This is a genomic window from Nocardioides ginkgobilobae (genome assembly GCF_054781275.1).
On sequence record NZ_BAAGUS010000006.1, the window covers coordinates 1 to 57,671 of the forward strand.

34 protein-coding genes (1 of these 34 running past the window's edge) are annotated in these 57,671 nt (G+C 69.3%); 21 read left to right on the forward strand and 13 right to left on the reverse strand.

Features of this window, described 5'->3' with window-relative positions:
- The first annotated feature begins 348 nt into the window (after positions 1-348).
- The 9 genes from ACYVID_RS07495 to ACYVID_RS07535 are packed head-to-tail and all read left to right on the forward strand — an operon-like array spanning position 349 to position 29,253.
- Positions 349-3,684, forward strand: coding sequence for a hypothetical protein (locus ACYVID_RS07495; RefSeq protein ID WP_460735943.1), 3,336 nt, complete (start codon positions 349-351; stop codon positions 3,682-3,684).
- Positions 3,681-8,660 carry a DEAD/DEAH box helicase gene (locus ACYVID_RS07500; protein WP_460735945.1) on the forward strand — a complete coding sequence of 1,660 codons (4,980 nt, stop codon included), beginning with the start codon at positions 3,681-3,683 and terminating at the stop codon, positions 8,658-8,660. Before ACYVID_RS07495 ends, ACYVID_RS07500 begins: the two co-directional genes overlap by 4 nt.
- Positions 8,661-8,714: 54 nt before the next feature.
- Positions 8,715-8,885, forward strand: coding sequence for a hypothetical protein (locus ACYVID_RS07505; protein WP_460735947.1), 171 nt, complete (start codon positions 8,715-8,717; stop codon positions 8,883-8,885).
- A gap of 37 nt (positions 8,886-8,922) precedes the next feature.
- A complete protein-coding gene (locus tag ACYVID_RS07510; protein ID WP_460735949.1) occupies positions 8,923-11,808 on the forward strand; it encodes a helicase-related protein in 2,886 nt (961 codons plus the stop codon).
- The gene (locus tag ACYVID_RS07515) at positions 11,805-16,535 is read left to right on the forward strand and encodes an Eco57I restriction-modification methylase domain-containing protein (RefSeq protein WP_460736275.1); all 4,731 of its coding nucleotides are present in this window, start codon (positions 11,805-11,807) and stop codon (positions 16,533-16,535) included. The genes ACYVID_RS07510 and ACYVID_RS07515 overlap by 4 nt, the downstream gene beginning before the upstream one ends.
- Positions 16,532-19,402 (forward strand): McrB family protein, encoded by a 2,871-nt coding sequence (locus ACYVID_RS07520; protein WP_460735951.1) that lies wholly within the window; start codon positions 16,532-16,534, stop codon positions 19,400-19,402. The genes ACYVID_RS07515 and ACYVID_RS07520 overlap by 4 nt, the downstream gene beginning before the upstream one ends.
- Entirely contained in the window at positions 19,389-20,630 is a 1,242-nt protein-coding gene (locus ACYVID_RS07525) for an McrC family protein (RefSeq protein WP_460735953.1), read from the forward strand. Before ACYVID_RS07520 ends, ACYVID_RS07525 begins: the two co-directional genes overlap by 14 nt.
- Positions 20,627-26,992, forward strand: coding sequence for a DEAD/DEAH box helicase (locus tag ACYVID_RS07530; RefSeq protein ID WP_460735955.1), 6,366 nt, complete (start codon positions 20,627-20,629; stop codon positions 26,990-26,992). Before ACYVID_RS07525 ends, ACYVID_RS07530 begins: the two co-directional genes overlap by 4 nt.
- Entirely contained in the window at positions 26,992-29,253 is a 2,262-nt protein-coding gene (locus ACYVID_RS07535) for a 3'-5' exonuclease (RefSeq protein ID WP_460735957.1), read from the forward strand. Before ACYVID_RS07530 ends, ACYVID_RS07535 begins: the two co-directional genes overlap by 1 nt.
- 116 nt (positions 29,254-29,369) lie before the next feature.
- On the opposite strand, the gene ACYVID_RS07540 is transcribed toward ACYVID_RS07535, so the two are convergent.
- The 6 genes from ACYVID_RS07540 to ACYVID_RS07565 all read right to left on the reverse strand — a co-directional run bounded on the left by ACYVID_RS07540 (position 29,370) and on the right by ACYVID_RS07565 (position 40,367).
- Positions 29,370-32,300, reverse strand: a complete 2,931-nt coding sequence (locus ACYVID_RS07540; RefSeq protein WP_460735959.1) for a DEAD/DEAH box helicase — start codon at positions 32,298-32,300, stop codon at positions 29,370-29,372.
- Positions 32,297-35,629, reverse strand: a complete 3,333-nt coding sequence (locus ACYVID_RS07545; RefSeq protein WP_460735961.1) for a DEAD/DEAH box helicase — start codon at positions 35,627-35,629, stop codon at positions 32,297-32,299. Before ACYVID_RS07545 ends, ACYVID_RS07540 begins: the two co-directional genes overlap by 4 nt.
- Positions 35,626-36,771 carry a hypothetical protein gene (locus ACYVID_RS07550; protein WP_460735963.1) on the reverse strand — a complete coding sequence of 382 codons (1,146 nt, stop codon included), beginning with the start codon at positions 36,769-36,771 and terminating at the stop codon, positions 35,626-35,628. The genes ACYVID_RS07545 and ACYVID_RS07550 overlap by 4 nt, the downstream gene beginning before the upstream one ends.
- Positions 36,768-37,289 (reverse strand): hypothetical protein, encoded by a 522-nt coding sequence (locus tag ACYVID_RS07555; RefSeq protein ID WP_460735965.1) that lies wholly within the window; start codon positions 37,287-37,289, stop codon positions 36,768-36,770. The genes ACYVID_RS07550 and ACYVID_RS07555 overlap by 4 nt, the downstream gene beginning before the upstream one ends.
- 1 nt (position 37,290) lies before the next feature.
- Complete coding sequence (locus tag ACYVID_RS07560; RefSeq protein WP_460735967.1) at positions 37,291-38,655, reverse strand: hypothetical protein; 1,365 nt, start codon at positions 38,653-38,655, stop codon at positions 37,291-37,293.
- 728 nt (positions 38,656-39,383) lie between these two features.
- Positions 39,384-40,367 (reverse strand): GlxA family transcriptional regulator, encoded by a 984-nt coding sequence (locus ACYVID_RS07565; RefSeq protein ID WP_460735969.1) that lies wholly within the window; start codon positions 40,365-40,367, stop codon positions 39,384-39,386.
- A 66-nt stretch (positions 40,368-40,433) separates the two neighbouring features.
- Between ACYVID_RS07565 and ACYVID_RS07570 the strand changes: the two genes are divergently transcribed.
- Entirely contained in the window at positions 40,434-40,745 is a 312-nt protein-coding gene (locus ACYVID_RS07570; protein ID WP_460735971.1) for a putative quinol monooxygenase, read from the forward strand.
- A 696-nt stretch (positions 40,746-41,441) separates the two neighbouring features.
- Here the strand turns inward: ACYVID_RS07570 and ACYVID_RS07575 are convergent.
- Positions 41,442-41,987, reverse strand: a complete 546-nt coding sequence (locus ACYVID_RS07575) for a CGNR zinc finger domain-containing protein (protein ID WP_460735973.1) — start codon at positions 41,985-41,987, stop codon at positions 41,442-41,444.
- Between the two features lie 104 nt (positions 41,988-42,091).
- Here ACYVID_RS07575 and ACYVID_RS07580 point away from each other — a divergent pair, with 104 nt between their 5' ends.
- The 3 genes from ACYVID_RS07580 to ACYVID_RS07590 all read left to right on the forward strand — a co-directional run bounded on the left by ACYVID_RS07580 (position 42,092) and on the right by ACYVID_RS07590 (position 44,954).
- Positions 42,092-43,297, forward strand: a complete 1,206-nt coding sequence (locus ACYVID_RS07580) for a cytochrome P450 (protein WP_460735975.1) — start codon at positions 42,092-42,094, stop codon at positions 43,295-43,297.
- Between the two features lie 44 nt (positions 43,298-43,341).
- Positions 43,342-43,494 carry a hypothetical protein gene (locus ACYVID_RS07585; protein WP_300639661.1) on the forward strand — a complete coding sequence of 51 codons (153 nt, stop codon included), beginning with the start codon at positions 43,342-43,344 and terminating at the stop codon, positions 43,492-43,494.
- Positions 43,495-43,622: 128 nt separating this feature from the next.
- Complete coding sequence (locus ACYVID_RS07590) at positions 43,623-44,954, forward strand: NAD(P)/FAD-dependent oxidoreductase (protein ID WP_460735978.1); 1,332 nt, start codon at positions 43,623-43,625, stop codon at positions 44,952-44,954.
- Between the two features lie 67 nt (positions 44,955-45,021).
- On the opposite strand, the gene ACYVID_RS07595 is transcribed toward ACYVID_RS07590, so the two are convergent.
- Genes ACYVID_RS07595 through ACYVID_RS07605 form a run of 3 tightly spaced genes read right to left on the reverse strand, consistent with a single transcriptional unit; the run spans position 45,022 to position 46,617 of the window.
- A complete protein-coding gene (locus ACYVID_RS07595; RefSeq protein ID WP_460735980.1) occupies positions 45,022-45,441 on the reverse strand; it encodes a PIN domain-containing protein in 420 nt (139 codons plus the stop codon).
- Positions 45,438-45,674 (reverse strand): FitA-like ribbon-helix-helix domain-containing protein, encoded by a 237-nt coding sequence (locus tag ACYVID_RS07600; RefSeq protein ID WP_300639653.1) that lies wholly within the window; start codon positions 45,672-45,674, stop codon positions 45,438-45,440. The genes ACYVID_RS07595 and ACYVID_RS07600 overlap by 4 nt, the downstream gene beginning before the upstream one ends.
- A gap of 52 nt (positions 45,675-45,726) precedes the next feature.
- Entirely contained in the window at positions 45,727-46,617 is an 891-nt protein-coding gene (locus tag ACYVID_RS07605; RefSeq protein ID WP_460735982.1) for a LysR substrate-binding domain-containing protein, read from the reverse strand.
- Positions 46,618-46,697: 80 nt separating this feature from the next.
- Here ACYVID_RS07605 and ACYVID_RS07610 point away from each other — a divergent pair, with 80 nt between their 5' ends.
- Genes ACYVID_RS07610 through ACYVID_RS07620 form a run of 3 tightly spaced genes read left to right on the forward strand, consistent with a single transcriptional unit; the run spans position 46,698 to position 49,239 of the window.
- Complete coding sequence (locus ACYVID_RS07610) at positions 46,698-47,903, forward strand: thiolase family protein (protein WP_460735984.1); 1,206 nt, start codon at positions 46,698-46,700, stop codon at positions 47,901-47,903.
- On the forward strand, positions 47,900-48,595 hold the full coding sequence (locus ACYVID_RS07615; RefSeq protein ID WP_460735986.1) for a 3-oxoacid CoA-transferase subunit A: 696 nt from the start codon (positions 47,900-47,902) through the stop codon (positions 48,593-48,595). The genes ACYVID_RS07610 and ACYVID_RS07615 overlap by 4 nt, the downstream gene beginning before the upstream one ends.
- Positions 48,592-49,239, forward strand: coding sequence for a 3-oxoacid CoA-transferase subunit B (locus tag ACYVID_RS07620; RefSeq protein WP_460735988.1), 648 nt, complete (start codon positions 48,592-48,594; stop codon positions 49,237-49,239). The genes ACYVID_RS07615 and ACYVID_RS07620 overlap by 4 nt, the downstream gene beginning before the upstream one ends.
- A gap of 10 nt (positions 49,240-49,249) precedes the next feature.
- Here ACYVID_RS07620 and ACYVID_RS07625 read toward each other — a convergent pair whose 3' ends face one another.
- Positions 49,250-49,657 (reverse strand): hypothetical protein, encoded by a 408-nt coding sequence (locus ACYVID_RS07625; protein WP_300639638.1) that lies wholly within the window; start codon positions 49,655-49,657, stop codon positions 49,250-49,252.
- A gap of 132 nt (positions 49,658-49,789) precedes the next feature.
- On the opposite strand from ACYVID_RS07625, the gene ACYVID_RS07630 reads away from it, so the two are divergent.
- From ACYVID_RS07630 to ACYVID_RS07645, 4 genes are all read left to right on the forward strand, one after another.
- On the forward strand, positions 49,790-50,950 hold the full coding sequence (locus tag ACYVID_RS07630) for a fatty acid desaturase family protein (RefSeq protein WP_300639635.1): 1,161 nt from the start codon (positions 49,790-49,792) through the stop codon (positions 50,948-50,950).
- 348 nt (positions 50,951-51,298) lie between these two features.
- The gene (locus ACYVID_RS07635) at positions 51,299-52,465 is read left to right on the forward strand and encodes a nucleotide sugar dehydrogenase (protein ID WP_460735990.1); all 1,167 of its coding nucleotides are present in this window, start codon (positions 51,299-51,301) and stop codon (positions 52,463-52,465) included.
- A gap of 207 nt (positions 52,466-52,672) precedes the next feature.
- Complete coding sequence (locus ACYVID_RS07640) at positions 52,673-53,815, forward strand: glycosyltransferase family 4 protein (RefSeq protein ID WP_460735992.1); 1,143 nt, start codon at positions 52,673-52,675, stop codon at positions 53,813-53,815.
- A 49-nt stretch (positions 53,816-53,864) separates the two neighbouring features.
- Positions 53,865-54,983 (forward strand): glycosyltransferase, encoded by a 1,119-nt coding sequence (locus ACYVID_RS07645; protein WP_460735994.1) that lies wholly within the window; start codon positions 53,865-53,867, stop codon positions 54,981-54,983.
- Here the strand turns inward: ACYVID_RS07645 and mptB are convergent.
- A complete protein-coding gene (gene mptB, locus ACYVID_RS07650) occupies positions 54,892-56,331 on the reverse strand; it encodes a polyprenol phosphomannose-dependent alpha 1,6 mannosyltransferase MptB (RefSeq protein WP_460735996.1) in 1,440 nt (479 codons plus the stop codon). The genes ACYVID_RS07645 and mptB overlap by 92 nt on opposite strands.
- Before the next feature lie 214 nt (positions 56,332-56,545).
- Here mptB and ACYVID_RS07655 point away from each other — a divergent pair, with 214 nt between their 5' ends.
- Positions 56,546-57,364: an SGNH/GDSL hydrolase family protein gene (locus ACYVID_RS07655; RefSeq protein ID WP_460735998.1), complete on the forward strand. Its 819-nt coding sequence runs from the start codon at positions 56,546-56,548 to the stop codon at positions 57,362-57,364.
- A 14-nt stretch (positions 57,365-57,378) separates the two neighbouring features.
- On the opposite strand, the gene ACYVID_RS07660 is transcribed toward ACYVID_RS07655, so the two are convergent.
- Positions 57,379-57,671 carry the final stretch of a hypothetical protein gene (locus tag ACYVID_RS07660; RefSeq protein WP_460736001.1) on the reverse strand. Its footprint extends 421 nt past the window's final position, so only the last 293 of its 714 coding nucleotides appear in the window; its start codon lies beyond the right edge, outside the window; it ends in the stop codon at positions 57,379-57,381.

Sequence of the window (57,671 nt, forward strand, 5' to 3'; positions counted from 1 at the left end):
GCGCATCTCAATCAGCAGCCAAGGCGCCCCAGGAGAAGCCGGGCGGCCAATCCACCGGAGCCACCAGCAAGGCGATCAAGGCTCAGCCACACCCGACCCTCCCGGGCCAGCCAAGAACTTACGGATCCGGGCTAAGTGTTGGGGCGCAGAGTGAGGGCGTAGAGGGTGCTGCGGCGCCGGTGTCAGCACACCCATGGTCAGCAAGACTCTAGTGCCCGCCAAGCGCGTAAAAGCATGGGAAGCGCGCGGGTCTCGTGAGACCGAAGTTGGGTTGAAGGGGTGCCAACGAGCGGCCGTCCTGACACGATGCCAGTAAGTAAAGAAGTCGTCGCGGGGTTGAGTGCATTGATGTGGGAGCCGGGATCAACACGGACGGGTGTTGGCAACCGAGACCTGCTCGATCGGCGGGAGGCCGCTTGGCGGCCGCGCCTCGAGGTGGTCTCGCTGGTAGCCGAGGCTCTGGACGAGGTCGACGGTTCTGACCGTGACGAGGCGCTCGAGGCCCTCGGACGCGTCTACGCCGTCCAGTCGGGACCCAGGACTCGTATGAAGATGCTCGAGCGATGGCCATCTGTCCACGTCCTCGTCACGGCGGGGGTGGCCGCCGATCACTACGAATCGGGCACGTTCTGGCCCAAGCTTGTCGCCGCTCTGGGTGTTCGGGGAGATCAGGCCTTCCACCGCGAATGGGGCGAAGCCTTCTTGCGGAACCTCGAGCAGATCGGCCTGCCTGCTTTTCGCGACAATGGCGCTGACGCCGGCACCAGGTACGTCGGACGAATCCTCATGCACTCGGGCATGCCGACGTACTGCTTGCGGGACTTCTACCGCCTGATCGTCGAGCGGCGTCGCCGTACGCCGGGCCTATCCCCGGAGGAGTTTGTGTCCTGGTCCGGCACCCGCGCCTCCGTGGGTGCGTTGCCTGACGTCGACAAGCCGGTGTCGAGGTTCCTTCAACATGGTGGAGAGTTCGCGATCGACGTCAGCGAGCGGGCTTTCGACCTGCTCGATGCCGTCTCCGCCGGAGGTGACGGGACGGACGTGCCGTTGCCGGCTCGCTTCCGAGAGGTTGCTCTGGCACGGCACGCGGCCGGTGAACTCACCGCGGTCCCACAACGGAGCGCGACGGCGGGTGGAGCGGAGGAGTCGCGTCCCCAGTTGGTCGTCGATCCGTTCGGGCAAGGCCTGATCCTGCGGTTGCCCCCAGTCGGGGATGCGCCAGACGGCCAAGCCGTGTGGTTGGTCACTCTCGACGGGAAGACCCACCAGGTAGGCACTCGTGCGCTCTTCCCCGGGTCCAACGAGCCGGCACCGCAAACCGATGTCCCGATGACGGCTCCAGTCCGGAAGGCGTCGGCAGCCTTGCTCGGGAGGACCCACCTGAGTGCCGACCTCGTCGTCGTCGACGAGAACGAGCCGCTCATGGCGTTCGCGGAAAACGGAACCCTGCTACCGGCAGGGTCCCCGCTGGGTCGAGTCCCGACGTGGCTTTTGTTCCCGGGCGAGCCGGCTGAACTTCGCTTCGTGGGTGCTCCGACAGTGCTGTCCGAAAGCCCGCTGCCTCCCGGTTGGAGCGGCTGGTGCCTGCAGCTGGTCGACCTGGCACACGTTTCTGAGGTTGCGCTGGCAGCCGGTGGCCGGCCCCGGCCTGTTCGGGACCGGTCCTCAGCCCGCATCCTCTGCGACGAGCCCGTAAGGGGAGTCAGGACGTCGGCCGGCCTCCCGGTCATCACCGAGCGTCCTCGTGTGGAGCTCCCCGATGTGCTGAGCGAGGCTCGATGGGAGGTCGCTCTTCTCGATGCCGAAGGCGACACGATCGCACGCTGGCTCAACGACGGCAGCGTTCCGGATCCTCAGTCAATCTGGGACGCCGTGCCACAGCCGACCTTGGGCACTTTCACGATCCGCGTTCGGGGGCCGTGGGGGAGGGGCGCTCAGCGCACGTTCACCTTGGCGCAGGGGTTGCGGGTCGTGTTCGATCCTCCATGGCGCCGCTTCGTTCCACCTGCGGGACTCCAGCCGGCGACCGCCTCACTCTCCGTGCCAGCTGGCATGGACGCCAACGAGAAGCAGCTCACCTATTCCGCAAGGAAGAAGGACGCATACGTGCGCCTCGGGGCACACGGTGTACACCGCACGCTGACGGTCACCCCGCCGCACATGTCGGTCGCCTACCAGTCTGACGAGACGACCACCCCGCCCTCCATACGACCGCTGATGCTCTTCAGCGAATCGATCACAGAGTCATCCGGCACCCTGGTCCTGAACCTCGAGGCGTCGGGTGCCCCCCGGGTACATGTCCGGACCGCAACGGGTGTCGCTCAATTGCTGGATCCAGGAGCCGAACGGGCTGGTGTCTACAGGTTCGACCTGAGCCGGCTGGCGGATACTTTTCGCGCGCATCCACAAGGCGAGCTGTCACTAGATCCCGAGGGTCAGGTCGTCGTCGCGAGATTTCGACCCCAGCGGTTGTTCGCGGAGATCGTCGCCGACGGTCCCTCGCTGCACTTCACCGAGTGCGTGGAGGTCGAGGGACTCACTGCGCTCGTGTACCCGACGCGGGCTCCATGGCGCGGGGCGACCGTCCTCCCGATCACGGAAGGCCACGCCGCCCTCCCACCTGACCTCGTAGCTGCTGGGCCATTGGTGGTTGCAGTTCGGCTCGAGGACCCGTGGGCTCCTCTCCCGGTCCCGGTGTGGCCGGAGCGCCGGCAGTGCACCACGGTGGACGCGGCGGGATGGCTGAGGGACGGGGCCGAGTCAGAAGGGTCGCTCTCCGCGTTCCTGGCTGGCGAGGGCGACCCGCCACGCGAGGTCGACTTCGACCACGCCTGGGCGGTGAGGACCCGGCTAGGCAGCCTCGCCTTGGGTGACCGAGCCGGGGAGGTTTGTGCCGCGATCGATCAAGCGATCAAGCAGGCCCCCCGCGATGCCCTGCTCGCGCTCAGCGCATCCGAGAGTGCCACCAGCAACGTCGCGTCGATCCTGATCGAGACTGGACTGGTACAGGCGGATCTGCGGTCCGCGCACGGTGACAGCGCGCCGCGGTGGACCGCCATCACGGCACTACCCACAGCGCTGCTCTGTGCCGCCGATCAGATCTGGGAAGCCGAGGAGGTCGAAGCCGCGACGGAGGTGTGCGGGGACGTCGTCGCTGAGCTGCTGGATGGCCGAGATCCTTTCGCGGCCCAGGGCCGCCTCGATGATGCGGCGGAGATCTTTGACAGGGTGCCGATGATGCGCGACGAGTTCGTGCGCAGCTGTGGGCTTGTTCCCCGTGGTCTTCTCATGGGCGACACGCGGGTCCTCGCTGTCATGGACTTCATCAAGCACCGCCGGGACGAGCGCCTCGAGTGGATGATCAGGAACGCGCACAAGGTCCTCATCGAGAACGAACGACTGCTCAGGATGATCGGGGATCCCGTCGCCAGTTCGGCATTCGTGGCCCGGTGCCATCCGACGGCTTCAGGCGGCTGGCGGGTTGTTCCATCGCTGTCGCTCGGTCTCGCGTTGGCAGCACGTCATGCGGCTCGTGGCAACGAAGTTGCCGCGGGGTGGCTGCCGTCGGTGCGGCGTCCATGGTCTGATCTGGCGAAAGTCGTGCCCAGCCTCGTGACGACGGACCTGTTGCTGGCGGAGTTCCTGGTGGCCTCGACCGGCCCTGACAGCAGGAGAACACAGTGAGCTCGAGCATCGATGCCGTAGCCGCGTCGACCCAGATCACGTCTACATACCGGCGCTACCTGCAATCGCTTCTCTCGGTTCGCGAACCGGCGCTCGATGCCGCTCTACGCCATGAGATCGAATCCACCGTGATGTTGGACAAGGGGCCCTACCTCGAGGCGACCCCTCCGTACGCCCCAGGTGCCACGCTCCGAGACTTGGTTGCGGACAACGTGCTGTCGCCCGGGTTCGAAGGCTTGGAAAGTCCGGCGCTGCCGCTGAGCCGCCCGTTGTACCGACACCAGGAGCAGGCGCTACGCAAGGTGGCGTCAGGGCGCAACGTGGTCGTGGCCACCGGGACCGGTTCAGGTAAGACAGAGTCCTTCCTGATCCCGATCCTGGACTCCCTCGTGCGTGAGCAGGAAAACGGCACCCTGGGCCCCGGCGTCCGAGCACTCCTGCTCTATCCAATGAATGCTCTGGCCAATGACCAGATGAAGCGCCTGCGAGAAGCCTTGGCCGGCTACCCCTCCATCACCTTCGGGCGCTACACGGGCGACACCCAGGAGGACCCGCGACGAGCGCGGGAGCTCTTCGGCGAGCTCAACGTGGGTCAGCCGATCTTGCCGAACGAGCTGTTGAGCCGCGTCGAGATGCGCGCAACGCCGCCGCACCTGTTGCTCACCAACTTCGCCATGCTCGAGTACCTCCTGCTTCGTCCGAAGGACATGGACCTGTTCGCCACGGGTGCAGAGTCGAACTGGCGCTTCCTGGTGGTGGACGAAGCGCACGTGTACGACGGCAGTCAAGGAGCGGAGATCGCCATGCTCCTGCGCCGCGTGCGCGACCGCGTGGCACCTAATCGTCCTCTTCAGTGCATCGCGACGTCCGCCACCGTTGGCCAGGACGCTGACCCGGCCGCAGTCACCCGATTCGCCTCCAATCTGTTCGGTCAAGCCTTCGAGTGGGAAGCGGACGCGCCTCAGCGGCAGGACTTGGTTGTCGCCACGCGAGTTCCTACCCCGCCCGGCCCCTTCTGGGGGCCGATGAGCGCCTCGCAGTACGTGGAGCTGGCGCGTCTTCGCCACGATGAGCTGGCGATGTGCGAGCTCATGCGCACCGCAGGATGGACGGGGGATGAGACCGCAGCGGAGGCACTGTCGCACGAAGGGTCGTTGGGCCGACTGCGCTCCTTCCTCGCCGCAGGCCCCAAGACGATTGAGGAGGTGGCGGCCTACCTGTTCCCAGAGAACGAGGATCGGCTCGCCGCCCTCCGGGCAATGGTGGATCTCGCCAGCTCACTCACGCTGCCTGACGGCACTACGCCGCTGTCGGCTCGCTATCACCTGTTCCTTCGCGCGACCGAGGGTGCGTTCGCTTGCCTTTCGCCCAAGGGCCCGCACGTGCATCTCGCGCGACACGAGACTTGCCCCGATTGTGAGGCGCCTGCCTTCGAGATCGGGTCCTGCAAACGTTGCGGCGCGGTCCATGTCATTGGCACGCCGACTCCCGAGAACGGGGTGCTCCGCTTCCGCCCTCGGGGAGCGAGCTCAAAGGGCACCTGGCTCGTCCTAGGCGAGCATGAGGCGCTCGAGGACGAGGACGAGGCGGCGGTGCTCGAGGATGCGGTCGACGTCGAGGCTGAAGAAGCCGAACTCTGCACCAGCTGCGGCGCCCTCTCCGAGACGCACATCAAGAGCTGTCCCTCGTGCGGTTCGTCTTCCCTGCGCAGCGTGCGGAAGTTGAAGGTCAAGGGAGAAGAGGTCGCCGGGTGCCTGGTGTGCGGAGCTCGCGGCTCCGGGACGGTGAGGCGCTTCGAGACTGGCGCCGACGCCAGCGGCGCCGTGATCACCACTGCTCTCTACCAGAACATTCCGCCGAGTGACGATACACATGACGGACAGCGTCCTGGTCAGGGTCGCAAGCTCCTCGCATTCAGCGACAGCCGCCAGGCAGCCGCCTACTTCGCGCCCTACCTCGAAGACTCCTACGGCAGAGTGCAGCGCCGCCAGCTCCTGAGCCAGGGGCTGCTGAAGGCACGAGCGCATCTCGAGCCGGCAGCCGTCGAAGACCTCGTCTTCAGCACTCGCGCGTGCGCGTCTGCAGTAAAGCACTTCCCAGGCGGGATGACTGCCCAGCAGCAATCGCGCATCGTCGCGCCGTGGGTGATGGCCGAGGTTCTGGCCACCGATGATCGCCAATCTCTTGAGGGCTTGGGTTTGCTCAAGGTGGCGCTCTATCGAGACCCCACATGGTCAGCGCCCAAACCGCTCCTCGATCTTGGACTCAGTGAGGCTGAGGCCTGGGCATTCATCGAGGAACTCGTGCGCTCCCTTCGGCAACAGGGTGCCGTGACAATGCCAGAGGACGTTCCGCCCAACGACGAGATCTTCGCTCCGCGGCTGGGTCCCGTCCGGGTTCGGCTCTCCGGCCCAGAGCCGGTGCGCAAGGTCTTGTCATGGCTGCCGGGCAAGGGCAGCAACCGCAGAGTCGATTACACACGCCGAGTCCTGGAGCGCTTGAACTCACGAGGCGACCCCATCCAGTTGCTGACTGGCCTTTGGACCTTTCTCACAGCTGACCACATGCCGGTGGACTGGCTGAGCAAGGTCGCCGAGCAGGGACTTGGCGTCGTCCACCAGGTCAACCACGAACGTTTGCGACTTTCCGTGGTGACCGATGAGCAGCCGGTGTACGTGTGTGACGTGTGCCGGCGAACCTCGCCCTCGTCCGTGCGAGGCGTCTGTCCCGCCATCGCATGCGACGGCGAGTTGGGTCCCTTCGTCCCACCTGCCGCGCAAGAAGACCGCGACCACTATCGGTCGGTCTACCGCATGCCCAATGCTGTTCCCCTCCGAGCGCTCGAGCACACAGCTCAATGGACCAACACCGAGGCTGCGCTGGTCCAGCAGCAGTTCATCCGTGGTGAGGTCAATGCGCTGTCGTGCTCCACGACGTTCGAGCTCGGCGTTGACGTGGGGGAGCTCCAGGCGGTGATGCTGCGAAACATGCCGCCCAGCACTGCGAATTACTTGCAACGTGCTGGCCGCGCTGGTCGGCGTGCTGGTGCGGCTGCCCTGGTGGTGACCTACGCGCAACGCCGCTCGCACGACCTGACTCGGTTTGCCGAGCCCGAGGTGATGATCACCGGGGCCGTCCGTGCGCCGTACGTGCCCCTCACCAACGAGAGGATCGACAGGCGGCACGCTCACTCGGTCGCGATGTCGGCATTCTTTCGCTGGCTCTTCGAATCGACCGGACGCATTGATCGCTCTGCCGGCGAGTTCTTCTTGACCACCGACGGCAACTCGCCATCCGTGGACCTCGTCCCTGGGTTCCTCACACCGGCGCCGACTTCCGTTCGTGACTCTCTCGAGCGAGTCCTGCCAGCCCAGGTCGCAGCTGAGCTGGACATCGCTGGGGGTGCTTGGGCGACGCGACTGATCGAGCTGCTCGAGACGGTGCGGCAGGAGCTCACTCGCGATGTCGGCATGCTCGAGGAACTCCGTGACGAGGCCGCAGCTGCGCAGAAGTTCACCCTGGCGCAGCGCTACCAGCAAGTGGGGCAGACCTTGCGCAAGCGTGACCTGCTCGGCTTTCTGGCGAACCGCAACGTGCTACCGAAGTACGGCTTCCCCGTCGACTCGGTTGAGCTGCGCACCGACTTCGGGTACGGCAAGTCAGCTGGCGCCAATCTCGACCTGACCCGCGACCTCGCGCAGGCCATCTACGAGTACGCACCCGACGCAACCCTGGTAGCGGGAGGCAAGCTGTGGACCTCCCGCGGCATATATCGACTTCCAGGTAGGGAGCTCGTCGAGTACAGGTACGCCGTCTGCAAACGCTGCGGCGGCTTCCGTCATGCGCTCGCAGACGTCGACCCGGCGTGCCCCCACTGCGGTGACGTGGCGACGTCGGCCGCCCGGACTCTCACGATCCCCGAATTTGGCTTTGTGGCCGACCGGGAGCCGCAGAAGCCCGGGCCCAGGCCGCCGCGTAGGTCATGGAGCGGAGCCGTCCACGTCCTGGCCCCTCCGGTGGAGATCAAGGAGACGTCCATGGCGCTCAAGGGCGGCCGCCTTGACGTCGCGGTCGGCCAACGGGGACGCCTCATCGCTGTCGCCGACGGCCCGATCGGGATGGGCTTCTGGCTCTGTGACTGGTGTGGCTATGGGTCGGCGCGTGCGCTGCACGTCAGCAAGCCACCGAAGCACAATCACCTGCTCCGCAATCAACCCTGCAACGGCTCACAGCGGTTGCTTGACCTCGCGCACGTCTACGAGACCGACTTGATGACGATCGACCCGTTCCTGCCGGGCTTTCACGGCACCCAGGCTGCCTGGAAGTCGGTCCAGTACGCCGTTCTGGAGTCAGCCTGCGATGTGCTGGAGATCGCCCGTGACGACTTGGGCGGTTCGCTGAGTCCCACCGGTGCCGACCAATGGTCGATCGTCCTCTTCGACACCACTTCCGGCGGTGCCGGGCATGTCATTCAGGTCGAACAGAACCTGCACACGGTTCTCGAGGCAGCGCTGCAACGGGTCTCGACATGTGACTGTGGGCCGGAGACTTCGTGCTACGGGTGCCTGCGCAGCTACAACAACCAACGAGATCACGAAGACTTGTCACGCGGCGCAGCAGCCCACGTTCTCGAACGCCTCTTGGAGAACCGAGGTGACGTCAGCGCGCAGAGAACCCGCCATAAGGAGGTTGCGGTCCCGGATGGACTGCCGGCAGCCTGGCACGCGGCCTACCGGGCCGCCATGGTCGAAGAATTGAAGCTGCTGGAGCACTTGGCGTCTCTGGGAGTGCCCGCGCCGGAAGTGGGCTTTGAGAGCAGGGGCGGTCTACCGATACCGCTGTGCTGGCCCGACCAGCTCCTCGTGGCCGACGTCGGGCTCGATGACTCTGAGGCCATGGAGCTGCGGGCAGACGGGTGGAGCGTGGTCGCGCCGGGGCCCGCGCTCGACCGAGCCCTCACTGGCCCAACAACGTGAAGCGCCGCGGCGGGGATCACCATCACCTCGAACCACCAGGAATGGAGAAGCAGCATGAGCGAACCTGGAGAGCAGATCGGCGCTGGACTCGCGGGATGCGGGTGTGTGGGGGTCCTCGTCGTGTTCGTCGGCGCCCTCGTGGGCGGGGCGGGACTTGGTGGTTCGGTGGTGGTAGCGCTGGTCGTCCTGTTCGTGGTGGCCTACATGGTCAGCCTGGTGAGTTGATAGCCGTGCTTGATCGAGCCCGGCTAGGGTCGGCTGGGTGACTCTTTCGGGGACAGATCGGCCGATCGACGACTTCGCAGCGCCGGGTTCGGTGTTGGAAATCAGGGATGAGACCTGGCTGGTCCTGCGCAGCGAGCGAGCGACCGACGGCTGGTTCGTCGAGGTCCAGGGCCTGAGCGAGCTGGTGCGTGGCACCCAAGCAACGTTCTCGACTGCGCTTGACAGGATCACGCCCCTGGACCCGGCTCAGGCCACGGTCCGGGTGGACATGAGCCCGGGGTTCAAGCAGTCGCGGCTGTGGCTCGAGGCGACGCTTCGCAAGACCGCTGTGCCGATGACAGATCCGCGGCTGACCGTCGCCACCCGAGGCCTGCTCGACCCGCTGCCCTACCAGGAGAAGGCGGTCCGTCAGGCGCTCGATCCCGACAATCTGCGCCCGAGGATTTTGCTGGCCGACGCCGTGGGTCTGGGCAAGACTCTCGAGATCGGCATGATCCTGGCCGAGCTCGTACGACGCGGGCGGGGCGAGCGCATCCTAGTGGTCACCCCGCGCCACGTGCTGGAGCAGATGCAGTTCGAGCTATGGACCCGGTTCGCCCTGCCGTTCGTCCGGCTCGACTCGGTCGGCATCCAGCGGATCCGCCAGAAGCTGCCTGCCAACCGCAACCCGTTCGCCTACTTCAAGCGCGCCATCGTCTCGATCGACACCCTCAAGTCCGACCGCTACCTCGCCCACCTCGAGAAGCAGCAGTGGGACGCGGTGGTGATCGATGAGTCCCACAACGTCACCAACGACTCCACCCAGAACAACCGTCTCGCCCGTTTGCTCAGCAAGAAGAGCGACGCCCTGATCCTGGCCAGCGCGACCCCGCACAACGGCAGGGCCGAATCCTTCGCCGAGCTCATCAGGATGCTTGAGCCGAGCGCTGTCACGCCAGACGGCGATCTGGTTGAGGACGAGGTACGACGACTCATCATCCGACGACACCGGCACAGCCCCGACGTTGCGAGTGTCGTCGGCGCCGACTGGGCCGAGCGCCTCGAGCCCCACAACCTCATGGTCGACGCGAACCCGGTCGAGGACGAGATCGCCCGCGAGCTCGAGCAGACCTGGCTGCACCCCGCGGCCGGCGCCTCGCCGTACTCCGGCGCCAAGACCGCCAAGCTCTTTCCCTGGACACTTGCCAAGGCGTTCCTCAGCAGCCCGGCCGCTCTCGAGTCGACGGTCAGGGAGCGGCTCAAGCGCCTCGACACGGACTCGTCAGCAGGTTCGCGGGAGGCCGAGGCGCTGGATGTGCTCCTGGGCCTCGCCGAGCGCAACCTCAGTGAGGGCAGCGCCAAGCTCGACCGACTCGTCGAGCACCTGAGGGAGATCGGGATCAGCCGCACCGGCGCAGCCCGAGTGGTGATTTTCGCCGAGCGGGTCAGCACGCTGACCTGGCTCCAGGGGGAGCTGTCCGAGACCTTCAAGCTCAAGGACGACCAGATCCGCGTCCTGCACGGCGGGATCAGCGACGTCGAGCAGCAGGAGATCGTTGAGTCCTTCAAAGCTGAGTCCAGCCCGATCCGGGTCCTGGTCACCGGTGACGTCGCTTCCGAGGGCGTCAACCTTCACCTGCAGTGCCACGAGCTGGTGCACTACGACATCCCCTGGAGCCTCATTCGCATCGAGCAGCGCAACGGCCGCATCGACCGATACGGACAGCGCCACCGTCCGCGCATCACCACGCTCCTACTCAACCCGTCCACCGACCGCTTCGGCGGCGACATCCGGGTCCTCCAGCGGTTGGTCGCCAAGGAGCACGAGGCTCACCGGGCCCTAGGCGACAGCGCGTCCCTGATGGGCGCCTACGACGTCAAGGCCGAGGAGGACGCCATCCGCGAGGTCCTCGCCGGTCGCAAGGAGCTCGACGAGGTGGTGCGCACCGTCGAGCAGGTGCAGGCGGGAGAAGGGATCGACGCCATGCTGGCCCGCCTGTTCGAGCTTGGTGACGCCGCGCCACCGGAGCAGACCGCGAGCACGACGGTGGACGACAGCGTGTACGCCGACGACCTGGCCTTCCTGCGCGACGCGCTCGAGCTAGCCTTCGAGACCCCCGGTGCCTCCGTCGCCGTCGGCGGAGTGCACTGGCGCGAGCACCAGCAGCACGCACTGGTGGAGTTCGTGCCCAGCAAGGACCTGCGCCAGCGGCTGGACGTGCTCCCGCAGTCCTACCTCAAGGAGCGCAAGGTCACCGAGGGCATCAAGCTCGCGACGAGCCGGACCCGCGGTAACCAGGCGCTGATCGACGCACGCGGCCCGGAGTCGACGTCGCTGTGGCCAGAGGCGCACTACCTGGGGCCGCTGCACCCGAGCCTGGACTGGGCGGCGGACCGAGCGCTCGAGTCGCTGGGCCGCAACGAGGTCTTCGCGGTGGCGGGTGGCTCGGACGAGGCCTACCTGCTGCTCCAGGGGACGCTCACCAACGCCCGGGGTCAGGTGGTCTCCTCGACGTACGTCGTGGTGCAGTTCCCCGACGCCTCCGACCCCGCCTTCGCCGTGCCGCAGCCGGTGGCCACCCTGAGCGAGGCCTTCGGCGTGATGCACCTCCAGCCGGGAGGGACCAACACCGGTCTCCTCAAGGGAGCCACCGGTCTCGACGCCTACGTCGCCCCGGCGGTCAGCGCCGCTCGGACAGTGCTGGACAGCGCGTTCGAGGCGGTTGCCGCGGGCGTGACGGACCGGGTGGAGCGTTGGCAGGAGCGCATGACTCAGTGGCAGCGCGACGCCGACCGTTTGGCCCAACGACTCGAGATCACGACTCGGCGAGGCCGGGTCGAGGAGGAGCGCGCCCTGGTGCGCACGATGCTGCCCGACCAGCGCACGGTCCGCCCGCTGCTGCTCGTCGTGCCTGACCCCGGCAAGGCCGGAGGGGAGTCCTGATGGCCAGCGACGCGATCGTCGTGGGGGAGGAGTGGATCAGCGAGCACTACTTCACCACCGACGCCACCAAGGAGTCCTTCAAGGGTCGCGTGCTGGCCCGCAGGTCGGACTGGGATGCCACCAAGGAGGAGGGCAACCCCCGCACCCGGTTCACCGCGGCCCGCGCAAGCCTGCTCAACCGGCTCGCCACCCTCGACGCCACGACCAACGAGCACGCGTCCGACGTACGCGCGATCAACGCAGATGTGCGCTCGATCCTCGGCTACGACGGGATCGGGTTCACCCGCGCCGTGCAGGGTTCGGTCACCTTCGTGCACGCTCCGGGGCTGGAGCACACGCCCGGCCTGGCCATTATCGACGCCCTCCCCGCGGAGACCATCGAGGACCTGCTCACCAAGGACGCCTCCAACCTCGCCGAGCCCTTCCTGCCGTCAGCAGGTGTCGAGGACACCGGATCACCAGCGGACCATAAGGACGCAGTCACCTCCGTGGCTCGGCTGCTGTCGCTGCTCTTCGTCCACGACGACTACAAGCCGGCGTTCGCGTTGGTGCTCGCCGGCCCGCACCTCCTGGTGGCCGAGCGGGAGCGGTGGCCCGAGGGCCGCTACCTTGCCGTCGACCTGCAGCTCGTGGCCGAGCGCAACGATGACAAGAAGGGTGGCGAGGTCGACCGGGCGCTGACGTGCGTGTCGGCCGACTCCCTGGCCCCGGACGCGCAGGGCGACATCTGGTGGAGCGCGACGCTGGCGGAGTCGGTCAAGCACACGGTCGGGGTGAGCAAGGACCTGCGCGAGGGCGTGCGGCTCTCCATCGAGATCATCGCCAACGAAGTAGTGGCCCGTCGCAAGGCTCAAGGCCTCGACGCCCTTCCGGCTGAAGATGCCCAGCCCCTCGCCAAGCAGTCGCTGCGGTTCCTCTACCGGATCCTCTTCCTGCTCTACGCCGAGGCCTCCCCCGAGCTCGGCGTACTGCCGACCGGCGCCCCGGAGTACGAGAACGGCTACAGCCTCGACCGGCTGCGTGAGCTCGTCCTGGTCGAGCTGCCCACCCAGCGCTCGCAGGCGGGCACCCATCTCTACGAGTCGCTCGGCGCCCTCTTCCGGCTGGTCGACCGGGGGCACGACCCGGCTCGCACGGGTGGCATCGAGGGTGGGTACGTCGACGGGCTCACCTTCCGCTCCCTGCGGGCCGACCTCTTCAAGCCCGAGGCCACCGCCCACATCGACGAGGTCGGTCTCGGCAACGCAGCTCTGCAGCGGGTGCTGCGCCACCTGCTGCTGAGCAAGGAGCAGAAGGGCCGCGACCGCGGCTTCATCTCCTACGCCGAGCTCGGCATCAACCAGCTCGGCGCGGTCTACGAGGGCCTCATGTCCTACACCGGCTTCTTCGCCGAGACCGACCTCTACGAGGTGGCCAAGGACGGCAACTCGGAGAAGGGGTCGTGGGTGGTCCCAGTCGAGCGGGCCGAGCACATCGCCAAAAAGGACTTCGTCACCGTCGAGGACGAGCACGGCCAGCCCGTCCCGGTGCTCCACGAGCAGGGCACCTTCGTGTTCCGACTGGCAGGCCGGGAGCGCCAGCAATCTGCGTCCTACTACACGCCCGAGGTGCTCACCCGGTTCGTCGTCTCCCAGGCATTGGAGGAGCTGCTCGACCAGGACGGCGAGCGGACGACGGCCGCAGAGATCCTGGAGCTGACCATCTGCGAGCCGGCATTGGGCTCCGGCGCGTTCGCCATCGAGGCCGTGCGGCAGCTGGCTGAGCAGTACCTCGCCCGCCGCCAGGAGGAGCTCGGCGAGACCGTCGATCCTGATGCCTACCCGCGCGAGCTGCAGCGGGTGAAGGCCTACCTCGCGCTGCACCAGGTCTATGGCGTCGACCTCAACGCCACCGCCGTCGAGCTGGCCGAGATCTCGCTCTGGCTCGACACCATGGTCGAGGGCCTCGGGGCCCCCTGGTTCGGCCTCCACCTACGCCGCGGGAACTCGCTGATCGGCGCCCGTAAGGCGGTCTACTCGCGCGCCCAGGTCGAGGACAAGTCCTGGCTCAAGGCCGTTCCCAAGCCGGTCCGACCAGACTCTCCGAACGAGGACTCGGTCGACAAGATCGACGGGCGCATCCCCCACTTCCTGCTGCCCGCGGAGGGTTGGGGCGCTGCCGTGGACGTCGGCAAGGACATCAAGGAGCTCGTCCCTGACGCGGTCGCTGCCCTCAAGACTTGGCGCAGGAGCATGCTGGCCAAGCCGGGCAAGAAGCAGGTGGACGCGCTGGTGGAGCTTGGTCGTCGGGTCGAACGGCTCTGGGAGATCGCCGGCCAGCGACTCGCGATCGCCGAGCAGCAGATCCGCCGCGACATCTCCCTCTGGAACGGCAACGATGTTTTGGTGGTTGAGGAGGGCCCCCCGCGCCCGTCACGAAACCAGGGGGACCGCCACGTCACCCGCGAGGAGATCGAAGCCTCTCTCGCCGACCCCGACGGCGCCTACCGCCGACTCAAGCTGGTCATGGACGCGTGGTGCGCCCTCTGGTTCTGGCCACTCACTGAGGAAGACGTGAAGCCACCAACGTTGGGTCAGTGGTACGACGCGCTCCGAATGATCCTCGGGGCCGACACGATGAAGGCAAGCTTGGCGCGGAAGGGGGACGACACCCTTCAGTCCGCGCTGACCTGGGACGAGCTGGGCGACGTTGAGCACAACGACCGGGTGTACGCCGACGCGAAACCCATTGCCGACGCTCTGACAGAGCACCCGTGGCTGCGGGTGTGCGCTCGTGTTGCCGAGCAGAATGGGGTCTTCCACTGGGAGCTTGACTTCGCTCCGGTGTTCGATGCGGGAGGCTTTGATCTGCAGGTTGGCAACCCCCCTTGGGTGAGGCCAACGACAGATGTCGAGGGACTCTTAGCCGAGGGTGACCCATGGTGGCAATTGAAGAATCGGGCTACCCAAGCCGAGGTGCGGGATCGTCGCGGAGCAACGATGGCCCTTCCCGGCATTCAGTCTCTTGTGGTGGGAGCTACCGGCGACGTTGTCGCAGTTGCAGAGTACTTGAGCGACAGAGTCCTTTACCCTCACCTGTCGAGTCTGCAGCCGGACCTGTACCGCTGTTTCATGGAAAGGACGTGGGCTCACCGATCAGCCGGAGGAACGATCGCGCTCATCCACCCGGAATCGCACTTCACTGACGAAAAGGCTGGTTTGCTCCGGTCCGCTACCTACCTTCGCCTGCGGCGGCACTGGCAGTTCATCAATGAGCTCACGCTTTTCGAGGTCCATCACTTGGTCTCCTACGGGGTGCACGTCTACGGCGCGCTGCGCGAATCGCCACAATTTGTAATGGCGGCCTCGCTCTATCACCCGGACACCGTGGAGCGCTCGCTAATGCATAGCGGTGCAGGCGCGGAACCGGGGCTAAAGGACGAACTGGGGCAATGGGACTTGCGTCCACACCCACGTCGGTTGATCCATGTCGATACGGATGTGCTTGGTACATGGCACCGCCTGCTCGAGGTATCGGGCACGCCAGTCCTGCATACGCGCATGGTGTATACCGTGAATAGAGCTGCGGCGGTTGTGCTCGAGAAACTTGCAGAAGCGTCGCGTGTCGGCGAACTAGACCTGTGTTTCTCAGAGGGGTGGCACGAGAAGGCCGATCGAACTAACGGCTATCTGGATAACGCGTGGGGACGCCCCGGCTCCTGGAGCGAAGTGATCCTCCAGGGACCACATATTCACGTAGGCACGCCGTTTTACAAGCAGCCGAACGAAACCATGGCGAACAACCTCGACTGGTCCACGGTAGACCTCGGAGCCCTGGCGCCAGATGCCGTCCCAATTACGTCCTACAAGCCCACCGGTGACCGTGCCAAGTACGACCGCGACTACACGCACTGGGGGACTGATGTGAAGATTGCTGCCCGAGATTGCTACCGGATCGCGTGGCGGAAGATGGCAGCCACCACGGGTGAGCGCACATTGATTCCGGCCATCATCCCCCCCGGCGCAGCGCATATCCATGGGCTCCACAGTTTGTGGACGGACGACCCGCGCCACCTCGTGGCTGTTGCAGGCACCCTTTCATCGCTCGTTTCTGACTTCGCGTTGCGAGCCGCCGCCAAAGCCAATCTTTACGCGAGCAGCATCACCCGGTTGGCCCATGTTGTTGAACACCCCCTTGAAGCGGACTTAGCTCTTCGCGTGCTGCGACTCAATTGCCTTACCGACGCCTACGCGAACCTGTGGGAGTCCGTCGCTCAACCGACTGAAGCTTCCGAGTGGTCAGGGGGTCTCGAATGGCCGGGCCGCAACCCAATCCGTGCCGTTGGGCGCAAGTGGGCGCCTGAAGTGCCACTGCGCCGTGCATCCGATCGTCGCCAAGCGTTGATCGAGATCGACGTCATCGTGGCCAAGCTTCTTTCGCTCACAGCTGACGAGTTGGGCACTCTCTACCGAACTCAATTTCCAGTGCTCTACGGCTACGACAGGAACAAGTACGTTTACGACAGCAACGGCCGGGAGGTGCCCACGCCAATCCTGCAGCTCTGGCGCAAGAAGGGGCTCGACGAGACCTCTGTCGACGGCATGGCCGAGGAGGAGCGAACACACACCAACGCGTCGGGCAACACCTACGTCTATGAGTTGCCCTTCCGGACCCTCGACCGCGAGGCCGACATGCGTCAGGCGTACGCGCACTTCGAGAGAGTGCTGGCCGACAGGACGGGCTCATGATCCACCCCAACGACGTCGAGCGGTGGCGCGCCAAGTTGCAGCAGATCGAGGCTGCCATCGCCCTGGACGAAGACGTGCAGAAGGACTGGCGCGAGCTGGAGAAGCTGCGACCGACCCGCAATGCCGAGGCGAGGGAGCTGATCGACGAACTTGTGGAGACTTGCGACTTCAAGTCGTTCCGCACTGCTGCGGACCTGTGGTCGAGGAAGCCGGGGCCTTACCAGTCGTTCTCGGGCTTTGGTCAGATGTGGCTCAACCAGGTGGCCAACAACCTGCCCGACGACCCTGCCGTGGTGGATGTACTCGTGGAAGCTTTCACTACGCCGTCGTCCACGGACGAGGTGCTTCACCGGTTCGCGGAGGTCGAGCGCGTCACCCGCGACCTGTCGTCGAAGGGCCAGCCGGCTGTGGGCCGGATCCCGTATGTCCTATCCGTGTTCTGGGCCACCGATGACGTCACGCCTGGGTGGCCGATCCTGTGGAAGAGCACCCCGGACCGCATGTATGACCTCGGCTGGGTCTCCTCCTGGAGCAACGCCGATCGCTACCTGGCGCTGGTGGAGGTTGCGAGAACGTTCTACCCGCATGACGTGCACCGGCTCGAGCACGCGATGTGGTTCCTGACCGAGAAGCAGCGCTTCGTGGGACTCAACCCGACGATGCCGGACATGTGCGTCGAAGCAGCTCAACTGATGGGGACCTTTACCCCGGGTGAGGGGTACGCGGATGACGCAGGTACGAGCCGGGCTGCTTCCCTTGCCGCTCAGCTGAAGGGGGAGCTCCTGTTGGCCGGCCAGGGCCTGAGGAGCCGGCTGGGCGAGGTCGTCGGGCGCGAGCTCGAGTTCCGTCCGCTCCAGCTCCGGACGTCCTTCGACAAGGATGCGCCCTTCCGCGCCGACACCTACGCCGTGTGGCGCCAGCCCGGCGAGACATGGGCACCCGGCCTCAGGCTGTGGGCAACGCGGTCCGGGGTTGCGTTCGGCGTGCACGGCGGTTGGGGCAACGGTACTCCCGAAGACGTGACTGACAAGACAGAGCGCGCCAAGAGTGCGCTGCCCCGGGGATACCGATGGTTCGGCATCAAGCCCCACAAGACGGGGGACCGTCTGATTCCACTGGACGACGGTCCCACCGGAGAGCTGTTCGCCGGGAAGTGGTGGAAGTGGGACGAGTTGCCGCCGGGCACTGAGCTGTCGTCAGAGATCCTGCGCCACGCGGAGGCTCTCACGTCGGTGCTGGGCGCCATGGCCGAGGAGACCTCCACGGGAGGAGTGGCGACGCAGTCGGCTGTCTCGGACGAGCTCAAGGCCGCGCTGTCCCGCTTCAAGGAGGAGCGGCCCTATCCGAACGAGAAGGACCAGTGGAACAAGGAAGAGCGTGCGCAGTTCGCCGACGACCTCTCAGCGGAGAACCTCGCGGTCTTCGACCTCGACCGTTTTCGCTTGCTGGTCAACGCCAAGCGCTACGGCAACCCCGGACCCCAGTCGGTGCTCAACGCCAGCTTGGGCGCGATGGACTCACTCGAGCTCGATGCCTTCGCGGGCAAGCTGAGGGAGATCCTGTGGGGTGAAGGCGATGTCGCGTCCAGGATCGAACGCGGGCTCGACCACGACGACCTCGGCACGAAGGGCCTGGGTGAGAGCGTGCTGCTCAAGCTCTTCGCCATCACCGACCCGGGTCGTTTTCTTCCCACGTTTCCGTTGACCGGACCGGTGGGGAAGATCGCCATGCTGCGACGCCTCGATCTCCCGCTCCCGGATGCGTCGCTCAGTCGCGGCCAGCAGCACGTCGAGGCCAACGACACCTTGCGTCGCGCGCTCGAGCCGCTGCTGCCGGGCGACCCGTGGGGGCAGGGGCAGTTCGCCTTCTGGCTGCTCCGAAACGAGGGCGCCACAACCGACACGGAAGAGGACCGGATTGCCCAGGCAGCCGAGCAGCTCCTGCTGCCCGAGTCCTTCCTCCGCGAGATCGAAGAGCTTCTGCTGGAGAAGGGCCAGCTGATCTTCTACGGCCCGCCGGGCACGGGAAAGACGTACCTTGCCGACAAGTTTGCCGCCGCGCTCCAGCCCGACCCCGAGCGGCGGATGATCGTCCAGTTCCACCCGTCGATGTCCTATGAGGACTTCTTCGAGGGCTACCGGCCTCGGACCAACGACAAGGGCGAGCTGAGCTACGAACTGCGGCCGGGGCCCCTCGCGATGATGGCCGCCAAGGCCGAGGACGCACCCGGCACGCCGCACGTGATGATCATCGACGAGATCAACCGCGCCAACCTGCCCCGGGTGTTCGGCGAGCTGCTGTTCCTGCTCGAATACCGCAACAAGTCGGTCCGTACGGCCTACCGGCCGGACGAGCCGTTCGAGCTGCCGAAGAACCTCTTCTTCATCGGCACCATGAACACCGCCGACCGCTCCATTGCGATGGTGGACGCAGCGCTGCGTCGCCGCTTCCACTTCGTCCCGTTCATGCCGCACGAAGGCGCGATGAAGTCCCTGCTCCACGAGTGGCTCGCCAAGCACGGTGAGCCGGCATGGGTCGCGACCTTGGTCGACAAGGTCAACGACCAGCTGCGAATCCTGCTCAAGGGCCCGCACCTGCAGGTCGGTCACAGCCACTTCATGGTCAAGACGTCGGCGGGCAAGACGGCACTCACCGCGGAGCGCCTGGAGCGCATCTGGCGCTACAACATCTACCCGTCCATCGAGGACCAGCTCTACGGCCGTCCCGACCAGCTCGCGCAGTTCACCTGGGAGCACGTGCACGAGGCCTACGGGCCCAGCTCGAAGAGTGGCGTCGCTGCCACCGAGACCAGCGTCGCTGAGAGTGAAGCGAGCGTCGTCGAAGGGGCCGAGGGTGGCTCTGTCTGACCTCGGCTTAGGCGCGTCGACCGCTTGGGTCCTCGTGCTGCGCGAGTACGAGACCTCGCAGCCTGTCGCCCTCGACCAAGCTGAGCTGGCGCTGCTGACCTCCCTCCCCGCAGGGCGGCTGGAGGTCAGGCCGACCGGGACCGTGGGGGAGTACCAGCTGCGAGCCTCGTCCTGGATCGGGTCGGTGGCGCTCCCCGGCCTCACCGTCCGGGTGCTGCCCAAGGTCGAGGACCTACGCAACGTGCTGATGATGTTCGGCGCCTCGGCAGGGCTAACCGACTGGCAACCCACGCTGGTGGGCTACCGCCGGGACGACCTGGTCGACGCCGTGGCCGACCTCGCGCTCCGCACCATCAGCGCCGCCACTCGCCGGGGGCTAGTCCACGGCTACTGCAGCACCGAGGAACGGCTCCCGGTGATCCGCGGGCGGCTCGACGTCCAGCAGCTCGCCAGCCGCCCCTGGGACATCTGGCCCACTCCCTGCCGCTATGACGACTTCACTGCTGACATCTCCGAGAACAGGGTGCTGCTGGCGGCAGTGACTCTGTTGCGGAGGGTCGTCGGCAACACCGAGACCCGGCGTACGATCGCGGAGCTGACCCATACCTTTGGCGGGGTCGGTGCATCCCAGATGCCGCTGATGGAGCTCGACACCGTGAGGCTGAGCCCGGTCAACGAGCACTACGGGCCGGCCCTGGCGCTCAGCCGGCTCGTCCTCGAAAGCGTCGGTCTGACCCATGCCCACGGCCACCACCAGGCCGTCACCTTCCTGATCGACATGAACAAGCTCTACGAGCGGTGGATCGGCGCGGAGCTCACCCAGCGGCTCTGGCCAGAGCTCGAGGTCGACGAGCAGGCCCCCGTGCCGCTGAGCCAGAAGCCGCGGGTGACGATGGCGCCTGACCTCGTCTTCCGCCGGGGTGGGCGCACGGTCGCGGTGGCCGACGTGAAGTACAAGCTCACCGACGACGGTCTCGGCCGGACCCCGGACTACTACCAGCTGCTCGCCTACGCCACGGCGCTCGAGCTGCCTGCGGGGCTGCTGATCTACTGTCGTGCCGACCAGGCACCCGAGCGCGTGATCACGGTGGAGGGGGGAGGGCAGCGGCTGCACACCCAGCCGGTCGACCTGTCCGGCGGCTGGTCCGACGTCTCCGCTTCGCTCGACACTCTCGCGGCGAGCATCCGCACGCTGGCATCCGCAGAACCCCAGGGGGCGACCACATGAGCGAGCTGCTGCCCAGCCTCGCAGCCACCAGCATCCGTGAGGGTCTGCTGGACTACCTCGAGACCACCTTCTCGTTGGCCGACCTGCCCGCGCGCGCAGCGCTCAACGAGTTCCTCGAGCACCCGAGCGACGGGATCTTCAAAGGGCCCTACGTCCGGCTGCGGCTGCCCTTCCAACCCGCCGCCGACGGCTGGCGAGACACCGTCGGGTGGCACCCGGTCGACAGCGGCGGGTTCGCGCCCTACGGGCACCAGGCAGCGGCGTACGCGCGGTTGTCCTCGCTCGACCTCAGCACCGAGAAGCCGCGGCCATTGCCGACACTGGTGACCACCGGCACCGGCTCGGGCAAGACCGAGGCGTTCCTCCACCCGATCCTCGACCACGTCCTGCGCGCCAAGCGTGACGGTGTCACGGGGATGAAGGCGCTGCTGCTCTACCCGATGAACGCGCTGGCCAACGACCAGGCACAGCGGCTCGCCGACCTCATCACCGGCGACCCGTCCTTGGCAGGCGTGACCGCCGGGCTCTACACCGGGCAGGACGGACCACAGCGCACCAAAGTCACCCCTGACGGGCTGATCACCGACCGCTTCGTCATGCGCAGCAGCGCCCCGGACATCCTGTTGACCAACTACAAGATGCTCGACCAGATGCTGCTGCGCGAGGCGGACGCGAAGATCTGGGCCGACAGCGCGCAGTCGCTGCAATACCTCGTCCTCGACGAGTTTCACACCTACGACGGTGCTCAAGGGACCGACGTCGCGATGCTGATGCGGCGGCTCGGGCTGGCGCTCAAGGCACACGGCATGACGGTCCCCGAAGGAGAGCCCGACCGACCTCTCGGGCGCATCACCCCGATCGCGACCTCCGCCACGCTCGGTGACAAGGGCGACCCAGCGACGATGCTCGGCTTCGCCGAGACCGTGTTCGGAGAGCCCTTCGGTCCCGACGCGGTGGTCACCGAGGCACGCCTCGGGGTCGACGAGTGGATCGGCCAGGCGGTCGACGACGCGCGCGAGCTGACTCCCCGCGACGGAGCAGACCTGGCTCAGGAAGTGTGCTCGGCTCTCGCCGAGCTCGGGCTGGACCCGGACGCGGGCCTCTTGGCCGACGCCGTGCTGGCGGCAGCGTTCGAGGACGACCTCACCGACCTGCTCCGCGGTGGGGGCACAGCCGGCGACCTGCTGCAGGCGCACCCGTTGAGTAGGTCCTTACTCCAGCTCTGTGCGGAGGCCGCACCGCTGGCTGAGGTGGCCGAGAAGGTCTTCCCGGGAGTCGAGGTCAGCACCCGCGAGCGTTGCGTCTCGGCGTACCTCGGGGCACTCAGCCACGTCCGCAAGACGAAGGGCCGGTCGATGCCGTCGGTCGAGGTCCACCTGTGGATCCGCGAGCTGACGAGGATCGACCGCGAAGCTGCGATGTCGCCCGCCTTTTTCTGGTCCGACGACGGCAGCGCTCCACTCGGCACGGGCGAGGACGCCGGCGACAGCAGCACCGCCACGTCGGCGGTGTTCCCGGCGATCTATTGCCGGCACTGCGGACGCGCCGGTTGGGGCGTCACGCTGTCACCGGCCAACAGCAGCGACCTCGACATCAGCGACGACGACATCCGCCGCGACCACGCCACCGGTGAGGGGCGGTTCCGCGCGCTGCTGCTGGCGCGCGCCGAGGGCGAGCAGGTGCTCGACGAGGCGGCAGGCGCCGGGGCGGCAGGGGAAGTCCCGGCGGCTGCGGACAGCCTGCGGTGGTTCCACGTCGCCCAGCGGCAGCTGCTCGCGGCCGCTCCCCGGGGGGAGGCGGCCCAGGACGGCTCGGTGCTGCCCGTGCTCACCCACGTCGGGGTGGAGGCGGACGACGCCTCCCGCAAGGACCACTGCCCCGCGTGCCAGCAGCGCGACGGGATCCGGTTTCTAGGCTCGGCCGTCGCGACCCAGCTCTCCGTCGCGCTCTCCACGCTCTTCGGCAGCACCAACCTCGACGCGGCCGAGAAGAAGACCCTGGTCTTCACCGACAGCGTCCAGGACGCGGCGCACCGGGCGGGCTTCGTGCAGAGCAGGTCTCACAGCCTGACGGTCCGCTCGGTGCTGCGTGAAGCAGTCGGTAACACAGCCACCTCCCTCGACATGCTGGCCGAGCGGGTCATCGAGCGAGCCGGGGACGACCCGGTCCTGCGCTACCGCGTCCTTCCTCCCGACCTGGCCGAGAAGAAGGAGTTCGCTCCCTTCTGGGAGGCCACGAAGCTGTCGAAGGTCCCGCAGAGCGTGCGCAAGCGGGTCGCGAAGCGGCTGGCCTTCGACGCTGTCCTTGAGTTCGGTCTGCAGTCCCAGCTGGGCAGGACCCTGGAGATGACCAGCACCGTCGCCGCCGAGGTCGAGGCCGCGCCCGGACTGATGACCGCCGCCGCACGGCAGGCGATCGAGGAGGCAGGCGGCGAGGCTCTGCTGCCCGTCGAGGTCACCGACGAGCTGGCACTGGTCTGGGTGCGAGGGGTCCTGGAGCGAATGCGCGGCCGGGGCGCCATCGAGCACCCATGGCTGCGCAAGCTCATCGAGGAGGACGGGAGCCGACACTTCATTTGGCGTGGACGTCCTCGCTCCGAGGGCATGCCCGCCTTCCCCATCGGCCGGACCGCCCCCGCGTTCCCCCGTGTCGGCCCCGCCTCGTCGGTCCGCGAGTCGGTGCTCGACCAGGTGACAGCGACACAGGGCTGGTACGCCCAATGGGCGGCCCGCGTCCTGCAGGTGACGCCCGCCGAGGGAGCCACCCTGGCGCGGCTGCTCCTCAAGCGACTCGCGGCGCACGACGTGCTCATGGCCACCAGCAACAAGGCGACCGCAGAGGTCTACGCCGTCCCCCAGGCATCCGTCGTCGTCGAGGTAGTGCGCACCCAGAACCTCGTCGACGGCAAGCACCTGCTCGTCTGCCCGGTCTGCCAGGCCCACGTGCCCGGCTCCGCCACGGTCGTCGACCAGCTCGACGGCGCTCCCTGCCTGGTGACCCGGTGCTCAGGCCACCTGAAGCGCTCGCCAGGGCAGCCCGACAACTTCTACCGCCGCTTCTTCGGCTCCCACGAGGTCCAGCGCGTGATCGCACGCGAACACACCTCGCTGCTCGATGACGAGCTCCGGTTGGAGTACGAGAACGGCTTCAAGGGGCGCGAGGACCGCCCCAACGCGCCCAACGTGCTCGTCGCCACGCCGACCCTCGAGATGGGCATCGACATCGGCGACCTCTCCACGGTGATGCTGGCCTCGCTGCCGCGCTCGGTGGCGTCGTACCTGCAGCGAGTTGGCCGCGCCGGGCGCCTCACCGGAAGCGCGCTCGACCTCGCCTTTGTCTCCGGACGCGGGGAGCAGCTGCCTCGCCTCGGTGACCCGCTGTCCATGATCAACGGGGCGGTCCGCCCCCCTGCGACGTACCTCGACGCCGACGAGATCCTGCGTCGTCAGTACCTCGCCTCGCTGGCAGACCGCCAGGCTCGCAAGGTTGACGGCGTCCACCCCCAGCTGGCCTCGGGCGCGATCGGCAGCGTCGAGCCCGGTGCCTACCTGCATGCGATCGCCCTCGATGCCGAGGAGGACCTGATTGATGGGGGCAGCCATCTGGAGCACTTCCTGCTCGCCTTCCCGACGCTCAAGGAGCCCGCGCGCGCGATGCTGCGTGAGTGGGTCACCCGCAGCGGCACCGTCGAGCTGACCAGCCCCCTGGCCGAGCGCCTGCTCCTGGCGTCGCAGAAGTGGCGTCAGGAAGTTGAGACCCTCGGTCACCGGATCACTGCCATCGAGGCGGAGATCCCCGACCTTAAGCGCCTGGCCGAGCTGCCGGTCGCTGCTGAGGACGACAAGCACGCCTACCGCGACGCTGAGGCCTCGCTCCGGCTGGCGAAGAAGCAACGGGCGCGTCTGCAGGGGGACTACTGGATCGCCGTGCTGGAACAGGCGGGCATCTTCCCCAACTACACCCTCCTCGACGATGCGGTCACCCTCGACGTCGGTCTCTCCTGGCTTGACCCCGACACCGGGAGCTACGAGACCCAGGACCTCTCCTACAGCCGCAACGCAGCCCTGGCGCTGCGCGAGTTCGCCCCCGGTGCCACGTTCTACGCCGGGGGCCACCAGGTGAAGGTCGACACCGTCGACCTCGGGGACAGCGGGGAGGCGATCCGGAGCTGGACGGTGTGCCCGGCCTGCGGCTTCGTCGCCGACATCACGGACGGGAGCGCACCGTCGGCGTGCCCGAGGTGCACCAGCACCGGCATCGCCGACCTCGACCAACAGTTCGACGTCGTCGAGCTGACGCGGGTCTCCTCCACGATGCGGCGTGACGAATCCGTGATCGACGACGGACGCGACGAACGCATCAAGGAGCGCTTCGACCAAGTCGTTCTCGCCGACGTCGACCCCGCCGGCATCACCGAGCAGTGGTACGTCGAGGGCTACGGCTTCGGCGTGAAGCACATCAGGGACCTGGCCATCCGGTGGCTCAACCTCGGCCGGACCTCGGGCCACGGCTCGACCCGCTTCCTCGGTGGTCACGAGGTCAACGCGGAGCTCTTCCGGATCTGCGCCGAGTGTGGGCAGCTCGACAGCGGCACCGGTCGCAACTCCAAGTACGAGCACCGGCCCTGGTGCCGGCTGCGCAACGCCCCGGAGGAGGACACCCGTCGGATCGCGCTGTCGCGCAGCCTCGTGACCGAAGGGCTGCTCATCCGGCTGCCACCGATGGTGGCCCTGGGAAGCACCTTCGCGCTCCCGTCCTTGTCGGCGGCCGTGAAGCTCGGACTGCGCGAGCACATCGGCGGAGCGCCGGACCACCTCTCCCTGGAGGTGGTGGTCGATCCGACCACGGACGATCCTGACCTCAACGCCGACGCTCTGCTGCTGCACGACCTGGTGCCGGGCGGCACGGGCTACCTCGCCGAGCTGGCACAGCCGGCCATCCTGCGGGGCATCCTCCTGCGTGCCTACGAGGTCCTGCGTGACTGCAGCTGTGCCGGCACCGCGCGGATGGCGTGCCACCAGTGCCTGCTGCCGTTCGCGGTCCCCGGCCAGGACCGTCACGTCTCCCGCGCCGAGGGTCAACGACTGCTTCACGAGATCCTGCACGCCGGTCTCCAGACCGACGACGAGCCTGACCCGGACGGGTCGTGGAAGGTCACCGAGGTCGCGGTCCGGGGATTCGACCCGGAGTCGAAGATGGAGCAGAAGTTCCGGGCCGTCCTCAAGCATCGGCTGGGGGCGCTCGGCGCCCACGTCAAGGAGATCCCGGGCAACCGGGGGACCTCGTGGGAGATCACCATCGGCGGCGGCCGCAAGTGGCGTCTCGACCCACAGGTCAACCTGCTCGGCAGCAAGCCGGACTTCATGCTCACGTGCGACGACACGTCAGTGCCTCGGATGGCGATCTTCTGCGACGGCTGGCGCTACCACGCCAGCCACCTGCACAACCGGCTCGACGACGACGCAGCCAAGCGCGCCATCCTCCGCGACGACGGTCTCTTCGTGTTGAGCCTGTCCTGGGTTGACCTGGAGGACGGTGCGAGCGTGACTCGAGCGTGGTTCAACCGTGCCTCCGTGGGCCCGGTCATGAGTGCCGCCGGCCTCGCCCTGAAGCCCGCTCACTTCGACCTGCTCGAGGCGACCGCGATGGATCTACTGATGGGCTGGGTGCAGTCGCCGGACCCGGCAGGGATGCGGGCCATCGGCGATGCCGTGCCGTATGTCCTGGCAGCCAGCGCGAAACTCAAGGGCAGCACGGGACAACGCAGTGACCTGCTCTCCATCGCCGGGGAACTCCTAGACGGCTCATCCCTCGCTGCGGGCCAGGGCGAGGCACCCGCGTGGGCGTGGCGAGACGACACGCTGGTCGTGCTCTCCCGGATGAACTCCAAGAACAAGAGCACCGAGGTCGTCGTCGCCCTGGACGACCGACCTGCGGCCGTAGGCCCGGACCACAAGGCTGCCTGGCAGTCCTGGTTGTGGTTCAGCAACATGGTGGGCCTGCGCAGCATCGGGACGGCGATCACGGTCCGGACCCTGATCGCCGCCGCGACGCCGCCCAGCACGGCAGCGGCCGAGGCGCCGGCGTACCAGGTCGACGTTGCGTGGCAACCGGTCCTCGACCTGGCGACGACGGCGGAGCGTGACTTCCTCGTCGCCCTCTCGGCGAGGTCGGTGCCGGTTCCGGATCTTGAGGTCGAGATAGACGGCCTGCCTCTGGGGCCGAGCTGGCCCAACCGGAAGGTCACGGTAGGCGTGGATCTCACCGACGACGAGCAGCGTGTGCTTGTCGACCTGGGTTGGCAGGTCGTTGACATGGACATTGACGCGGTCGAGACCGCACTGGCAGGAGGAACAGCCTGATGGCAGTGGTCATCTACGCCCCCCACAAGGACGGGCTGCACGACGGGTCGATCCAGAAGCAGACGATGGCGTTCATCAAGAAGCTCTTCCAAGACGACACGTTGCCCGGCCTGCACATCGAGCCGATCCAGGGTGCGATCGACGCCAAGGTGCGGACCGGCCGGGTCAACGACATGTATCGGGCCGTGCTCTTCAAGGTGCAGTCGTCCGCCGGTGCGCCGCACTACATCTTCACCGGCGTCTGGCCGCACGACGAGGCCATCAGCATCGCCGAGAAGGCAGTGCTCAAGACCAACCCGGTCAACGGGCTGCCAGAGCTGTTGTTGGCGGCGACGAGCGGATCAGCCGCCGCTCCCGAGACAACCAAGAGTGCGACTCCGGCGGTGGTAGCGGATGAGACTGCGCCGCAGCAGGCTCCGCCCCTCCTCGAGTCCATCAGTGCTGGGATCAGCCTCGACCGACTGACAGATGAGCTCGGCCTGGATGCCGACCTGGCGGCGCAGGCGCTGGCCGCGACCAGCGAGGACGAGCTGCTCGCCCTCGCCGGGGATGCCGTCGAATGGCAAGGTATGGCACTGGTCGAGCTCACCGCGGGCGCCACTATCGAGCAGGTGCGGGAGAGCCTGCAGATCGACGAGGCCGCGGAGGTCGATGAAGAGGCTTCTGAGGATGACAGGCTCTTGGCCGCGCTCAAGACTCCCGCGGCGCGAGCGCAGTTCGCCTGGCTCGAGGACGACGAGGAGCTGCGGGCCGTGATCGAGGACGGCGACTTCGCCGCCTGGAAGGTCTTCCTGCACCCCGAGCAGCGCAAGTACGCCGAGGCGACCTACAACGGAGCCTTCCGGCTTTCGGGCGGAGCCGGCACCGGCAAGACAGTTGTGCTCCTCCACCGAGCGCGGTTCCTCGCCAAGCGAGACCCGCAGGCACGGGTCGTGCTCACGACGTACACCCGCACGTTGGCCGAGGCGATGAAGCGAGATCTACTGTCACTCGACCCGCACCTCACGTTGGCGACTTCACTCGGGGAGCCCGGCATCTACGTGACCGGAGTCGACGCCGCAGCAAGCGCCGTGCTGTCCAAGGCCGGCCCGGAGGCCCTGGACCAGGCCGTGGAGACGGTGCTGGGGGTGGGAGGCAACCGAGCGTCGAAGCGCAGCACCAACGAGACGGCAGCCTGGCGCGAGGCCGCTCAGTCGGCGGGGTCGGGGCTGCCTGAGGCGTTGCGCAGCCCGTCGTTCCTCATCGCTGAGTACGACGCGGTGGTGCTCCCCAATCGCATCACGACCAAGGACGAGTACCTGAAGGTACGACGGCCGGGGCGCGGAGTCTCGCTCGGACGCGCGCAGCGGGCGCTCGTGTGGGAGGTCATCAACGCCTATCGCGTGTCAGCCGCCGTCGAAGGGGTGGTCGACTTCGGTGAGGTCTGCGGGATCGCAGCAGCACTCCTCGACGACCTTGCGACACAGGGGTACCAGCGGCTCGCAGATCACGTCCTGGTGGACGAGGGGCAGGACCTGACCGCGGCTCGTTGGCAGTTCCTGCGCTCCCTGGCCGCGGAGGGTGAGAACGACCTCTTCATCGCCGAGGATGCGCAGCAGCGGATCTACGGCCAGCGGATCACGCTCGGTCGTTACGGCATCAAGATCGTCGGCAGGTCGCGCCGGCTCTCGCTCAACTACCGCACCACCCACCAGGTGCTGCGGTTCGCGATGGGCGTACTCGGCGGCGAGGACTTCGTCGACCTCGACGACGAGGCCACCGACGACGCGACGTACCGCTCTGCCCGCAGTGGCCCGCCCCCCACCCGGAAGGGGCTGAAGTCCCTCACGGACGAGCTGGACGAGGCAGCGGCCGTCCTCACGGGGTGGCTTGACCCGGAGGCAGGGATCAGTCCCGAGTCCATCGGCATCCTCGTGAGGGATCAGCGCACGTCCGATCGCGTCACCAAGGGCCTGGAGGACCGCGGGATCAAGGTCCGCCAGGTCACCAAGAGCGCGGCGGTCGCCAAGGACCCCCAGGTCATGACCATGCACCGGGCGAAGGGGATGGAGTTCTCCCGCGTCCTGATCTTCGGCGCGGACTCTGGGATGCTGCCGGCCTCGTATCTTCTCAAGGACGTGGCCGAGGAAGACCGGGAAGACGTGTTGCAGCGTGAGCGGTCGCTCTTCTATGTCGCTGCCACGCGCGCTCGCGACGAACTTGTGGTGCTGTGGGAAGGCGACCCGAGCGACTTCCTGTCGAATCTAATTGTGGAGGTCTGAGCCACGTTGATGACCTCAGCAGCGTCCGCGGAGACAGCGGAGGAGCAACGATGGCCGCTGTCGCTAGCGCGATGCTCGGGGACTCTCATGGTCCTTCCCAAGTGGGACGGTAGCCCTTAGGAACAGCCACAGTGACCCAGCTGATCGATGGGACGGTCGCACGACCCACAGATGCTTGTCCCCCACTGCATCGGCTCCCATCTCGACGTTCGGGTCGGCTCATCAACCGACACCGCGGGAGCGCCAGACGCCCGGCGAAGCTGAGGCATTGTCGGCTTCATGTCGGAGGCTGGCGCGTCGCTCCCCGCACGGTCGTCCTCGGGGGCTGCTGCCGTGGGTTCGTCGGACGGATCGAGCGGTTCTGAAGCAGACTTCGCCTTCCCGGATTCTCGGCGTGCGAGCAGCTCGGCGCGCAAGCGCTCCTGCTCTGCCGACACAGCAAGGCGGGCCAGCTCGCGGTCACTGATGTCCTTGGCCTCGGGGGCGGCCTCGGCCAGGTCGCTGACGTCGACGTACTCGGTGATGAGAGAGCGTTTGGTTGCCAGGATCTCGAGGAGCCGCTCGTCGACGCTGTCCGGGGTCAGGACGCGATGGACCACGACCTTGTCGACTTGCCCCATGCGGTGGGCGCGCTTGACCGCTTGGTCCTCGAGTGACGGCTTCACCTGCGGCTCGCAGAGAATCACCACAGAAGCTGCCTGCAGATTCATACCCTGGCCTCCAGCCGCGATCTGGGCCAGCAAGACCTTCGGCGTCGAGCTCTGTTCCAAGCGCTCTGCGAGTGCCTGGCGCGCCTCAGGCGTCCGGCTGCCGCTGATCGTCCCGACGGCGTGTTCGCCCAGCTGACGCTCCAGTCGCTCGAGGACGTCGAGGAAGTAGGAAAAGACCAGGACCTTCTTGCCGTTGGCCATGGCCTCGGTGGCGAGCTCGATGACGCGGCTGGTCTTCGACGACTGCTCCGGGCTGTCGCTGACGAAGGCGACCCGTCTCATCGTCATGAAGTGGCCTCCGTCGACCTCGTCGAGGTACGCCTCCCACTCCGTGTCCGTGAAGGGGATCCAGTCCGGCGCTTCGACGAGATCGGGTAGCTCGCTGAGGACGTCGTCGGAACGGCGACGCAGATAGACAGGGGAAACGCGCTCGCGGAACGATTCGGCGCCGATCAGTGCCTCCACGGTGTCCAGCTCGCGGGCCACCTGCGGCTGCAAGTAGCTAACGAGGTTGCGGAACTCGGCGACGACGTTCTCGATGGGCGTCCCGGTCAGGAGCAGGGTCCGCGTGCTGCGGTCGATGTAGCTGCTGGCCACCTGCGAGCGCTGGGTCGCGGGATTCTTGAGCTGGTGAGCCTCGTCTGCGACGAACAGAGCGATGTCGATGTCTGCCGGGATGTGGAGGTTGGGCATCGTGCCGTAGGTGGTGACGGCGATTCCTCCGCGAGCGCGCCACTGTCTGAGGTTGGCGTCCCGGTCTGCACCGTGGATCCGGAAGCCGGTCAGGTGCGTGTGTCGGTGGACTTCTCGCAGCCAGTTGATGAGGACGCCGTTGGGACACACCACCAAGAAGTGTCGCGAGCCGCTCGCAGCCAGATGCGCCATCACGGCAAGCGCCTGGATCGTCTTGCCCAGCCCCATCTCGTCCCCGAGCAGGGTCTTGCGCTGCACGAGAGCGAACTTGGCACCGAACGCCTGGTACCCACGCAGCGAGACGCGCAGCATCTCGTCGTTCAAAGGCTGGGCATTCACCTGCTCTGCGATGGCCGAGGAGAGGTGGCCTTGGACAGCGTCCAGATCTGCTGAGACGCCGACGAGTTCCCCGAGGAGGCCGTAGATCTGTGCGCTTCGGCGCTTGAACTCATCCCAGACGTCGATGTCGCGCCGGGCCGATTCGGCATGTCGCTGCGACAACCCCAACGCGCGCGCGTCGTCCGCTGTCCCGCCGAGATAGCGAGCGACGTCTGCGCCCCGACGTGGACTGGTGCGGTGCAGCACCAGTGCATCACCGTGAGATCGAGTTCGCGGTAGCGACGACAACTCCCCAGCAGTTCGCTGGATGAAGTCCTTGGCCGGACCCATGCGCTCGTCGAGGTCCAGCAATGCCAACAGGTCGGCAAGCAGTCGGGTCAGGACAGGGTCGTCGGGATCGAAGTCGATCCGGATCAGGCGGCGACTCTCCTGGCTCTGGATCGCCTCGCGGAGGCCGGAGGCGGCCAAACGGATCGCACGGGCGGAATCGGGCCCGACACCCGGGACGTGTCCGATCTCCTTGCGGCCCTCCCAGACATGCAGCACGTTCTCGTAGCCACGGCTCTGGAGCGGAGCCAGGCGCACGCTGTCTCCAGCAGCCTGCCGTAACACGTCGAGTGAGAGCGCCCGGAGCTTGGAGTCGATCCGTCGATCGAGTAGTTCGGCGTAGCCGCTGGTGACTGCCCTCGTCAGCTCTTCCCGGACTCGCTCGTGATCGGTTCCGAGTTCCAGGACGTCATGGAGTGCGGCGATGTCGTGCCCCGGGAGCAGCTCATCGGCAACAGTCGGCAGGGGCGCACCCCAGGCAAAGGCGAGGCCGGCTGCGGCTCGCGGCCCGGGCGCAGGGGAGTCCGCGATCCTGGCCACGGTGCGTTGAATGGCCTCTTCGAGGCCACTTCGACGGACCCAGTTGCGGAGCACGAGCGCGCGGTTGATTGCTGGACCGACGTCGCGTCCGCTCGTGCGCAGGTCTTCGGACGTCCGGACGAGCTCGGCCTGGAGTTCCTTCGCACTGTCGACCAGGCCCGCCATCTCGAGGACGACCGCGCCGAGCGCGCGCGCTTCGTCGAACTCAGCAGACTCTGCGCGGGGGAAGAAGATGGTCGAACTGAGCACCCCTTTCCGGTCATTGACAACTATTGCGTCCCGTTCGTGGCGAGAACGGACCGAACGAGACGCCGACGCGAGATAGGCGTTGATCGTTTCAATGGCGCGCGAGGTCCGCTCCGCCCAGGCCTGCAGGCCATCGGCGATCCCACGTGCCTGCTCGAGATCGACCGAGACCGATGGGGCCATCGTCGTCATGGCAGATCCTCACCAGCACGCCACAACGCGGCCCATGACCAGGAGAACGCGTGCTGCTGCAGGTCGTCCCACCGCAACCCGCTGAGTCGGAGCCGGCTGACACGCAGCTCTCCGGTCGCGGCTCGGAGGAGGACGCGGAACTCTTCCTCGAGGTTGAGGGCGGACGCCACATCGGTACGACGGATGTGGACGGCGTCCTGGTGAGTCTCTTCGAGTGGCAGCCACCACTGCCGCCCGGTGCCCGGCAGGGACACGCGCAACAGCTGGCTGTGGTCTGGGGCCAGGTCAGCCTCCAGTCCCGCAAGCCGGACCCGCTCCAATGTGTCCGACAGATGGCGAATGTCCTGGAGCGCGGGGCTGCCGAGCAGGTGCGCCGGCACGACCAGCGCGACACCGTGGAGCTGGGGGGGCTTGAGGACGACACTGGACTCGGCCGGAAAACGCTCGCGACGCAATTCGAGTCTGTCCTGGGCCTGCTCAGCGCGCCGCTGTGCCGTCTCTGGTTTCACCGTAGGGCGGCTGCGACCCGAGGCGATCCCCTCCCAGTAGGCGATCTCCTGAGACAACGATGCCTCGATCTCTTCGCGCTTGCGCATCATGGCGGTGCCGTGGCTCTGCTCGACATCGGAGCGAATCTTTCGGGCTTGACCCATGGTCCATGTCTTGGCCCATTCCAGGATCCGCGAATCACCCCCGAGATCTGACACGACCTTCTCGACAGCGGGAAGTTCTGATTCGTCGGGGGCCCGATAGTCCAGATAGGCGGGTCCTGCGTCGTGGTGACCCTGCTCGTCGATCTCGACGAAGTCGAATCGTCGTGCCAGTGATACCGGGGTGGCGGATCCGTCGTTCACCTCGCAGCTGGCCATCGTCAGCACCCGAGGTCGTGACGAGGAAGACCAGGGATCGACGAGCACGGCGACCTCGAGCATCTCCTTCTCGTAGTGCCGTGTCACCGCAAGTGCGGTGGCGTCGAAAAGCCGGTGGCCCGGCCCGACGGTTGCCGTAGCTGTGGCATCTCCACCGTGCCTGCCGAGGCTCACCGCTGAGTAGGCGTTGCTGAGTGCCCCCCCGGCCTCTCTCGAGACGTCCTTCACGGCCGCTGGGACGAAACGGACATCGTGCAGGCCAGATCCCGCGGAGCGGACCTTGCCTCCGAGCGCTTCCAGGCCGGAAATGAACCAGGGACCCGAGAAGTGCGGCTGGAGAGCGTGTCTGCGTCCCTCCTCGGCCCGACGTTGGGCTGAGGCGAGATCGACCCGTTCCAGTACGTCCTTGTACTCGGCGCGCTTCGCCAGCAACTCCGGGATGTCCTTCGCGACCTTCTCGTCGACGACCCGGGAGAGCCGGTCCCGAACCGATGGATCGTCGCCGTACTGGATGGCTTCCTTGAGGAGCCCCTCGAGGGGTGTGTCGCCGAAAGCTTCGCCCAGGACGTCGAACACTTTGCCCTGAAGAGCCAGGGACTGCTCCTCCATCTTGCTCAACAGGCGCAGGTACACGTCGCCCTCGCGCGTGTTCGCTGCCACCAGATTCCACAGGTAGCAGACCTCAGCCTGTCCGATCCGGTGGATGCGCCCGAAGCGCTGCTCCAGGCGGTTCGGGTTCCACGGCAGGTCGTAATTGACCATCAGGTTGGCGACCTGGAGGTTGAGACCTTCTCCCGCGGCATCCGTCGCGAGGAGGATGTCCGCGAGCGGATCGGACACGAACTGGGCCTGCGCACGCAGACGCGTCTGACGATCCAGACCACCATGGATCTCGAGAACGGTGCCGGGCCGCCCCAGTTCGTCGATCCGCGCGCGAAGGTACCTGAGCGTGTCCCGATGTTCGGTGAACACGATGAACTTCCGGCGCGAGCCATCGGGACGAACAGCATGCTCTGAGCTCAAGATCGACCTGAGCTGCAGCCACTTCTGGTCCGCCTCGGATGCGCGGACCTCCGCCGCGAGATCGATCAGTCGCCCCAGCGTCGCGATCTCGGTGTCGAGCTCTGCCAGGGTCGCGGCTGCCGTCGCGGCGTCGAGCACAGGGCTGTGTTCGTTTTCCTCCGCCGTGGCGACATCAGCGTCGTCGGGCTTGGTCTCCGGGACGTTGCCTTGGGGACCCAGCGCGCCGGACGCCAGTTCCTCGCGGCGTCCCCGCAACCGCTCCCGGCGACGTTGGAGGCTACGCAGAATGGCCTCCGGGCTCGATGCCAGACGCCTCTGCAGCACCATCAGCGCAAAACCGACGGTGCGGCGGGTCTGTCCCCGCAGCACCGCCTCGGCCCGGTTCATCTCCACGCTGACGTACTCACTCACCTCCTCGTAGAGACGAGCCTCGAGCGCGCTCAGCTCATAGGAGATCGTCTGAGAGCGGCGCTCGGTGAACAGGTGCCTTCCCTCCATAGTCAGCAGGTCTTCTTTGAGCATCCGCCGCATCAGGTCGGTGCCGGGGCGTGCGGCATCTTGGACTCGGTGACTACCGAAGCGGTCGCGGTCCAGTAGCGCGAGGAAAGCCTGGAACCGTTCGGGGTCCCCTGAGTGCGGGGTGGCGGTGAGCAGGAGGAAGTTCCTGGCTACCTCCGCGAGGAGCTCGCCGAGCCGGTAGCGGTTCGTGCGGGAGCTGTCTGGCTGTGTCCCGGTTGCGCTCATCCGGTGGGCCTCGTCGACGACCACCAGGTCCCACTCGTGTTCTTGGAGTTCTCGAGCGAGTTCGTCGTTGTTTGCCAAGACGTCCATCCGGGCGATCAGTAACGGGTACTCGCTGAAGACCGATCCGACGCAGGTGGCCACGAGGTCACGGGTCAGGACCGTGAAGACCAACCCGAACTTCTCGTACAGCTCGTTGGCCCACTGATCAACCAGACCGCTCGGTGCCACGATGAGGCAGCGGGTCAGGTCGCCTCGCAGCATCAGTTCCTTGACGTACAAGCCGCACATGATGGTCTTGCCGGCGCCCGGGTCGTCGGCGAGCAAGTACCTGAGCGGACGTCTCGGCAAGAACTCGCCGTAGACCGCGTTGATCTGATGGGGAAGCGGTTGCAGGGTCGAGGACGACACCGCCAGCATCGGATCGATCAAGGCTGCGTGCTGCAAGCGCAGGGCCTCGGCTGCGATCTTCCAGGTCCTGACTTCGATGCGGCTGGTGGCGCCGCCTTCTGTCACCCGATTCAGCTTGTCTTCCTGATCGGCGAAGACCAGGCTCTCTTGCACGTCTCCGCGGCGAGTGCGGAACGTCAGGAGCACCGCGTCGTCCAGTTCCCATTGAACGCGTACGACCTCGATCGGCTCGCCGATCAGACCTGTGACCCAGTCGCCGGGATAGAGCTCATTCAGCCGGATCATGCGGCGAGTGCCTCCAACCAGTGCCCAGCCGACGGGCGACGCCCCGGTGAGGCGGCGCGCCGAAGAAGCGTCTCGACTCGGCCGGCCTGGTGCCGGTTGAGTCCGGGCACAATCGGGACGGTGCCTGCGGTGCTCGCGTGGCCGCGTAGGTCGAGGAGTTCCGCAATGAGCCCGGCCAACTCGTGACGGTCCTCGTCGGCGCCTCGAACCGGCAGCGAGCCGTCGAGCACCTCACCACCGATAGGACGGAGTAGGTGCGGTTCGAGAAGCCAGAGTTTCGGTCGCCCGTCCAGGGACACGCCGAAGGACGAGGGAGAGATGCCCGACGTAACGAGATCAGCTGCGTGGAGTGCGTGGATCGTTCGTGCGACCAAGCGGGCGCACTCGAGACGATCCAGTACGTCGAGAGGGTCGGGCGCTCCTCTCAGCACGTCGCCGAGGGTCATGACCCGATCCCGTCCTTTGGACTCAGCGGAGAGATCGATGAGGGAGTAGTGGGTCGCGTCGTGCCTCTGTGGCAGGGCAACCGTGACCGGTTCGCCGGTGAGAGCGTCGGTCACTGGATCGGCGGCCATATCGAAGCGCTCCAACATGTCCTCCAGAACCGGAGCAGGGAGCGGAGAAGGGTATTCAGTCCGCCGGGGGGCATTTCGGGGTTTCTTGGCGAACCTCTCGGTGTCGATGGGCGACTCGTTCAGCGTGGCCGCGTCGATCAACAGGACCCGTACCTCCTCGAGGACGGGCTCGGGGACTGGTGCTGGTGAGGTGGCCGCCTCTTCCGCAGTGGCCTGTTCGGCGGATTCGAGGTTGGTAGCGCCTTCCTCGATGGGGGTCTCGACAGGCGCCAGAGACGGCGGCGTGGACGGCCCCGGGTGCTGCTCGTTCGCCGGTAGTGACTCGGCTGCCACATCGGGAGCAGGAGACTCTTCCACATCAGGAGTGGCCGCGAACTCCAGCCACCGATCGAGCTCAGCTTCTCTCGCATCTGGCGACCGAACGGCCCTGGCCATGTGGATCGCTTCATCGGTCGTCGTTGCCGCGATGGCGCTGGGTGATGCCGCAACGGGCGGCAACGTAGCTGGCGCCGGGCGGGCGCGTCGAGGGCCACGTAGCTTGGCCAGGAGTCTCTGGAAGAACTTCACGACGAGCTCTTCTGAGTCAAGAAGATGAAGACCTCCAGTCGCGCCTGCCCGAGAGGCAGGGCGCCATCCCAGAAGGCCCTCGAGGGCACGCGCGAACCGAACGTCGAGCGCGAGGCGCAGCCCAGCTGGCTGATGACGGACCGGGCTACGTTCTGTCCGACCGCCACGTCCGAACCGCCGCCGAAGACCAGCACCAGCGCGGCGCGCTCTCCCCTCACGGGACCCAGCCTGGACGTGATGGCCTGGCAGACAGCACGCGCCTCAGCGCCCGCTACTCGACCGGTACTCGCTGGTCCCGGCTTCACGTTCACGGTGATCGAGACGGGGTCGGTCTTCATGCCCACGATGGGTGCGACTTTGGGTGGCGGGGGAGGCGGCTCGGGGGGTTCGGGGGGCGTGTAGGCGATCGCGGAGCCGAGCCCGACGATGAACAGGACCAGGAGGAGGTCAGCGAACACCCAGCCCGCGATCGATTCGACGCTGAAATGACGCGCGCGTCGGCTGGCTCCGGACGCCATGTCAGCGGCCGCCCACGGGCTCCGCGCCCATCGAAAGGCGACGCAGCATCCGCTCCGCGGCATCGCGGGCGGCCGACAGTTCGGAGACCTGGCCCTGCAAAGCACCTTCTTGCCGGGTCAACGCAAGCTCGAGCTGCTCGATCGCAGCGGTGATCTGTGCGGCCACGTCGGCGAGCTCCTGTTGGCCGCGCAGCTGGTACTCACCGATCTTGTGCACCTCGGAGGCGAGAGTCACGGCGGCATCGCTGGTCTTGGTCGCGCTGGAGCCCATGGTGCCGATCACCGACTGCAAGTCATCGGCGGCGCTGCGGATCGCAAGCGACGTTGAGTCCCGGAAGCCGGCCTCCGCGGAGGAGACGCTGGCGGCGATGACGGTGGCGGACTCTCGGGTGGCGTCACTAATGGTGGTGACGCCTTCGCGGAAGGCGGCCGTCACGCTTGCGTGTCCCTGCTCCACCGAGTCGGTCACGGCTGCGACCGCGCGCTCGTTGACGTCGCTGAGACCCTCGAGGCTCTGCTGCACCACGGTGGTGATGGCAGCAGTTCCCTCCACACTGGCCTGACGGGTCTGGTCTGCTGCAACGGCAGTCGCCTCCGAGGCGCGGGTTGCCGTCACCACGAGTTCGGACACCTCGCCCGCTGCCTCGCGGAGGTTCTCCGACACAGTTGACAAACCCTCGGTCGCCTCACGAGTCGCCTTGTCCACCTCGACGAGCGTCTTCCTCACGGCGCGATGGGCCGACGCGAGCTTGTCTACCGAGCGCTGGAGCACCTCCTCGATGCGCTGCGGATGGTCAGCCCGCTTGGCATTCAGGACGATGGACGCGCCGGTGAGCGCCGAGACCAGCTCCGTCTGGGCCGCTCGCCTTGCATCATCCTCCCGTCGGACGTTGACGCCGGCAGCAACGCGATGCGCCACCAGTGCGGCGATAGCTCCGATGATCAGCAGCGTCGAGATCAGGGCCATCGGGACGAGTTGATGCCAGTGGCTGAGAGTGTTCTCGAAACCCGTGGCCCACAACTCCAGGAACGTCGTCCCGTCTTCCACCTGCCCAGCGTCGAGCATTTCCTGGTAAGCACTGGAGGCCTCGCGGAAGGACCACCACGTCCATCCGACGGGCAGGAAGACGGCCACACCGGTGAGCATCCCCAGCGCACGCTCAGTCCAGTTGTGGTGCTCCAGCCGAACTGTCGAATCCATTGGGAAGGCGGCGAACAAGTCGACTGCGACCCACGTGTCGCTTTCCTCTCGGTTGAGGTCTTCGGCCAGCGACCGCAGGTCGTCAGAGCGGTCAGCGAACCGGACGTCTCCGGCAAGGGCCAAGAGTCGCTCGGCACAGGCAGTTGCGTCGGGCGCTGCTGGCATGGGTCCTCCGTGTGTCGTTCCTGCGAAGTAGGCGCGTTGCCCGAACGCTGACTGTAAAGCCCTACTCCGACAACGATGGCGGAAGTGAAGGTTTCCCACCGCAACGAAGGCGCGGGGCGCCGCTCGCCAAGACAGATTCGGTTGGCTGGGCCGATCAGCAGACGTGAAGGAGAACCGCGTCGTGATCGGACATCGGCTTTCCGTCTCGAGTTGCCATCACCGCGCGGGCGCGGGCTGGGGCCCGGCCGGGATCGATGTCTCGTGCCGGGTCCGGTGAAGTCGGCTGGTGGGCCAGCCGCCAAGGCAGGCAGAGAACCTGGGGCGCTTCAGGTCCCTTGAAAGTAGGGCTTGGACACGGCGCATCTTTCGTCGACACCGGTCAAGTCCGCTGGGGTGGCGTCCGAGAGGAATAGGTCGTCGGTTCGATTCCGACAGGCGGCTCCGAGAAGGGCCCCTGACCTGCGGGAACGCAGGTCAGGGGCCTTCGTCATCTCACGGGATCGAACCGACGACGGGTGGAAGTCCACACGCACTCCACCGACGAGAACGCACCATGATCCCACCCACCCGACCTCGGCCGCCCGGGACGCCGGGGCACGTCGAATCCTCCTGTCGCGCGAGCTTCCCGAGCGGGACTTGAAGGGCGCGACGCAGGAGCATCGACGCGACCTGCTGAACGGCGGTTGCAACTGAAATGCCGGGCCACCGGGTACGAGCATGGCGACAGGTCAGGGACGGCGTCGCTCCCTGCGCAGGAGGGAGCGCAGAGTCTCGGCGTTCGCGTAGCCGACACGGAGCGCGATCTCGGCGGAGGTGAGGTCCGTGGTCGCCGAGAGGTGCCGCGCTCGTTCGATGCGAAGCCGTTGGACGAAGCCGAGCGGAGTGAGGTTGAGCGCCGCACGGACTCGTCGCTCGAGGGTGCGCCGACTGGTCCCGAGCGACTGCGCTACCGACGCGACGTTGAACGGTTCGTCCAGGCGGGCGCGCACGAAGCGTTCGAACTCGACGACGATCGGGTCCTCGTGCCGGAGATGTTCGTAGGCGATGAAGGCCGCCTGCGACGGGCGCTCGTCGATGATGAGGAGCTTGGCGACATGTCGCGCCAGGTCGGGGCTGATCGATCGCACGAGTGAGAGTGCGAGGTCGATGTGGGCGAAGGCGGCGCCGGCGGTGACGAGGTTTCCGTCGACCACGACCATGGTGTCGAGATCGAGCGCGACGGTCGGATATCGCTTCCGGAACTCCGGCCCCAGGAACCAGCTGGTCGTCGCGCGCCGCTGGTGCATCCGTCCGGTCTCGGCGACGGCGAACACGCCGGTGCACGCCGCGGCGATCTGGGTGGTCGCGTCGTCGAGGCGCGCGAGTGAGGCGATGACCGAACGAGCATCCCGGCTCCGGAGGGCGTCGTCGGTCGCGGCGGCGGTGAGGGTTCCGAGCGCGGGGACGACGACCACGTCGAACTCCCCGGACTCCGACAGCGGGTGGTCCACCGACAGGGCCATCGATGCTGTCGTCGTCACGCGCCGTTTCGGTCCGAGGATGGCGAGTTCGATCGGGTCGATCCGCGGGTCGACATCGCCGCGGGCCCCGTCGGCCACCCGCAGGATGTCGATGACCGACGCGACCGCCGAACCGAAGCAGCCGTCGATCGCGATCAGCCCGATACGCATGGCGCGAATCGTAGCAATACTGCCGTATACGCCACTCCTCAACTCCCCTCTTCCGTCCTACGCTGAACTCGCCCCACCGATGGATCCCGATGTCAAGGAGAACCCCTCATGTCCACGCCCGCATCACTCCCGTACGCCTTCGTCGCCAAGATCGTCGCCGCCGATGGCCAGCACGACGCGCTCGCCGATCTGCTCGCCGGCGCTGTCGCACTCGCCAACGAGGAAGTGGGGACGATCGTCTGGTTCGCGGCCAGGACCCACGCCGACACCTTCTGGATCTTCGATGCATTCCCCGACGAGGCCGCTCGCGACGCGCACGCCAACGGCGCCATCGTCGAAGCCCTGATGGCCCATCAGCACCTGCTCGGCGCAGCACCCGAGATCCTGCCTGCCGACGTCCTCGCGTCCAAGCTCCCGTAGTCCGCCGTCGCACGAGGCGGGTGTGCCTCGGGGGCGCCCGTCAGATGGCGTCTCGAGAGCCACATCCACTCGGCACGAGCAGGTCGTCGGTTCGATTCCGACAGGCGGCTTCGGACAAGCCCCTGACCTGCGGAGACGCAGGTCAGGGGCTTGGTGCGTCCGGGACCCAGTGCGACTGGAGTGTGTGCATCGCACCAGTCGCGTCACCCGCACTCCCGTCGACCTCCCAGCCGCGCGTCGGCTCGGGGCCCGCGGCGAAGGACCCGCCGAGCAACTCGACCCGTTCGGCCATGCCCACCAGTCCGAAGCCCGGCTGCGGCGGCGAGCCGTGCTCGATCCGGCCGTCGTCGCGGACCCGGAGCCTGACGGTCCCGCCCTCCCGGCGTACGTCGATGCCGACCCGGGTCGTCCCCCCGCGCGTGCCGGAGCGCGTTGGTGAGGGACTCCTGGGCGATGCGGTAGAGCGCGGTCTCCACCTGCGGCGACAGTGGAGGCAGCACGGGGTCGACAGCGACCTCGACCCGTGGGCTCGCACCGGTGCGCGCCAGGGCTGCGACGTCGGTGAGGCCGGGTTGCGGCGCGTACTCGACGCCGCCGTCGGTGCGCAGCGCCCGCACCATCGACCGCATCTCGTCCAGGGTCCGCGAAGCCTCGGCCTCGATGACTGGAGCGGCGCGCGGGACGACGGACTCCGGGTCAGCCCGCGTCGCCCGCCTGCCGAGCGCGGTAGGCGGCGGCGTGGGTCCGGTCGGCACACCCGGAGCCGCAGAAGTGGCGTGAACGGTTGCGCGTCAGGTCGACCAGCACGTGGTCGCACCCGCTCGCCCGGCAGACCTTGAGCCGGGCCAGGTCACCCGCGCGCAGCAGGTCCACGACCGCGACGGCGGCCTCCACGGCCATCCGCTGGTCCAGCGGGGCGTCGTCGGGAAGGGCGTGGACGTGCCACCCGTAGTCCCCGTGCCGGACGACGCGGGGCGAGGCGCCGGCGTGCTCGAAGACCGTGTTGACGTCGGCGGCGACGGTCTGCTCGTCGGCACTCCACCAGCGGCGTAGCCGAGGTCGCAGGTCCCGCACAGCCTGGAGCTCGCCCAGGGTCGTCGGTGGGGCGCCGCTCCACGACCAGGCCTGCACGAAGTCGAGCAGTGCCGCGAGGTCCGCCAGCCCCTCGCGGGTCCGCCCACCGCTCGCGCCTGAAGGGGCGGGGGCTGTGTTCACCAGCGCGGCCGCACCCTGCAGGGCCACGGCTGTGTCATGACCGAAAAGCACCTTGACTCCTGACGTGCGGGGTCCGTACCGTCAGGATCATCCGTCATTACGGTCCTGATGTCGATCCCGAGGAGCCCCCGATGCCGTCCCAGGTGCCCACCGCCCCCTTCCTCGACCTGGCAGACCCGGCCTTCGACACCACCTCCGCGCAGGTGCACGCGGCCCGCGAGGCCGACTGGCTGGCGCCGACGTCGTACGGCTTCGCGGTGCTGCGCTACGAGGAGGCCAACGAGCTGCTGACCGACCGCCGTTTCCGGCAGGGCAACGCACGCTGGCCGGAGCAGAACGGCGTGACGGGCGGTCGGTTCCTCGAGTGGTGGCAGCGGGTGCTGCTGAGCCTCGACGGCGACGACCACGCGCGACTGCGCCGCCTGCTGATGCCGGCGTTCAAGCGACAGAGCATCCTGCGCATGCGACCGCAGTTCCAGCGGATCGCCGACGAGCTGGTCGAAGGGTTCGCCCAGCGCGGCCGGGTCGAGCTGATCGAGGAGTTCGCCGAGCCGTACGCCGCTCGCATCCTCTGCCTGCTGCTGGGCCTGCCCGAGGGCGAGTGGCGGCAGGTGGCGCACTGGGCCGACGACCTGGGCCGTTCCTTCGGCATCGCCGTCGCCCGGGACCTCCCGTTGATCGAGGCGGCGCTGGAAGGCCTGACCGGCTACGTCGAGGCGGCGGTCGAGGACCGCCTCGCACACCCTCGCGAGGACCTCGTCTCCACCCTGGTGCAGGCCCACGCGGGGGACGGCCGCCTGACCCGCGACGAGCTGGTCGTCGGCCTGGTGTTCCTGGCCTTCGCCGGGATGGAGACGACGCGCAACCAGATCGGCCTGGCCGTCCAGACGCTGCTGCGCCACCCGGACCAGTGGCGGTTGCTGTCCGAGCGTCCTGACCTGGGCGAGGCGGCCGTCGAGGAGGTCATGCGGGTCAACCCGACGGTCACCTGGGTGACTCGCGAGGCGACCGAGGACCTGACGTTCCGCGGTGTGCACTTCCCGGCGGGCGCGATCCTGCAGGTGCTCTCGCACGCCGCCGGCACCGACCCGCGGGCCATGCCCGATCCTGACGTCGACATCACCGCTGCCCGTGACCGGGCGCCGCACCTGGGCTTCGGCAAGGGCGTCCACCACTGCCTGGGCCACATGGTCGCGCGCGTCGACATGGCGGTGGCGCTCCCGACCCTGGCCCGTGCCATGCCGGATGCCGCGCCCGACGGCCCGGGGGAGTGGCTCCCGGTCTCCGGCAACACCGGCGCGCTGTCCTTCCCCCTGTGCTTCACCCCCGGGCCCTGACCGGGCCCGCGGGCAGCCCGGACGGCCAGTGCTACGGTCCGCCCATGACGACCCCCTCGGTGTGCGCGACGGCATGGCCCTCGCTCGTGCCGAGCGGCGCCGCCCTGCTGGCGATCCTCCTCAGTGAGGAAGCGCGGGGCGTGCGGGGCGTGGACGTCCTGCGGCGCAGCGTCGACCGCGCCCCGCCCGCGCGCTGACCGCGGCAGCGACTGCCGTCCTCTCCCCTCTCTCTCGCGATCCCCGTGAGCGGCGCCGCTGCGCCCTCGGCGTGGACCGCTCCCGCCCCGCGCCGTCGCGCGCCCCGGCTCGACCCAGGACGTGTCCCATGACGACCCACCCCCGCTCGCCCAGCACTCCCGCACGACGTACGCCGCAGCGCGTCGCCGTGGTCGGCGGCGGCATCGTCGGCCTCAGCGTCGCCTGGCACCTCCAGAGGTACGACGTCGAGGTGGTCGTCCTCGAGCAGGGCCGGATCGGGGAGGGCGCGTCGTGGGGCAACGCCGGGTGGCTGACGCCGGCCCTCGCGCGACCCCTGCCCGACCCGCACGTGCTGCGGTTCGGTCTGCGGGCACTGCTCGACCCTGCGTCGCCGGTCTATCTGCCGCCGACGGCCGACCCGGCCACGTGGCGCTTCCTGCTCGGCTTCGCCCGGCACTGCACGGCTCCCGCCGCCCGGCGGGCCATGGCCGCGCTCGCGCCGCTGAACCAGCGGGCGATCGCCGCCTTCGACGAGCTCTCCGACGCGCAGGCCATGCCCCGCACCCGCGACGCGCAGCCCTTCCTGGCGTGCTTCGGCTCCACGCAGGAGGCCCTGGCCCTGGTGCGGGAGCTGCAGGAGCTCGAGGAGCACGGTCAAAGGGTGCACTTCGACTACCTCACCGGTCCCCAGGTGCACGCCGCCGAGCCGGCGTTGGGGGCGGGCGTCGCAGCCGCGGTCGCCCTGCGAGGGCAGCGCTACCTGCACCCACCCCTGTTCGTCGCCTCGCTGCGCGCGGCGGTGGAGGAGGCCGGCGGGGTCGTCCGCGAGGGCAGCACGGTCACCGGCGTACGCCGCGACGTGGCTGGCCTGCGAGTCGTCACGGCCACCGGCGAGGACCGGCACGTCGACGCCGTCGTCCTCTGCGGCGGCGCAGGTTCGGGCGACCTGCTCCGCGATCACGGGGTGCGCCGACCGGTGCAGGCGGGCCGTGGCTACTCCTTCAGCGTCACCGGCGCGGAGGTGCCGTCCGGACCGGTGTACTTCCCGGTCGAGCGGATCGCCTGCACCCCGCTCCACGACCCGTGGGTGACCGAGCGCGACGAGAAGTGGCGCCCGCTCCCCGTCACGCCGCGGCTGCGCATCGCCGGGATGATGGAGTTCCGTCCCCACGGCGCGCCGTTGGACCCCCGGCGGATCGAGGCGATCGTCGCCGCGGTGCGTCCCCTGCTGCCGGAGGTGGACCTCGACGACCGGCAGGACGAGTGGGTCGGCTCCCGGCCGTGCACCACCGACGGGCTGCCGCTGATCGGTCCCACGCGCACCCCCGGGGTCCACGTCGCCACCGGGCACGGCATGTGGGGAGTCGTCCACGGACCGCTCACCGGGCGGCTGCTGGCCGAGCAGGTCGTGACCGGCCGCGCGTCGCCCCTGCTGCGTCCCTTCCGGCCAACCCGATGACCCTCGAGGACGTCTCGACGGCAGCCCGCCGAGCCCTGGGTGCTGGCGGAGCTGGGCGAGGCCTGACTCAGCCCGCGAACGGGTCGACGACCGACAGTCCTGCGGCGAGGAACGGCCGGGTGTCCCGGGTGGCAATGGCGAAGTCGTGACGGCGGGCGACCGCGGCGATGAGCGCGTCCGCGAGGGCGATCGACTCACCACGCTGCCGAGCGGTGCTCCGGACCTCGGCGTACGCCGATGCCGACGGTACGTCGAAGTCGAGGATGCGACCCGCGAGGAGCGGCAGCACCTGCTCCTCGAGCGCGGACGCCAGGGTCGTGCGTCGAGCTCCCGCAGGGAGGTTGGCGATGCCGTAGCGGAGCTCGGCCAGGGTGATGGTCGTGACGTGCAGCGTCTCGGGCACCTGCGCGTCCAGCCACGCGATCACGCGCGGGTCCGGACGCGGTCGGAGCGGCTCGGAGAGGACGTTGGTGTCCAGGACGATCACGACAGGTCGAGGGGCTCGGGCGCCGGCTCGAGATCGCGGTCCAGCTCGAGGCCGCCGACCGCGGCTCCGATGGCGGCCAGCGCCGAGCCGAGGCGGACCCGGTCGGGGGAGTCGACGGCTGCCGTGAGGATGGCGCGCACCTCCGCCTCGGTGCTGCGCCCGTGGGCCGCGGCGCGTGCCTTGAGGGCACGGTGGGTCTCGTCGGGCAGGTTGCGGACAGTGATGGCGGCCATCGGTCCTCCAGGTGATATCAATGCTGGCTCGATGATAGCGCTTCGCGCCCGGTCACGGCGCGACCCCTGCGACCCCCGCGACCAGGGCAGCGACCCGCGCCACCGCCGGCGAGGGGTCCGGCCGGTGCGCCAGGGCGAGCGGGACGGTCACGGGGTCCCCCGCGAGCGGGACGTAGGCGACGCCGTCGAGCCGCAGCGCCCGCACCGAGGCCGGCACCAGGCCGACGCCGAGACCCGCCGCGACGAAGACGACCAGCGTGCCCGTCTCGCCGACCTCCAGCACCGCCGGGTCGAAGCCCGCCGCCCGGCACGCCTCCAGCACCCGCGGCTGCAGGGTCGAGCGCGCCCCGGACGGGTGGGTCACCAGCGTCTCGCCGGCCAGGTCGGTGAGGGCGACCGACGCCGCACCGGCCGCCGGGTGCGCAGCGGGCAGCACCGCCACCAGGGGCTCGCGCCGCAGCTCGTGCACCACCAGGTCGTCCGGGAGCACCGGTCCCGGCCGCAGAACGGCCAGGTCGAGGTCACCGGCGCGCAGCGCGTCGAGCAGCTCGGGTCCGAGCAGCTCCCCGCGCAGCTCCAGCTCGAGGTCGGGCAGCTCCTCGCGCACGCGACGCGCGACCCGCGGCAGCACGTCGTACGTCGCCGTGCCGACGAACCCCAGGCGCACCCGCCCCGCGCGGCCGGCCACGAGCAGCGCCAGGTCCGCCTCGGCGCGGTCGGCCGCAGTGAGCACCTCCCGCGCCCGCTGGAGCAGCAACCGCCCCGCGTCGGTCAGGTCGACGCGTCGCGTGGAGCGGTCGAGCAGCCGCGCGCCGACCTCGCGCTCGAGCGCCTTCAGCTGCTGCGACAGCGCCGGCTGGGCGACGAGCAGCCGCGCGGCGGCGCGCCCGAAGTGCCGCTCCTCCGCGAGCACGACGAAGGAGCGCAGCAACCGGATCTCCACTCGACCATGATGCCCCAGCCTTATCAATGAGGTGCGAATGAGTATTGGAGATGATCGAGCGACCGGCCTAGCGTGACGACATGGCCTCCTCCTTCCTCTACGCCGGCGTCCGCACCCCCTTCGGCCGCTTCGGCGGCGCCCTGGCCGGTGTCCGGCCCGACGACCTCGCGGCGACCGCGCTGTCCGGCGTGCTGGGCAAGGCTCCCGACCTCGACCCTGCCCGGGTCGACGACGTCGTGTGGGGCTGCGCCAACCAGGCCGGCGAGGACAACCGCAACGTCGGCCGGATGGCCGTGCTGCTCGCGGGCCTGCCCACCTCCGTGCCCGCCACGACGGTCAACCGGCTCTGCGGCTCCTCCCTGGACGCCGCGATGCAGGGCTCGCGCACGATCGAGACCGGCGACGCCGAGGTCGTGGTCGCGGGTGGCGTCGAGTCCATGACCCGCGCACCCTGGGTGCTGCCCAAGCCCGACCGCGCCTTCCCGGCCGGCAACACCACGGCGGTCTCCACGACCCTGGGCTGGCGGCTGGTCAACGACCGGATGCCGGCGGAGTGGACCGTCTCCCTCGGCGAGGCCAACGAGCAGCTCGCCCAGCGCTTCTCGATCTCCCGGGAGCGGCAGGACGAGTTCGCCGCGCGGTCCCACGTGCTCGCCGCGCAGGCCTGGGCCGACGGCTTCTACGACGACCTCGTCGTCCCGGTGCTCGGCGCGGAGCTGGCCCGCGACGAGTCCATCCGCGACGGCTCCACGCCCGACAAGCTGGCCGGTCTGAAGCCGTCGTTCCGCCCTGCCGACCAGGGCGGCACCATCACCGCCGGCAACGCCAGCCCGCTCAACGACGGCGCCGCCGCGGTGCTCCTGGGCTCCGAGTCCGCGGCCGCACTCCTCGGTCGCGACCCCGTGGCCCGCATCGCCGGTCGCGGCGCGCACGCCCTGGACCCGCAGGACTTCGGGTACGCCCCGGTCGAAGCCGCCAACGCTGCCCTCGCCCGCGCCGGCATCGGGTGGTCCGACGTCGCCGCGGTCGAGCTCAACGAGGCCTTCGCCGTGCAGTCGCTGGCCTGCGTCGACGCCTGGGGCGTCGACCACGCGATCGTCAACGCCCGCGGCGGTGCGATCGCGATCGGCCACCCGCTGGGGGCCTCCGGGGCCCGGGTGCTGGCCACCCTCGCCCAGCGGCTCGCCGACTCCGGCGAGCGGTGGGGCGTGGCCGCCATCTGCATCGGTGTCGGGCAAGGTCTGGCCGTGGTGCTGGAGAACGTCACCAGCGGGGTCCGTTCGTGAGCGCGCGCGTGCTGACGTCGTACGACGACGCGGTGGCCGGCACCGCCGACGGCTCGACCGTGATGGTCGGTGGCTTCGGCATGGCCGGCATGCCGGTCGAGCTCATCGACGCGCTGATCCGCCAGGGGGCGAAGGACCTCACGATCGTGTCCAACAACGCCGGCAACGGCGACACCGGCCTGGCCGCGCTCCTGGCCGCGGGCCGGGTGCGCAAGGTGGTGTGCTCCTTCCCGCGGCAGGTCGACTCGTGGGTCTTCGACGGGCTCTACCGCGCCGGGGAGATCGAGCTGGAGGTCGTGCCGCAGGGCAACCTCGCCGAGCGGATGCGCGCCGCGGGCGCCGGCATCGGGGCGTTCTACTCCCCGACGGGCGTCGGCACCCCGCTGGCCGAGGGCAAGGAGGTCCGCGAGATCGACGGGCGCACCTACGTCCTGGAGATGCCCATCCGCGCCGACCTCGCGCTGGTCAAGGCCCATGTCGCCGACCGGCTCGGCAACCTCGTCTACCGCAGGACGGCCCGCAACTTCGGGCCGGTCATGTGCACCGCCGCCAGCACCGTGGCGGTGCAGGTCGACCGAGTGGTCGAGGTCGGGGAGCTGGACCCGGAGAGCATCGTGACCCCGGCGATCTTCGTCGACCGGGTCGTCCCCGCGGACTCGGTGGCGGCGACGAGGACGGAGGAGGTCGCATGAGCCGCGACAAGCACCAGATCGCCGCGGCCATCGCCCGCGACATCGCCACGGCCCATCCCGACGGCGCGTTCGTGAACCTCGGGATCGGCCAGCCCACGCTGGTCGCCGACCACCTGCCCGAGGGCTCCGGGGTCGTGCTGCACACCGAGAACGGCATGCTCAACATGGGCCCCGCGGCCGCCGAGGACCAGGTCGACCCGGACCTCACCAACGCCGGCAAGATCCCGGTCACCGAGCTGCCCGGCTGCTCCTACTTCGACTCCGCGGCGTCCTTCGCCATGATGCGCGGCGGCCACCTCGACGTCTGTGTCCTGGGGGCCTTCCAGGTCTCGCAGACCGGCGACCTGGCCAACTGGCACACCGGCGCCCCGGACGCGATCCCGGCGGTCGGCGGGGCGATGGACCTCGCCATCGGGGCCCGCTCGGTCTGGGTGATGATGACGCTGCTCGACAAGCAGGGGCGGCCCAAGATCGTCCCGGAGTGCACCTACCCGTTGACCGGGGTGGGCTGCATCGAGCGGGTCTACACCGACCTCGGCACCTTCGAGATCGTGCCCGACGGGGTCGTGGCCCGCGACCTGGCGGGCACGACGCACGACGAGCTGGCGTCGCTGCTCGCGCCGGTGCGGCTGCTGCGTCCCTGAGGCCCAGCGGTCAGGCCGACGGCACCTGCGTCTTGCGGGGACCGACGCGCCACTCGCCGTCTGCGGTGGTGACGACCAGCGAGCGGCGTACGCCGAGGGCACCCTGCTCGCGCTGCAACCGGCCCTGGCCGCGCAGGTAGCGGTCGACGAACCGCGCGAGCCGGGCGGCGTCGCGGGCCAGGAGGTCGGTGTCCTCGTAGTCGCCCTCGAGCGTCACGGTGCGGGCGGGGCGCGAGAGCCGCGCCTCGAGCTTGGTGCGGGAGGCGGTGAGCTCGGCGGAGCGGCCGCCGCGGCCGGCGACGCGGTAGGCGACGGAGCCGCCGCCGGGGGACGGGAGCCGGGTCGTCTCGCCGGTGTGGCCCAGGTGCTGGGCGAGCGCGGTCTCGACGGTGGGCCTGCAGTCGGTCTCGAAGGTCACGACCGGAGCATGGCAGAGCGCCGGTGACCACGCAGGAGGACCCGGCCGGTCTCGCACGTCGAGCGCGGAGCCGAGGGCACACCGCGCGGGCTGAGGAGTGCTCGATCGCGCGGTTCGGGGCACCTGTGGCCCATGTCCACGACCCAGCAGACGCGACCGTCGCCGCACGTCGACGCCGACCGCCCCTCCGACCGCCCCTCCGAGCGCCCCTCCGAGCGCACCGCCCCTGACCGGAGCCGTCCCGGGGACCTCACGGCCGAGCAGGTCGAGCAGATCGGCCGTGAGCTGGACGCCATCCGCGACGGCGTCCTCGCTGCTCGCGGGGAGGTCGACGCGGCGTACATCCGGCGGGTCATCGTGGTGCAGCGCAGCCTGGAGATCGGCGGAAGGCTGGTCCTGCTGGCCGGGAGCCGGCGCCGGTGGGCGTGGGTCGTGGGGACCACCGCGCTGGCGACCGCGAAGGTCCTGGACAACATGGAGATCGGGCACAACGTCCTGCACGGGCAGTGGGACTGGATGCGCGACCCGAAGATCCACTCCTCGACCTGGGACTGGGACCACGCCTCGCCACCGGAGCAGTGGAAGCGTGCGCACAACGAGGTGCACCACCGGTTCACCAACATCCTCGGCCAGGACAACGACCTCGGCTACGGCATCCTGCGCGTCGACGAGGCGCAGGAGTGGCGGCCGCGCCACCTCGTGCAGCCGTTCTGGAACGCCGTCACCGCGTGCGTCTTCGAGTACGGCATCGCGATGTACGACCTCGAGCTCGGCGCCCACCTCAGGGCCGGCAAGAGGCTGCCGCCGGAGAAGCGCGACGAGGTCCTCGCGCTGCTGCACAAGCTGCGCAAGCAGGTCACCAAGGACTTCGTCGTCCACCCCCTGCTCAGCGGCCGCGGCTGGCGCGCGACGCTGGCCGCGAACGCCAGCGCCGTCCTGGTCCGCAACGTCTGGTCGCACTCGGTGATCATGTGCGGCCACTTCCCCGAGGGCGTGGAGGTCTTCGAGCAGCCCGAGCTCGACGAGGCCGAGACCCGCGGCGACTGGTACGTCCGGCAGATGCTCGGCTCGGCCAACATCACCGGACCCACGCTCCTGCACGTGCTGACCGGGCACCTCAGCCACCAGATCGAGCACCACTGCTTCCCGGACCTCCCCAGCCGGCGCTACCCCGAGATCGCACCGCAGCTGCGCGCGGTCTTCGACCGCTACGGCCTCACCTACAACGCCCGGCCGCTGCTGCAGCAGGTGGCCAGCGCCTGGCGGAAGGTGGTGCGCCTCTCGCTGCCGTGAGGCCCCCCACGGCCGGCGGAGGCGACCGTGCTGGGGATGCCCCGTGCGTCGCTCGTTGGAACGGGAAGAGTGCGTCGCGGTCCAGAGACGAGCGACGTGCGCAGGTTCTTGCGAAAACGTTCTGGATGACCCGCCGGCAGCCGGGTCGCCGCGCACTCCCTCGCGCCGCCCTTGCCGGCAGTCCCCGCCGACCTGTCAGCCGCGGACTCCCATCCGCACCTGGCCGGCCGGGGACACGCGGCGGGCTGGTCGACGTGCCGGGGGGCGTCGTCGACCAGCCCGCTCCTCCTCAGCAGGTGGTCGGTCGGCGTTCACCTGCCTGCTGCCCCGCGGACCGAGCCTGGGACCGTGAAGATCGCGGTCGTGGGCCTCGGGTACGTCGGGATATCGAACGCCGTGGTGCTCGCCCGGCACCACCAGGTCTGGGCCGTCGACGTCGACCCGGCGCGGGTCGAGGCGGTCACCGCCCGGCGCTCGCCCGTCGAGGACGCCGACCTCGACGAGCACCTCGCGCACGCGGAGCTGGACCTGCGGGCGACCACCGACCTGGCGGCCGCGGTCGCGGGAGCGGCGTACGTCGTCGTGGCCACGCCCACCGACTACGACCCCGAGGCCCACCACTTCGACACCACGTCGGTGGAGTCGGTGATCCGCGAGGCGCGTGAGGTGAACCCGACCGCTGTCGTCGTGATCAAGTCGACCGTCCCGGTGGGGTTCACGGCCCGGATGCGCGCCGAGCACCTCGGTGCGCACATCGTCTTCAGCCCCGAGTTCCTCCGCGAAGGCCGGGCGCTGCACGACAACCTGCACCCCTCGCGGATCGTCGTGGGCGACCGCGGCGAGGACGGCAAGCGCTTCGCCGACCTCATGGTCGAGGGGGCGCTCGACAAGACGGTCCCGGTGCTGCTGACCGACTCCGCCGAGGCCGAGGCGATCAAGCTCTTCTCCAACACCTACCTCGCGCTGCGGGTCGCCTACTTCAACGAGCTCGACTCCTACGCCGCCCGCCACGGCCTCTCCACCGCCCAGATCATCGAGGGCGTGGGCCTGGACCCCCGGATCGGCTCGCACTACAACAACCCGAGCTTCGGGTACGGCGGCTACTGCCTGCCCAAGGACACCCGGCAGCTCCAGGCCAACTACTGCGACGTCCCGCAGAACCTGATCAGCGCGATCGTCGCCGCCAACACCACGCGCAAGGACTTCATCGCCGAGGACGTCCTGCGGCGGCGTCCGTCCACGGTCGGGGTGTACCGGCTCGTCATGAAGCAGGGCTCCGACAACTACCGCATGTCCTCGGTGCAGGGGGTCATGAAGCGGCTGCGCGCCCGCGGCGTCGAGGTGCTCGTGCACGAGCCGACGCTGGAGGCCGGCGCCTTCTTCGGCGCCGAGATCGTGCGGGACCTCGAGGAGCTGAAGGCCCGCTGCGACGTCATCGTCGCCAACCGGCGGGCACCCGAGCTCGAGGACGTCGAGGACAAGGTCTACACCCGAGACCTGTACGGCCGGGACTGACGCGGGCCCGGCGTCGCGGACTGGAGGTCCTGTCCGGCACCTGGCGCCGGGCAGGACCTCCAGCTCGGTCGGAGGCGCGCGGTCGGGCCACGCGGTCTCGACGACGGCTGGCCGGAGGTGGGATGCCGGGAGCCCGCCGGGACCTGTTCGTCGGGCGCGCACGCGGAGGTCACGGGCGGTTCACCGGGCGCCGCGAGCGTGGGGGTCATGCGCGTCGCGATCGTGACCGAGTCCTTCCTGCCGTCGGTGAACGGGGTGGCCGGCACCGTCCGGCACGTCGTCGACCGGCTCGTCGCCACCGGCCACAAGGTCATCGTGGTCGCGCCGGGCCCCGGCCCCACGTCGTACGGGCAGGTGCAGGTGGTCCGGGTGCGGTCGATGGCGCTGCCCGGCTACCGCGCCTTCCCGCTCGGCCTGCCGGACCCGCAGGTCCACCACGCCATCGAGGCGTTCCGCCCCGACGTGGTCCACCTGGCCTCGCCGATCCTCCTCGGCGCGGTCGGCCTGCGCGTCGCGCGCCGGCTCGACGTGCCGAGCGTCGCGGTCTTCCAGACCGACGTCGCCGGCTTCGCCCGCCAGTACGGCGTGCGCGCCGACCGCGCCATCGACCGCTGGGTCGCGAGCCTGCACCGCCGTGCCGACCGCACGCTCGTCCCGTCGACGGCCTCCCGCCAGCAGCTCGCCGCCCTCGGCGTCGGCGACCTGCACCTGTGGCGCCGCGGCGTCGCGCTGGACCTCTTCGGCAGCGAGCACCGCGACGAGCAGCTGCGCGCCGCCTGGACCGGAGGGGAGCAGCGCACCGTGGTCGGGTACGTCGGCCGGCTGGCCCCCGAGAAGCGGGTCCGCCGCCTGGTCGAGCTCGCCGACCTCCCCGGGACGCAGCTCGTGGTCGTCGGCGACGGCCCCGAGCGGGCCTGGCTGCAGCAGCGGCTGCCACACGCCGTCTTCACCGGGATGCTCGGCGGCCACGAGCTGGCCCGGGCCTTCGCCTCGCTCGACGTCTTCGTCCACACCGGCGAGGACGAGACCTTCTGCCAGACCGTCCAGGAGGCCCAGGCCAGCGGTGTCGCCGTGGTCGCCCCGGCCTCCGGCGGCCCGCTCGACCTGGTCGACCACGGCCGCACCGGCCTGCTGTACGACGTCCGCGACCCGCACGCGCTGCGCCGCACCACGGGGCAGCTGGTCGCCGACCCCGCGGGGCGGGCACGCCTCGGCTCGCTGGCCCGGGGCGCGGTCGGGGGCCGCACCTGGGCGAGCGTGGTCGACGACCTGGTCGGCCACTACCGAGCCGTCCTGGACGCCCGCGGCGGTGTGCGCGCCGCGGCCGGCGCCGGGCAGCGCGCGGCCTGAGGTGCGGATCGCCCAGCTGGCCAACTTCGTCGGACCGACGTCGGGAGGCATGAAGACAGCCCTCGAGGCGCTGGGTCGCGGCTACACCGACGCGGGGGTGGCCCGGCTGCTGGTCGTGCCCGGCCCCGAGGACGCCCGGCTGGACTCACCGGCCGGCGACGTCGTGCAGGTGCGGGCGCCGCGGGTCGGCGGCGGCTACCGGCTCATCGTCGAGCCCTGGCGGGTGACCGACGTGCTGCGCCGCTTCGCACCGACCTCGATCGAGGTCTCGGACAAGTCGACGCTGCTCCCCGTCGCCGGGTGGGCCCGTCGCGCCGGCATCCCGACCGTCCTGTTCTCCCACGAGCGGCTCGACGCGATGCTCTCGATGCGCACGGGCCTGCCGGTGCAGGTGGCGCCGCTCAACCGGGCGCTGGTGCGCCGCTACGACCGGCTGGTGGTGACCTCGGAGTTCGCCGAGCAGGAGTTCCGGGCGCTCGCCGGTCGCTCCGGCACCCCGCTGCACCGGGTGCCGCTCGGGGTGGACCTGGACGTCTTCCGGCCGACCCGGGTCCCGCGCGCGCAGGACGGGCTCCTGCGGCTGGTGCACGCCGGCCGGCTCTCGCGCGAGAAGGACCCGCACCTGGCCGTCGCCACCGCCGTGGCCCTGCACCGCCGTGGCGTCCCTGTGCGGATGGACGTCTACGGCTCCGGCCCGCACCTCGACGAGCTGCAGGCCCTGGCGGTCGGCGCACCCGTCTTCTTCCACGGTCACGTCGCGGGCCGTGCCCGGCTCGCCGCCCGCCTGGGCGCCGCCGACGTCTCGCTGTCGGTCTGCCCGGGGGAGACCTTCGGTCTCTCGGTGCTCGAGGCCCTGGCCTGTGGCACCCCGGTCGTCACCGCCGACGTCGGCGGGGCCCGCGAGCTGGTGGACGAGCGGTGCGGGGCCTGGGCCGCGCCCGAGGCCGAGCGGCTGGCCGACGCGGTGCTGCGCCTGGTCGGCCGCGACGAGCGCTGGCGCCGCACGGCGGCCCGCCACCGTGCCGAGGCCTTCCCGTGGTCCCGGACCGTGGCGCAGATGCTGGCCGTGCACGGCCTCAGCGCACCGGTGTGGACCTCCGCGCCGGGAGCCGGGCCGGGAGCGGGGCGGGGCCCGCGACCGCTCGCCGGTGACCGACGACCTGCGTGAGTGCCACCCCGGTCACCAGGAGCACCGCGACCACGATGTCGGTGCCGCGGGCCTGCAGGGAGGAGTCCAGCGGCGCGACCAGGCCGGTCAGCCCGACCACGGCCACCAGCGCCCCCTCGGCACGGGGGGCCAGGGGGACGGCGGCGAGGAACGGCAGGGCCCACAGCAGGTACCAGTGGTGGACCACCGGTCCGAGCAGCACGAGCGCCAGCAGCGCCAGGCCGACGGTCCGCACCGCGACCTCCGGGTCACCGGCCCGGGCCCGCAGCGCGACCGCGCACGCGAAGCCCAGCGCCACCAGCATCCCGCCCAGCCGCACCAGCTCCAGCGCCGACGGTCCCGGCACCCCGAGCCCCTCCTGGGCCCACAGCAGCACCCGCCCGACCTGGGTGGTCAGCGACAGCGGCGTCCGCACGACGCCCGGCACCCCGAGGGCGTGCACCCAGCCCAGGCCGAGCCCGGTCACCACGCCGCTGAGCAGCAGGGTGGCGGTCGCGACCCCGGCGACCTGCGCGGCCCGGCGTACCCGGTCGGCGAGGTGGGCCGTCGCGGGCAGCGAGACGAGGACGACCGCCAGGCACACCAGTCCGCCGGGCAGCTTGACCGCGGCCGCCGCGCCGCCGAGCGCCGCGGCCAGGACCCAGCGCCCCTCGACGGCGACCGCCAGGGCCCAGGCCATCAGGCCCACCATGAGCAGGTCGTTGTGCAGGCCGGCGACGCCGTGGGCGAGGACCAGCGGGCCGGGCAGCACCAGTGCGGCGGCGAGCGCGGGGTCGCGCCCGCAGGCGGCCGCGAGGCGGGGCGCGGCGTGGGCGAGCAGCACCAGCCCGAGCACGGCCAGCAGCCGGTGCGCCACGACCAGCGCCCACGGGTCGCGTGTGAGGTCGGCGGCCAGGTCGCCCCAGGCGAGGGGCAGCGGACCGTACGGCGCCGGGGTGTCCATCCACATCGGGTCGACCGCCTCGGTGATCGACCCGGCCAGGACCGCCGGCCCCACGTCGTACGGCGAGTGGTCGAGGTGGGCCATCACCCCCTGCGCGGCGTAGCTCCAGCCGTCGCGGCTGAACATCGGGGGCGCCAGCAGCAGCGGCAGCGACCAGCAGCCGGTGGCGCGCAGCACGAGCGGCAGCCGGTCGGGGCCGGTGGTCGCGCGCACGAGCCGGAGCAGCTCCAGCCACGCCCAGCAGGCGAGCCCGAGGCCGAGGACCACCACCGTCAGCCCGACCAGCCGGCCCGGTGTGTGGTGCCGCCACGCGATGGCGTCGAGGGGGTGCGACCCGGGCAGGACCGAGACCACCAGCCCGCCGAGGAGCACCAGCACGTACCCGAGGAACCCGCGCGTGACCACGCCGGGACGCTAGGGAGCCGGGTCGCAGTCGCCGCCACGCCGCGACGACGCGGCCGTGAACGCTCCGGGAACGCTCGGCTGGTGCGACGGCTGGTGCGACGGCTGGTGCGACGGCTGGTGCGACGGCCGGTGCGACTGCCGGTGTCACCGGCCGCTCGTCCGGTGCTCGCCCGGTGGCCACCTGCGCGTCGGTCGAGCGGGGTCTGCTGGGCGGGTGCGAGCGCGGTGGTGGCTGGGAGGCGGCGCGGGCGCCGTGGTCGGCGGCCTGGTGGCCGGGCGGGGAGTGCTGTCCCTCCAGGCGCGCGCGGCACGGGCCGTGGTCGGGAAACCGCTCGGGGAGGACGCGCACCGCGCCGACGGGCTGTGGAAGAAGAAGTACGGCGACCCGATCGAGCTGCTCATCCTCGGCGACTCCATCGCCGCCGGGCTCGGTGCCGAGGACCCCGGCGCCACGTTCGGTGCCCAGCTGGCCAAGCGGCTGGCCAAGAAGGCCCGGCGCTCCGTGCGGTTGCACGTCGCCGCACGGGTCGGCGCCGAGACCTCGCAGCTGCGGGCCCAGCTGGCCGGGCTGCCCGCCGGCTACCGGCCCGACGTCGCCGTCGTCGTGGTCGGCGGCAACGACGTCACCCACCGGGTGCGGGTCTCGGAGTCGCGCCGCCACCTCGGCGAGGCGGTGCGGACCCTGCGCGAGCGCGGGATCCCCGTCGTCGTCGGCACGTGTCCCGACCTCGGCGCCCTGTCGGTGCTCCAGCAGCCGCTGCGCGCCCTCGCCGGGGTCAGCTCGCGCCAGCTCGCCGCGGCCCAGCGCGAGGTGGTCACCGAGCTCGGCGGGCTGGCGGTCTCCCTGGCCGACGTCGTGGGTCCGTTCTTCGTGACCCGGCCCGACGAGATGTTCGCCGTGGACCGGTTTCACCCCTCGGGGGCGGGCTACCGGCGTACGGCGAAGGCGGTGCTGCCCAGCGTGCTGGTCGCCCTGTCGCTGGCCGAGGAGCTGCCGCACGGGCACCACGGGCCGCTGACGCGCAGCGGCTGATCCGCGCGGAGCCCTCAGCCCGCGCGGTGCTCCGGCTGGGCGGGGCCGAGCCCGGCCAGCTGCTCCTGGCGCCGCCACGTGGTGACGACCAGCAGCGCCCCCACCACGGCGCCGGCCCAGCCCAGGCCGAGGTCGCCGAGGGTGTCGGCGTGGGCGCTGAACCGCTCGCCGATGCGCTCGATGAACGCGCGGTACTCCCAGATCTCCCACGCCAGCGACACCGTCGTGGTCACCGCGACCGCGCGGGCCAGCACGTCGCGCAGTCGCGTCGCCGGGGTGCACCACAGCAGCACCACCGCTGCGGCCA

What these genes read in the sequence shown, in the direction of transcription:
- ACYVID_RS07495 (WP_460735943.1), top strand. Translation starts at nt 349, where the DNA reads ATGTGGGAGCCGGGATCAACACGGACGGGTGTTGGCAACCGAGACCTG.
- ACYVID_RS07505 (WP_460735947.1), top strand. Translation starts at nt 8,715, where the DNA reads ATGAGCGAACCTGGAGAGCAGATCGGCGCTGGACTCGCGGGATGCGGG.
- ACYVID_RS07520 (WP_460735951.1), top strand. Translation starts at nt 16,532, where the DNA reads ATGATCCACCCCAACGACGTCGAGCGGTGGCGCGCCAAGTTGCAGCAG.
- ACYVID_RS07530 (WP_460735955.1), top strand. Translation starts at nt 20,627, where the DNA reads ATGAGCGAGCTGCTGCCCAGCCTCGCAGCCACCAGCATCCGTGAGGGT.
- ACYVID_RS07535 (WP_460735957.1), top strand. Translation starts at nt 26,992, where the DNA reads ATGGCAGTGGTCATCTACGCCCCCCACAAGGACGGGCTGCACGACGGG.
- ACYVID_RS07540 (WP_460735959.1), bottom strand. Translation starts at nt 32,300, where the DNA reads ATGACGACGATGGCCCCATCGGTCTCGGTCGATCTCGAGCAGGCACGT.
- ACYVID_RS07545 (WP_460735961.1), bottom strand. Translation starts at nt 35,629, where the DNA reads ATGATCCGGCTGAATGAGCTCTATCCCGGCGACTGGGTCACAGGTCTG.
- ACYVID_RS07555 (WP_460735965.1), bottom strand. Translation starts at nt 37,289, where the DNA reads ATGGCGTCCGGAGCCAGCCGACGCGCGCGTCATTTCAGCGTCGAATCG.
- ACYVID_RS07560 (WP_460735967.1), bottom strand. Translation starts at nt 38,655, where the DNA reads ATGCCAGCAGCGCCCGACGCAACTGCCTGTGCCGAGCGACTCTTGGCC.
- ACYVID_RS07570 (WP_460735971.1), top strand. Translation starts at nt 40,434, where the DNA reads ATGTCCACGCCCGCATCACTCCCGTACGCCTTCGTCGCCAAGATCGTC.
- ACYVID_RS07580 (WP_460735975.1), top strand. Translation starts at nt 42,092, where the DNA reads ATGCCGTCCCAGGTGCCCACCGCCCCCTTCCTCGACCTGGCAGACCCG.
- ACYVID_RS07585 (WP_300639661.1), top strand. Translation starts at nt 43,342, where the DNA reads ATGACGACCCCCTCGGTGTGCGCGACGGCATGGCCCTCGCTCGTGCCG.
- ACYVID_RS07590 (WP_460735978.1), top strand. Translation starts at nt 43,623, where the DNA reads ATGACGACCCACCCCCGCTCGCCCAGCACTCCCGCACGACGTACGCCG.
- ACYVID_RS07600 (WP_300639653.1), bottom strand. Translation starts at nt 45,674, where the DNA reads ATGGCCGCCATCACTGTCCGCAACCTGCCCGACGAGACCCACCGTGCC.
- ACYVID_RS07610 (WP_460735984.1), top strand. Translation starts at nt 46,698, where the DNA reads ATGGCCTCCTCCTTCCTCTACGCCGGCGTCCGCACCCCCTTCGGCCGC.
- ACYVID_RS07620 (WP_460735988.1), top strand. Translation starts at nt 48,592, where the DNA reads ATGAGCCGCGACAAGCACCAGATCGCCGCGGCCATCGCCCGCGACATC.
- ACYVID_RS07630 (WP_300639635.1), top strand. Translation starts at nt 49,790, where the DNA reads ATGTCCACGACCCAGCAGACGCGACCGTCGCCGCACGTCGACGCCGAC.
- ACYVID_RS07640 (WP_460735992.1), top strand. Translation starts at nt 52,673, where the DNA reads ATGCGCGTCGCGATCGTGACCGAGTCCTTCCTGCCGTCGGTGAACGGG.
- ACYVID_RS07645 (WP_460735994.1), top strand. Translation starts at nt 53,865, where the DNA reads ATGAAGACAGCCCTCGAGGCGCTGGGTCGCGGCTACACCGACGCGGGG.